Source organism: Paraburkholderia caballeronis, assembly GCF_900104845.1.
Lineage (GTDB): Bacteria > Pseudomonadota > Gammaproteobacteria > Burkholderiales > Burkholderiaceae > Paraburkholderia > Paraburkholderia caballeronis.
The window spans coordinates 797,565-855,235 of sequence record NZ_FNSR01000002.1 but is presented as its reverse complement, the minus strand read 5'-3'; the positions used below and the strand labels follow the sequence as shown (position 1 = coordinate 855,235).

At 68.4% G+C, this 57,671-nt stretch carries 45 protein-coding genes and 1 tRNA gene (2 of these 46 cut by a window edge); 22 read left to right on the top strand and 24 right to left on the bottom strand.

The window, feature by feature from the left end; genetic code table 11:
• The 8 genes from treY to BLV92_RS20300 form a co-directional block, all read right to left on the bottom strand.
• Positions 1–2,036, bottom strand: the 5' portion of a protein-coding gene (treY, locus tag BLV92_RS20335) for a malto-oligosyltrehalose synthase (RefSeq protein WP_090548199.1). It extends 979 nt beyond the left edge of the window; only the first 2,036 of its 3,015 coding nucleotides appear in the window; its start codon is at positions 2,034–2,036; the stop codon falls past the left edge of the window.
• The gene (gene malQ, locus BLV92_RS20330) at positions 2,033–4,267 is read right to left on the bottom strand and encodes a 4-alpha-glucanotransferase (protein ID WP_090548198.1); all 2,235 of its coding nucleotides are present in this window, start codon (positions 4,265–4,267) and stop codon (positions 2,033–2,035) included. Before malQ ends, treY begins: the two co-directional genes overlap by 4 nt.
• Positions 4,264–6,174, bottom strand: coding sequence for a malto-oligosyltrehalose trehalohydrolase (gene treZ, locus BLV92_RS20325; RefSeq protein WP_090548197.1), 1,911 nt, complete (start codon positions 6,172–6,174; stop codon positions 4,264–4,266). The genes malQ and treZ overlap by 4 nt, the downstream gene beginning before the upstream one ends.
• A gap of 18 nt (positions 6,175–6,192) precedes the next feature.
• On the bottom strand, positions 6,193–8,424 hold the full coding sequence (glgX, locus tag BLV92_RS20320) for a glycogen debranching protein GlgX (RefSeq protein WP_090548195.1): 2,232 nt from the start codon (positions 8,422–8,424) through the stop codon (positions 6,193–6,195).
• An 80-nt stretch (positions 8,425–8,504) separates the two neighbouring features.
• Positions 8,505–10,721 (bottom strand): 1,4-alpha-glucan branching protein GlgB, encoded by a 2,217-nt coding sequence (gene glgB, locus BLV92_RS20315; protein WP_090548194.1) that lies wholly within the window; start codon positions 10,719–10,721, stop codon positions 8,505–8,507.
• Positions 10,714–14,193, bottom strand: a complete 3,480-nt coding sequence (gene treS, locus BLV92_RS20310; protein ID WP_090548192.1) for a maltose alpha-D-glucosyltransferase — start codon at positions 14,191–14,193, stop codon at positions 10,714–10,716. Before treS ends, glgB begins: the two co-directional genes overlap by 8 nt.
• The gene (locus tag BLV92_RS20305; protein ID WP_090548191.1) at positions 14,190–17,693 is read right to left on the bottom strand and encodes a maltotransferase domain-containing protein; all 3,504 of its coding nucleotides are present in this window, start codon (positions 17,691–17,693) and stop codon (positions 14,190–14,192) included. The genes treS and BLV92_RS20305 overlap by 4 nt, the downstream gene beginning before the upstream one ends.
• A gap of 370 nt (positions 17,694–18,063) precedes the next feature.
• Positions 18,064–18,717, bottom strand: coding sequence for a DUF1345 domain-containing protein (locus BLV92_RS20300; RefSeq protein WP_090548189.1), 654 nt, complete (start codon positions 18,715–18,717; stop codon positions 18,064–18,066).
• A gap of 146 nt (positions 18,718–18,863) precedes the next feature.
• On the opposite strand from BLV92_RS20300, the gene BLV92_RS20295 reads away from it, so the two are divergent.
• A complete protein-coding gene (locus BLV92_RS20295) occupies positions 18,864–19,595 on the top strand; it encodes a metallophosphoesterase (RefSeq protein ID WP_342029120.1) in 732 nt (243 codons plus the stop codon).
• Positions 19,596–19,632: 37 nt separating this feature from the next.
• On the opposite strand, the gene BLV92_RS20290 is transcribed toward BLV92_RS20295, so the two are convergent.
• Together BLV92_RS20290 and BLV92_RS20285 are read right to left on the bottom strand one after the other, a co-directional pair.
• Positions 19,633–20,334, bottom strand: coding sequence for an RES family NAD+ phosphorylase (locus BLV92_RS20290; RefSeq protein WP_090548187.1), 702 nt, complete (start codon positions 20,332–20,334; stop codon positions 19,633–19,635).
• Entirely contained in the window at positions 20,331–20,693 is a 363-nt protein-coding gene (locus tag BLV92_RS20285) for an MbcA/ParS/Xre antitoxin family protein (protein ID WP_090548185.1), read from the bottom strand. Before BLV92_RS20285 ends, BLV92_RS20290 begins: the two co-directional genes overlap by 4 nt.
• A gap of 229 nt (positions 20,694–20,922) precedes the next feature.
• Between BLV92_RS20285 and BLV92_RS20280 the strand changes: the two genes are divergently transcribed.
• Positions 20,923–21,423, top strand: coding sequence for a hypothetical protein (locus BLV92_RS20280; protein ID WP_090548184.1), 501 nt, complete (start codon positions 20,923–20,925; stop codon positions 21,421–21,423).
• Positions 21,424–21,453: 30 nt separating this feature from the next.
• On the opposite strand, the gene BLV92_RS20275 is transcribed toward BLV92_RS20280, so the two are convergent.
• Entirely contained in the window at positions 21,454–22,305 is an 852-nt protein-coding gene (locus BLV92_RS20275) for a LysR family transcriptional regulator (protein WP_090548182.1), read from the bottom strand.
• 96 nt (positions 22,306–22,401) lie between these two features.
• On the opposite strand from BLV92_RS20275, the gene BLV92_RS20270 reads away from it, so the two are divergent.
• Positions 22,402–22,785, top strand: a complete 384-nt coding sequence (locus BLV92_RS20270) for a tautomerase family protein (protein WP_090548181.1) — start codon at positions 22,402–22,404, stop codon at positions 22,783–22,785.
• 404 nt (positions 22,786–23,189) lie between these two features.
• The gene (locus BLV92_RS20265) at positions 23,190–23,906 is read left to right on the top strand and encodes a type IV pili methyl-accepting chemotaxis transducer N-terminal domain-containing protein (RefSeq protein WP_090548179.1); all 717 of its coding nucleotides are present in this window, start codon (positions 23,190–23,192) and stop codon (positions 23,904–23,906) included.
• Positions 23,907–23,984: 78 nt separating this feature from the next.
• On the opposite strand, the gene ppk2 is transcribed toward BLV92_RS20265, so the two are convergent.
• A complete protein-coding gene (gene ppk2, locus BLV92_RS20260; RefSeq protein WP_166676885.1) occupies positions 23,985–25,157 on the bottom strand; it encodes a polyphosphate kinase 2 in 1,173 nt (390 codons plus the stop codon).
• A gap of 220 nt (positions 25,158–25,377) precedes the next feature.
• Entirely contained in the window at positions 25,378–25,596 is a 219-nt protein-coding gene (locus tag BLV92_RS20255) for an HP1242/YdcH family protein (RefSeq protein WP_090548177.1), read from the bottom strand.
• 246 nt (positions 25,597–25,842) lie between these two features.
• Between BLV92_RS20255 and BLV92_RS20250 the strand changes: the two genes are divergently transcribed.
• On the top strand, positions 25,843–27,399 hold the full coding sequence (locus BLV92_RS20250; RefSeq protein WP_090548175.1) for a CHAD domain-containing protein: 1,557 nt from the start codon (positions 25,843–25,845) through the stop codon (positions 27,397–27,399).
• Between the two features lie 83 nt (positions 27,400–27,482).
• The gene (locus BLV92_RS20245) at positions 27,483–28,310 is read left to right on the top strand and encodes a TOBE domain-containing protein (protein WP_090548173.1); all 828 of its coding nucleotides are present in this window, start codon (positions 27,483–27,485) and stop codon (positions 28,308–28,310) included.
• A gap of 19 nt (positions 28,311–28,329) precedes the next feature.
• On the opposite strand, the gene BLV92_RS20240 is transcribed toward BLV92_RS20245, so the two are convergent.
• A complete protein-coding gene (locus BLV92_RS20240; protein ID WP_090548172.1) occupies positions 28,330–29,031 on the bottom strand; it encodes a phosphatase PAP2 family protein in 702 nt (233 codons plus the stop codon).
• 349 nt (positions 29,032–29,380) lie between these two features.
• Between BLV92_RS20240 and BLV92_RS20235 the strand changes: the two genes are divergently transcribed.
• Together BLV92_RS20235 and BLV92_RS20230 are read left to right on the top strand one after the other, a co-directional pair.
• The gene (locus BLV92_RS20235; RefSeq protein WP_090548170.1) at positions 29,381–30,529 is read left to right on the top strand and encodes an extracellular catalytic domain type 1 short-chain-length polyhydroxyalkanoate depolymerase; all 1,149 of its coding nucleotides are present in this window, start codon (positions 29,381–29,383) and stop codon (positions 30,527–30,529) included.
• Between the two features lie 86 nt (positions 30,530–30,615).
• Entirely contained in the window at positions 30,616–30,792 is a 177-nt protein-coding gene (locus tag BLV92_RS20230) for a DUF3563 family protein (RefSeq protein WP_090548169.1), read from the top strand.
• Positions 30,793–30,795: 3 nt separating this feature from the next.
• Here BLV92_RS20230 and BLV92_RS20225 read toward each other — a convergent pair whose 3' ends face one another.
• The 3 genes from BLV92_RS20225 to BLV92_RS20215 all read right to left on the bottom strand — a co-directional run bounded on the left by BLV92_RS20225 (position 30,796) and on the right by BLV92_RS20215 (position 33,133).
• Complete coding sequence (locus BLV92_RS20225; protein WP_090548167.1) at positions 30,796–31,599, bottom strand: BPSS1780 family membrane protein; 804 nt, start codon at positions 31,597–31,599, stop codon at positions 30,796–30,798.
• Positions 31,590–32,585 carry a homoserine kinase gene (locus tag BLV92_RS20220; protein ID WP_090548166.1) on the bottom strand — a complete coding sequence of 332 codons (996 nt, stop codon included), beginning with the start codon at positions 32,583–32,585 and terminating at the stop codon, positions 31,590–31,592. The genes BLV92_RS20225 and BLV92_RS20220 overlap by 10 nt, the downstream gene beginning before the upstream one ends.
• 146 nt (positions 32,586–32,731) lie before the next feature.
• Positions 32,732–33,133, bottom strand: a complete 402-nt coding sequence (locus BLV92_RS20215; RefSeq protein WP_090548164.1) for a hypothetical protein — start codon at positions 33,131–33,133, stop codon at positions 32,732–32,734.
• Positions 33,134–33,320: 187 nt separating this feature from the next.
• Here BLV92_RS20215 and BLV92_RS20210 point away from each other — a divergent pair, with 187 nt between their 5' ends.
• Positions 33,321–34,847: an AMP nucleosidase gene (locus tag BLV92_RS20210; RefSeq protein ID WP_090551246.1), complete on the top strand. Its 1,527-nt coding sequence runs from the start codon at positions 33,321–33,323 to the stop codon at positions 34,845–34,847.
• Positions 34,848–34,967: 120 nt separating this feature from the next.
• On the opposite strand, the gene BLV92_RS20205 is transcribed toward BLV92_RS20210, so the two are convergent.
• From BLV92_RS20205 to BLV92_RS20195, 3 genes are all read right to left on the bottom strand, one after another.
• The gene (locus tag BLV92_RS20205; RefSeq protein ID WP_090548163.1) at positions 34,968–35,498 is read right to left on the bottom strand and encodes a chromate transporter; all 531 of its coding nucleotides are present in this window, start codon (positions 35,496–35,498) and stop codon (positions 34,968–34,970) included.
• Positions 35,495–36,109: a chromate transporter gene (locus tag BLV92_RS20200; protein ID WP_090548161.1), complete on the bottom strand. Its 615-nt coding sequence runs from the start codon at positions 36,107–36,109 to the stop codon at positions 35,495–35,497. The genes BLV92_RS20205 and BLV92_RS20200 overlap by 4 nt, the downstream gene beginning before the upstream one ends.
• Before the next feature lie 367 nt (positions 36,110–36,476).
• The gene (locus BLV92_RS20195; RefSeq protein ID WP_090548159.1) at positions 36,477–37,226 is read right to left on the bottom strand and encodes an LOG family protein; all 750 of its coding nucleotides are present in this window, start codon (positions 37,224–37,226) and stop codon (positions 36,477–36,479) included.
• 1 nt (position 37,227) lies between these two features.
• Between BLV92_RS20195 and polA the strand changes: the two genes are divergently transcribed.
• From polA to BLV92_RS20180, 3 genes are all read left to right on the top strand, one after another.
• A complete protein-coding gene (gene polA / locus BLV92_RS20190) occupies positions 37,228–40,008 on the top strand; it encodes a DNA polymerase I (RefSeq protein WP_090548158.1) in 2,781 nt (926 codons plus the stop codon).
• Between the two features lie 199 nt (positions 40,009–40,207).
• Positions 40,208–41,554 (top strand): NAD(P)/FAD-dependent oxidoreductase, encoded by a 1,347-nt coding sequence (locus tag BLV92_RS20185; RefSeq protein ID WP_090548156.1) that lies wholly within the window; start codon positions 40,208–40,210, stop codon positions 41,552–41,554.
• Positions 41,555–41,623: 69 nt separating this feature from the next.
• Positions 41,624–42,496 carry a dienelactone hydrolase family protein gene (locus BLV92_RS20180; protein ID WP_090548154.1) on the top strand — a complete coding sequence of 291 codons (873 nt, stop codon included), beginning with the start codon at positions 41,624–41,626 and terminating at the stop codon, positions 42,494–42,496.
• A 52-nt stretch (positions 42,497–42,548) separates the two neighbouring features.
• Here the strand turns inward: BLV92_RS20180 and BLV92_RS20175 are convergent, their stop codons facing one another.
• Together BLV92_RS20175 and BLV92_RS20170 are read right to left on the bottom strand one after the other, a co-directional pair.
• Positions 42,549–43,418, bottom strand: a complete 870-nt coding sequence (locus BLV92_RS20175; RefSeq protein WP_090548152.1) for a sulfurtransferase — start codon at positions 43,416–43,418, stop codon at positions 42,549–42,551.
• Between the two features lie 130 nt (positions 43,419–43,548).
• Entirely contained in the window at positions 43,549–44,655 is a 1,107-nt protein-coding gene (locus BLV92_RS20170) for an aromatic ring-hydroxylating oxygenase subunit alpha (RefSeq protein ID WP_090548151.1), read from the bottom strand.
• 276 nt (positions 44,656–44,931) lie between these two features.
• Here BLV92_RS20170 and BLV92_RS20165 point away from each other — a divergent pair, with 276 nt between their 5' ends.
• From BLV92_RS20165 to folE2, 4 genes are all read left to right on the top strand, one after another.
• Positions 44,932–45,261, top strand: a complete 330-nt coding sequence (locus BLV92_RS20165) for an exodeoxyribonuclease VII small subunit (RefSeq protein ID WP_090548149.1) — start codon at positions 44,932–44,934, stop codon at positions 45,259–45,261.
• Positions 45,258–46,139 carry a polyprenyl synthetase family protein gene (locus BLV92_RS20160; protein WP_090548147.1) on the top strand — a complete coding sequence of 294 codons (882 nt, stop codon included), beginning with the start codon at positions 45,258–45,260 and terminating at the stop codon, positions 46,137–46,139. Before BLV92_RS20165 ends, BLV92_RS20160 begins: the two co-directional genes overlap by 4 nt.
• Positions 46,140–46,225: 86 nt before the next feature.
• Positions 46,226–48,133 (top strand): 1-deoxy-D-xylulose-5-phosphate synthase, encoded by a 1,908-nt coding sequence (dxs, locus tag BLV92_RS20155; RefSeq protein ID WP_090548146.1) that lies wholly within the window; start codon positions 46,226–46,228, stop codon positions 48,131–48,133.
• Between the two features lie 144 nt (positions 48,134–48,277).
• Positions 48,278–49,087, top strand: coding sequence for a GTP cyclohydrolase FolE2 (gene folE2 / locus BLV92_RS20150; protein WP_090548145.1), 810 nt, complete (start codon positions 48,278–48,280; stop codon positions 49,085–49,087).
• Between the two features lie 93 nt (positions 49,088–49,180).
• Here folE2 and tsaD read toward each other — a convergent pair whose 3' ends face one another.
• Positions 49,181–50,206: a tRNA (adenosine(37)-N6)-threonylcarbamoyltransferase complex transferase subunit TsaD gene (gene tsaD, locus BLV92_RS20145; RefSeq protein WP_090548143.1), complete on the bottom strand. Its 1,026-nt coding sequence runs from the start codon at positions 50,204–50,206 to the stop codon at positions 49,181–49,183.
• Between the two features lie 132 nt (positions 50,207–50,338).
• Here tsaD and BLV92_RS20140 point away from each other — a divergent pair, with 132 nt between their 5' ends.
• From BLV92_RS20140 to BLV92_RS20115, 6 genes are all read left to right on the top strand, one after another.
• Positions 50,339–51,556 (top strand): BaiN/RdsA family NAD(P)/FAD-dependent oxidoreductase, encoded by a 1,218-nt coding sequence (locus BLV92_RS20140; protein ID WP_090548142.1) that lies wholly within the window; start codon positions 50,339–50,341, stop codon positions 51,554–51,556.
• Between the two features lie 69 nt (positions 51,557–51,625).
• Positions 51,626–51,838 carry a 30S ribosomal protein S21 gene (gene rpsU / locus BLV92_RS20135; protein ID WP_013434742.1) on the top strand — a complete coding sequence of 71 codons (213 nt, stop codon included), beginning with the start codon at positions 51,626–51,628 and terminating at the stop codon, positions 51,836–51,838.
• Positions 51,839–52,079: 241 nt separating this feature from the next.
• On the top strand, positions 52,080–52,526 hold the full coding sequence (locus tag BLV92_RS20130; RefSeq protein WP_090551244.1) for a GatB/YqeY domain-containing protein: 447 nt from the start codon (positions 52,080–52,082) through the stop codon (positions 52,524–52,526).
• Between the two features lie 78 nt (positions 52,527–52,604).
• Entirely contained in the window at positions 52,605–54,479 is a 1,875-nt protein-coding gene (dnaG, locus tag BLV92_RS20125) for a DNA primase (protein WP_090548140.1), read from the top strand.
• Positions 54,480–54,596: 117 nt separating this feature from the next.
• On the top strand, positions 54,597–56,984 hold the full coding sequence (rpoD, locus tag BLV92_RS20120; protein WP_090548139.1) for an RNA polymerase sigma factor RpoD: 2,388 nt from the start codon (positions 54,597–54,599) through the stop codon (positions 56,982–56,984).
• Between the two features lie 119 nt (positions 56,985–57,103).
• Positions 57,104–57,191, top strand: a tRNA-Ile gene (locus BLV92_RS20115).
• A gap of 110 nt (positions 57,192–57,301) precedes the next feature.
• Here BLV92_RS20115 and BLV92_RS20110 read toward each other — a convergent pair.
• Positions 57,302–57,671: the 3' end of a tyrosine-type recombinase/integrase gene (locus BLV92_RS20110; RefSeq protein ID WP_244283937.1), read on the bottom strand. Its footprint extends 638 nt past the window's final position; the window shows 370 of its 1,008 coding nt (coding positions 639–1,008); the start codon falls outside the window, past its right edge — the gene reads right to left on this strand; it ends in the stop codon at positions 57,302–57,304.

The following is a 57,671-nucleotide window of genomic DNA, read 5'->3' as shown; positions in this document are numbered from 1 at the left end:
CTCCATTGATCCGGAATTTCGCTCAGCACCGCGAGCCGCGCGCGCACGTCCTCGCCGCGCTTGTGATCGTGCGTCGCGGTCGCGAGCAGCGCATGCGGAAAGCGGCGCTGGCGCAACTGGTTCGCCGCATGGAAGTCCTCGACCGTGCGCGCGAAATCGCCCGGATCCGCGCCGACTTCGTTGCGCGACAGCAGCCGGCCGTAGCGATAGAACGCGGTGTCCTCGGTCGCCTTCGCGGCGAGCGGCGCGGTCAGTTGCGAGAACAGCGCGAGCGCGGTGCGCTGCGCGACGAGCGTGTGGCTCAACGGGCCGTTCGTTGCAATTGACGCATCGGCGGCGCTGCGCGCCGCGTTGCCGTGGCGGTTCGCGTTAGCGGTCGCGTGCGGCGCGCGGTCTGCGCCGCCGGCCGTTGCGCGGGTGGACGCATTGCTCGCCGCGCTGGTCGCCGTCGTATCCGCACCGCCTGCCGCATTCGCAGTCGCCTTCGCGCCTGCATCCGGACGCTCCGCGTCACTGGCTGGCGCGCTTGCGCCGAGCCACGCATCGACCCGCGCGAGCGCCGCCCGATACGCGCGCGGCAACGTGCGGCGCGCGCCGTCGAGCGCGATGTCGAAGTAGTGGTTGTCGGTCGCGGTGCGCATCCCGTGCACCGGATAGACCCGGTACACCGGGAACCAGATCGCCAGTTGCGCGACCGAGCGATGGATCGACGCATACGTGTAGTCGCGCGTCGCCGGCTGCTCCCGCGCGATCCGGTGCAGCGCGCGCGCCGCGTGATCGAGTTCGGCCGCGAGGTACGCGGCGAGCATCTCGCGGCGCGCATCGAGCACGACTTCGGAGAACGACGCGTCGCTGCCCGAGATCGCGGCCCACGCGGCGGCGAGCGGCTCCGCGCCGGCCGCGTCGTGCAGCAGCGCGCCGACGTCGTTCATGAAGTCGTAACCGGTCGTGCCCTGCACGGCCCAGTCGTCGCGCAGCGTTTCGCCTTGCGCGAGGATCTTTTCGACGACGATGTACGGCGGCTCCGTGCGCAGGCTCGCGAGCCGCTGCCGCAGCCGCTCGCAGTATTCGCGCGGGTCCGCGAGCCCGTCGATGTGATCGATGCGCACGCCGTCGATCACGCCGTCCGCGTACAGCCGGAACACGAGCCGGTGCACCGCCTCGAACACCTCGTGCCGCTCGACGCGCACGCCCGCGAGCGCGGTCACGTCGAAGAAGCGCCGCCAGTTGATCTCGTCGGTCGCGGTGCGCCACCACGCGAGCCGGTAGTGCTGGCGTTCGAGCAGCTTGTGCAGCCGTTCGCGCGGCACCGGGTCGGCGCTCGCATACGCTTCGAGCACGAAGTCGATCGGCTCGGTGCCGTTGCGCTCGACGTACTCGCGCAGCGCATCGCGCGCGTGGGCGGCGCGCTGCTGGTCGTCGGGCTGCGTCGTCAGTCCGTGGAACGACGCGGCCAGCGCGGCGAGGTCCGCGCGATCGGCGGACTGCAACAGCGCCGCGTAATCGGCAGGGCAGATCGGGCATACGTGCGGCCCATACGCGACGACGAAACGCGTGCGCTGCGCGTCGAAGCGCAGTTCGATGCGGCCCGCTTCCAGTTCCTCGCCATACGGCGCGCCGAGGAACGGCATCAGCACCTTGCCGCGCAACGCGGGGTCCGGCGAATGCCAGTCCACGTCGAAGTGCCGCGCATACGCGCTGTGCCGCCCCCATTCGAGGATGTCGAGCCACCATGCGTTGTGCGCGCCGCCGACGCCCATGTGGTTCGGCACGACGTCGACGACGAGCCCCATGCCGCGCTCGTGCAGCTTCGCGGACAGCCGGCGCAGCGCCGTCTCGCCGCCGAGTTCCGCGCTGACGGTGCCGTAGTCGACGGTGTCATAGCCGTGCATCGAGCCGGGCTGCGCGGTCGTCACCGGCGACGTGTACAGATGGCTCACGCCGAGCGCGTCGAAATAGTCGACGTGCGCGAGCGCATCGTCGAACGTGAAGTCGTGATGAAGCTGCAGACGCAGCGTCGCGCGGGGAAGTGTCATGGCATCGCGGAGGGCGGGGCGGTGTCGGGGCGCGACGCATCGGGCGGCGTCGCGCCGGCGGACGGCGGCGGCTCGTCCGCGCGGGTCGGCGCGGCGGCGCGCGCGTCAGCGATCGTCTGCACGCGCGCGGCGACGGCCGGGTCGCGATACAGCGTTTCGACGTCGAGCGGCAGACGCCGCCGCCAGTTCGGATGCTCGTCGATCGAGCCGGGCAGGTTCGGCTGGTCCGCGAGCGCGAGCAGGTCTTCGAGCGGACACGTGAACAGCGGGCTCGCGCTCGCGCCGACGAAGCGCAGCGCGGCATCGACCGGCGCGGCGTCGGGCGGCGGCGCAGGCGTGTCGCGCGGCGCGCAGCCGGCCTGCTGGAACGCATGCCACAACCCGTCGCGATCGTAGGCGCGACGCTCGTGTTCGAGCGCGACCGGATCGCGGCCGTCGTCGCGCGGCAGCGTCTGCCCGATCCGGTTGCGCCAGTCGATGTCGGAGCCGCGCCACCAGCCGGCGACGGTCGCGAGGTCGTGCGTGGTCGTCGTCGCGACGCCGTTCGGGTCCCAGCGGTCCGGCGCGAGGAACGCGTTGCCGTCGTGCTCGAACCACAGCACGCGCGTGCCGTACAGTGCGTGCGCGGCGAGCCGTTCGCGCAAGCCTTCGGGCACGGTGCCGAGATCCTCGCCGATAACGATCGCGCGATGCCGCCACGATTCGAGCGCGATCAGCCGCACGAGGTCGTCGAACGGATAACGCAGATACGCGCCGTGTCTCGCGCTTTCGCCTTCGGGCACGAGCCACAGCCGGCGCAGCCCGAGGATGTGATCGATGCGCACGCCGCCCGCATGCGCGAACGCGGCGCGCAGCATGTCGATGAACGCGCGGAAGCCGTTGCTGTGCATCGCGCGCGGCGAGAACGTCGTCAGCCCCCAGCTTTGCCCCGCCTGGTTGAAGATGTCCGGCGGCGCGCCGACCGACACGCGCTGCAGCATGTCGTGCGGCAGCGACCAGCCGTGACTGCCCGCGCCGTCGCAGCCGACCGCGAGGTCCGCGACGAGGCCGATCGCCATGCCCGCGTCGCGCGCCGCCTGCTGCGCGCGTTGCAGGCCGTCCGCCGCGAGCCATTGCAGGAAGCGGTGGAAGTCCACCTCGCGGCGATTCCCGGCGGCGAACGTCGCGACGTCCGCGCTGCGCGGGTCCTGCAAGCCGGCGGGCCAGTCGCGCCAGTGCCGCAGTCCTTCGGGGCCGCCGAGCATCGCGGCCTGCAATGCCTCGAAGCGCGCGTGGTCTTCCAGCGCCTCGCCGCCGCGTTCGCAGAAGGCGTCGAACGCCTGCGCGTGCGGCGAATTCGTTTCGCGGTCGTTCGCGCAGAAGCGGTCGAACAGCGCGCGCAGCACCGCGAGCTTCGACGGCACCGCGCGTCGCCAGTCGATCAGCGGCAGCGCTTCGAGTTCGGTCGGCAGCGTGCCGACGCTGGCGGCGACGCTTGCCGCGTGCGCGGCTTCCACGCCGAAACGCGCGGCCGGGTCGATGTGCGCGACGTTCAGCCAGAGCCGCGACGACGGCGCATACGGACTGAAATGGCCGGGGTCCGCGCTGAACATCGCGTGCGTCGGGCTGACCGCAAGCGCGGCCGCGCCGTGACGCGCGCTGTCGGCCGCGAGCGTTGCGAGCGCGGTGTAGTCGCCAATGCCGCCGTCGCCCGCGCGGCGCAGCCCGTACAGTTGCGCGGCGACGCCCCACAGCGGCGGCACGCGCGCCGCATCGCCGTGACGCGCGCGCCATGCGGCGGCGATCGTATGGCAGCGCGGCGGCGCGACCGCGAGCGTTAGCTGATGGTCGTTCACGGTCAGCGTGTGATAACCGGGCTCCGGCACCGGCGCGAGCAGCGCGGGTCCGCCCTTCGGCGCGGTGAAGCGGCCGTCGATCAGCGCGCCGCTTTCGAGTTCGATCCGGTAGCGGCTGCCGTTGCGCACCGCCGACGCGGGCAGTTCGATCGCGTGATCGCATTCGGCGGTGATGAGCGGCGGCAGCCTGCGCGCCGACTGCTCGGCGTTCACCGCGGCCGCGCTGTGCCGTAGTTGCGCGGCCGTCGCGCACGGCAGTCCCGCGCATTCGAGCAGCGCCGCGAGCGTGCTGTCCGGCACGCGCCGCATCATGCCCTGCGCGTCGGACCATTCGACCTCGAAGCCGACGCGCGCGGCGAGCGCCGCGAGCGCGTCGGCGGGGCGCGTCGTGTTCATGGTCCGGGTTCCTCGCTGGACGGATGCTGCCGGGCGTAATGGTTCGCGTAACCCTGCACGTCGCCGGTCATCCACGCGACGCACGCGTAGCGCGGCAGCACCTGCGCGTCGATGCGGTCGCGCGCGCGCGGCGGCGTTTCGAACACGACGGTGCCGTCCGGCTGCTGCGGCAGCGAAACGTCGTCGCGGCCGAGGTTCAATGCGATCGACAGCGTCTCGCCGTCCGCGAGCTTCCAGCGCGCGATCAGCGCGGCCGTGTCGCGGCCCGCGTCGTCCACCAGCACCGTCGCGTGGTCCGCGCTGGCGTGACGAAGGCGCGGCGCCAGCAGCCGCGTGCGCACGGTCAGCGCGGACTTGTAGAAATGCATCCATTCAAGCCGCTCGCTGCGTTCGGGTTCGCTTGCAGGCTCGCTCGCGGGCGGCGACGACGCGGCGAACGTGCGCGGATCGTTCGGATCGGGAATCTGCGCGCGCCGCGCCGGATCGGAGAATGCGCCGAACGCGGCGAACTCGCGCCGGCGGCCTTCGCGCACCGCGTCGGCGAGGTCGCCCGTGTAGTCGGTGAAGAACTGGAACGGCTGCTTCGAGCCGTGCTCCTCGTCCATGAACAGCAGCGGAATCTGCGGCGACAGCAACAGCAGCGCGGTCGCCGCGCGCAGCGCATCGTCGTCGTCGCACAACGCGCGCAGCCGGTCGCCGAACGCGCGGTTGCCGATCTGGTCGTGGTTCTGCAGGAACAGCACGAACGACGTCGGCGGCAGATGGCCGCTCGGCTCGCCGCGCGGCCGGCCGTCGTGCACCGGCGACGGTTCGCCCTGATACACGAACCCTTCGACGAGCGCGCGCGCGAGCTTGCGGATCGGCTCGTCGGTGAACGCGCGATAGTAGCCTTCGGACTCGCCGGTCAGCAGCACGTGAATCGCGTGATGCGCGTCGTCGTTCCATTGCGCGTCGAAGTGCGTTTCGAGCAGGTTTGCCGCGTTGTGCTCGTTTTCCAGCACCAGATGCACGTGACGTCCGTTCTCGACGCGCGCATGCACCTGGTCCGCGAGTTCGCGCAGCCACGGCTCGTTGCCGATCGCGTGCGCGGCGTCGATGCGCAGCCCGTCGAAGCGGTATTCGGTCAGCCAGTACAGCGCGTTGTCGCAGAAGAAGTCGCGCACCTCGAAGCGGTCGAAGTCGAGCGCGTCGCCCCACGGCGTGCGCACGCCTTCGCGGAAGAACGGCTTCGCGTAATGCGGCAGCCAGTTGCCGTCCGGGCCGAAATGGTTGTACACGACGTCGACGAACATCTGGAGTCCGAGGCCGTGCGCCGTATCGACGAGCGCCTTCAGTTCGTCCGGCGTGCCGTAGGCCGCGTGCGGCGCATACGGCAGGATCACGTCGTAGCCCCAGCCGCGCTCGCCCGGGTAGTCGTTCAGCGGCATCAGTTCGATGGCGGTGACGCCGAGTTCCGCGAGCGCGGGCAGTCGCTTTTCCACGCCGCGATAGCCGCCCAGCGCGCCGACGTGCAGTTCGTACAACACGGTTTCTTCCCACGGACGGCCTTGCCACTGCGCGTGCCGCCACGCATACGAACGCGGGTCGATCACTTCGCTCGGGCCATGCACGCCTTGCGGCTGATAGCGCGACGCGGGGTCCGGCACCGTTTGCCCGCCGTCGAGCCGGTAGCGGTACAGCGCGCCGGCTCCGCACGGCGCCTGCGCCTCGAACCAGCCGTTGCCGGCCGGCGTCATCTCGACGGCTTCGGACGCGTCGTCGAACACGATCTGCACCGCGTGGCACGACGGCGCCCAGAAGCGGAAGCGGGTCTGCTGCTGCGCGGACGTCGCGCTGGCCGGCTGCGCGCCGAACGGCAGGCAATGCATGTAGCGGCGGGCGCGCGGGTCGTGCGTTGACGAAGGCATGGCGAATTCCCTGGATGGCTAACCGGGCGGCGCGGCGTCGGGCGGCGCGGCAGCCGGCATTGCTGGTTCGCCGCCGGCCATGGACCCGGCCGCCGGCGGCGCGCCGCGCTGCGCGTGTTCCGGCGCGGCATCGCGTTTCGGTCGCGCGCACAGCACGACGAGCGCGTGTGCGCCGACTTCGATCGTGTCGTCCGGCAGCGTGCGCGGCGCGGTGTCGTCGCGCGCGGTGTCGAGCAGCACGTCCCATTGCATTCGCGGCGCGGGAGCCGTGAACCTCACGGCTCCCGACGACGCGTTCAACATCAGCAACAATACTTCGATTCCGCCGTCGAGGTCCGGTCCCGCGCGGCGCAGCGCGAACGCGCGCGCTTCCGGGTCCTGCCACGCTTCCGGCGACAACGGCTCGCCGCGCTCGTCGAACCAGTCGATGTCGTGCACGCCGGGCAGCACCTCGCGGTCGCCGAACAGAAAACGCGCTTCGCGCAGCAGCGGATGCGCGTCGCGCAGCGCGATCACGTGCGCGACGAACGCGGTCATCGTTTCGGCATGCGGCGTTTCGGCGAGCGTCCAGTCCACCCACGACACCTCGTTGTCCTGGCAATACGCGTTGTTGTTGCCGCGCTGCGTGCGCAGCATCTCGTCGCCGCCGGCCAGCATCGGCGTGCCGAGCGCGACGAACAACGTAGCCAGCATCGAGCGTGCCACGCGCTCGCGGGTCGCGAGAATCGCGGCGTCGTCGGTCGGCCCTTCGGCGCCCCAGTTCGAACTCCAGTTCTCGTTGTGGCCGTCGCGGTTGTCCTCGCCGTTCGCCTCGTTGTGCTTGTGCTCGTACGCGACGAGGTCCGCGAGCGTGAAGCCGTCGTGCGACGTCACGTAGTTGATCGACGACCACGGCCGCCGCGAGCGCCGGTCGAACAGGTCCGCCGAGCCGGTGAGCCGCGCGGCGAGGTCCGCGCGCTGGCCGGGGTCGCCGCGCCAGTAGCGGCGCACGCTGTCGCGAAAGCGGTCGTTCCATTCGGCGAAGCCGGGCGGATGGTTGCCCAGTTGATACCCGCCGGGGCCGAGATCCCACGGCTCGGAGATCAGCTTCAGCGGCGACAGCACCGGGTCCTGGCGCAGCACGTCGAAGAAGCCGGAGCCGGGATCGAAACCGCTCGACTCGCGCCCGAGCGTGACGCCGAGATCGAAGCGGAAACCGTCGATCCGGTACGACGTCGCCCAGTGGCGCAGCGAATCGACGACCATCTGCAACACGCGCGGATGCGACAGGTTCAGCGTGTTGCCGCAGCCGGTGTCGTTGATCAGATGGCGCTCGTCGCCCGGCACGCAGCGATAGTAGTTCGCGTTGTCGAGGCCGCGCCACGACACGGTCGGCCCGCTTTCGCCGCCTTCGCACGTGTGGTTGTACACGACGTCGAGGAACACCTCGATGCCGGCCGCGTGCAGCTGGCGGATCGCGATGCGCATCTCGTCCGGATCGTGGCCGGACAGGTACGACGGCTCCGGCACAAAGAACGCGGCGCTGTTGTAGCCCCAGTAGTTGCGCAGCCCGCGTTCGACCAGAAAGCGTTCGTTCAGGAACGCGTGCACCGGCAGCAGTTCGACGGCGGTCACGCCGAGCCTCGCCAGATGCTCGACGAAATGCGGCGACGCGAGCGCCGCGAACGTGCCGCGCGTATGCGCGCGCAGGTCGTGGCGCTGCATCGTGATGCCGCGCAGATGCGTCTCGTAGATCACCGTCTGCGACCACGGCACGTTCGGCCGCACGTCGCGCGACCAGTTGAACGTGTCGTCGACGACCATGCACTTCGGCATCGCGGGCGCGGAGTCGCGCCGGTCGAGCGACAGGTCCGCGCGGTTCGAATGCACGCGATAGCCGAACAGCGCGTCGGACCAGCGGAACTGGCCGACGAGCCGCCGCGCGTACGGGTCGAGCAGCAGCTTGTGCGGATTGAAGCGATGCCCGTACTGCGGCTGATACGGCCCGTGCGCGCGCAGCCCGTACACGGTGCCGGGATGCGCGCCGGGCAGGTAGCCGTGCCACACCTCGTCCGTGCATTCGGGCAGCGTGTAGCGCATGCGTTCCTTGCGGCCAGTCGGATCGAACAGGCAGACCTCGATGCGCCACGCGTTCGCGGAGAACACCGCGAAGTTCGTGCCGAGTCCGTCCCACGTCGCGCCGAGCGGATACGGGCTGCCCGGCGACATCCGGTCGGGCTGCGCCGGCTGCCCTGGCCGCCCGCTAGCCATCGCGGCTCACTCCGCCGCGTCGTCCTGATCCTCGTCGCATGAGCTTCCTTGTTGTTCGTTCGTATCGAGGGGCACGCGGGTTAGCGCGCTGCGCGCAGGATCAGCGTCCCGAGCGGCGGCAGCACCAGCGCCACCGATTGCGGCTTGCCGTGGCTCGCGACCGGCTCGGTGCTCACGCGGCCGCCGTTGCCCATGTTCGAGCCGCCGTACACGTCCGCATCGGTGTTGACGATTTCGTCCCACTGGCCCGGCTTCGGCATCCCGACCCGGTAGCCGTGGCGCGGCATCGGCGTGAAGTTGCAGATCGTCACCACTTCGCGGCCCGCGCCGTCCACGCGACGGAACGCGTACACGCTATTGTCCGCGTCGTCGGAGATCAGCCAGTCGAAACCGCCAGGCTCCGCGTCGAGCGCGTGCAGCGCGGGCTCGGACACGTAGGCGTGGTTCAGGTCGCGCACCAGCGTCTGCACGCCGCGATGCAGCGGGTCGTCGAGCAGGTTCCAGTGCGGCGTGCCGTCGTGATCGAACTCGGCCATCTGCGCGAACTCGCCGCCCATGAACAGCAGCTTCTTGCCCGGATGCGTCCACATGAAGCCGAGATACGCGCGCAGGTTCGCGAAACGCTGCCAGCGGTCGCCCGGCATCTTGCCGAGCAGCGAGCCCTTGCCGTGCACCACCTCGTCGTGCGACAGCGGCAGCACGAAGCGTTCGGACCATGCGTAGACGAGCCCGAACGTCATCAGGTGATGGTGATAGCGGCGATACACCGGGTCTTCGTGCATGTAGTGCAGCGTGTCGTGCATCCAGCCCATGTTCCACTTGAACTGGAAGCCGAGGCCGCCGTCCTCGACGCGCGCGGACACGCCGGGCCACGCGGTCGATTCCTCCGCGATGGTGATGACGCCGGGGCGCTGCGGCACGTACTGCACCTCGTGGTTGAGCCGCTTCAGGAACGCGATCGACTCCAGGTTCTCGCGCCCGCCGTAGACGTTCGGCACCCACTCGCCGGCCGCGCGCGAATAGTCGCGATACAGCATCGACGCGACCGCATCGACGCGCAGCCCGTCCACGTGATAACGCCCGAGCCACGCGAGCGCGGACGCGATCAGGAACGCGCTGACCTCCTGGCGGCCGAGGTTGTAGATCATCGTGTTCCAGTCCGGGTGATATCCCTCGCGCGGGTCCGCGTGCTCGTAGAGCGCGGTGCCGTCGAACGCGATCAGCCCGTGCGCGTCGTTCGGGAAGTGCGCGGGCACCCAGTCGAGGATCACGCCGAGGCCCGCTTCGTGCGCGCGATCGACGAACGCCGCGAAGTCGAGCGGCGAGCCGAGCCGGCCGGTCGGCGCGAACTGCGCGAGCGGCTGGTAGCCCCACGAGCCGCCGAACGGATGCTCCGCGATCGGCATCAGTTCGATGTGGGTGAAGCCCATCCCTTGCGCGTAGGGGATCAGCCGGTCCGCGAGCGCGGACCACGACGGCTCGGCGCCGTCGTCGCCGTGCGCCGGCAGCCACGACGGCGCATGCACCTCGTAGATCGACAGCGGCGCGCGCGCATGCTGACGCTGTGCGCGCGTGTGCAGCCAGTCGCGGTCGCGCCATGCGTAGCCTTCGATCTCGTCGACCGGCGCGACGACCGACGCGGTCGCCGGCGGGCGTTCGCACTGCATCGCGCACGGGTCGGCCTTCAGCGGCAGCACGTGGCCGTCCGCACCGACGATCTCGTACTTGTAGCGCGCGCCGGGCGCGACGCGCGGCACGAACAGCTCCCACACACCGGCCTCGTAGCGCAGCCGCATCGGATGACGCCGGCCGTCCCACGCATTGAAGTCGCCCACCACCGACACGCGCCGCGCGTTCGGCGCCCACACCGCGAAGCGCACGCCCGGCACGCCGTCGTGGGTCAGCGGCCGCGCGCCGAGGCATTCGAGCACCGCATACGGGTCGCCGTCCGCGAGACGGCGCAGCGCGTCTTCGGGCAGCAGCGGGCCGAACGCATACGCATCCTCGATTTCCTGCTGCGTGCCGTGCCAGTCGATGTCGAGCCGGTACGGCACCGCGTCGTCGATCGGGCCGGCGAACAGGCCGGCCGGATGGATGCGCACGAGTTCGCCCAGCGTGCGCGCGTCGTCGCGCGCGATCACGCGCACGCCGTGCGCGTTCGGCAGCAGCGCGCGCACGTACGGCACGCCGTCGATCCGGTGCGGGCCGAGCAGCGCGAACGGATCCGCGTGGCGCGCGGCGGTCAGCGCGTCGATGTCGGGCTGATGCAGGCCGGCGGAAGGGGGCAGTCTATCCATGGTCGCCTCCCGCATGGGTGTCGTGCGGCGGCAGACCGGTGGTCGTGCCGAGCACGCGGCTCGCGATCGCCGCGAGGCCGCGCACCGGCAGCGCGAGCCACGTCGGCCGGTTCGCCGCTTCATAGCGGATCTCGTACGCGGCCTTCTCGATCAGGAACAGGTCGAGCAGCGCCTGTTCGTGTTTCGCGCCGACGAGCGGCTGCGGCGTGCTCGCGACCGCCGCGCGGTACTGCGTGAGGAACGCTTCGACCGCATAACCGCGGAACCGCTCGAACAGCGTGCGCTTGCGGTCGGCGGTCTGCTGCGGCGCGTTCTCGGTCGTCGATTGGGCGGCCGCGCCCGCATACGACAGCGAACGCAGCAGGCCGGCGACGTCGCGCAGCGTGCAGGTCTTCGCGCGCCGATAGTCGAGCGGCCGCGCGGGCTCGCCTTCGAAGTCGATCAGATACGCGTCGCCCTGCGCGAGCAGCACCTGGCCCAGGTGGAAGTCGCCGTGGATGCGGATGCGGGTCGCGGCCGCATGGTCGGGCACGCGCTCGTCCATCGCGGCCAGCAGCGCGTCGCGGCGCGTGAGCAGGCTGCGCGCGAGTTCGAGCGCGTCGTCGTCGAGCGTGTGCGCGCCGCTCGTCACGTGCTGCTGCAACAGGTCCAGCGCCTCGACGAGCATCATCTTCGCATCGGCGACCCACGCGCGCACATGCTCGGGGCTCGCGGGCTCGGGCGCGAACGCGGGGTCGTCGGTCGGCGACGCGAGCGCCGCATGCAGTTCACCGAGCCGCCGGCCGATGGTGCCGACGATCGAGCAGTAGCCGTGCACCGCTTCCTCTTCGATCGCCGGGTCGGGCGGCGAGTCGGTGCCTCCGTCCACGGCGAGCGCGAGTTCGTCCACCGTGCGGCGCAGATAATCGAGCGCCCAGTCCCACGCGTTGCCCTGGTTGTCGATGTAGCCTTGCAGGATCGCGAGCGTATGCGGGACGCCGGCCGGATCGACGCGCACCACTTCGCCGTACAGCGGCGCGGTGTTCGGATACCCGAGCTGCGTCAGATAGCGGCTCATCTCCGCCTCCGGATGCACGCCGCCCATCAGCCGCCGCACGAGCTTCAGCACCAGCGTGTCCGCGACGATCAGCGAACTGTTGCTCTGCTCGGCCGCGAGCCAGCGAATTTCCGGCGCGTCGCCGAGATCGAGTTCCGCGAACAGCGGCGTCGGATCGAAGTGGATCGTGCTCTGCTGCACGGTCGGCACCGCCGCGCGCTCGCGCAGCTTGCCGAGCACGCCATAGGCGAACAGCGGCAGCGAGAACGCGTCGGTCAGATGCCCGATCGTGCGGCCGCGCCGCACCCGCGCGAGCGCCAACTGGATGTGTAGCGGCGTCGTCGTGTCGGTGCCCCACGTGATCGCGATCGGCAGCACGTAACGCTCGGTCGCGCCGTCGTCCAGTTCCGCCTCGATCTCGGTGAACGCGAAACCCGCGCCGGGGATCGTCGTCAGCGCGGCGAGCCGCACCCGCTTCAGCGGCCGGTCCTTCGACGCGAACCAGCGCCGCCGGCTGAGCCACGACGGCAGCACTTCCGATTCGAGCAGCCGCACGTTCTCGGGCGTCGCGCCGGTCTGGCCTTCGCGGATCACCACCGTCACGAATTCCGGCAACTGCTCGGACGCCGGCTGTCCCCACGTGGGCCGCTGGCCGCCCGAGCACAGCAGGAACCACAGGAAGCCATACGGCGGGAACGTCAGCAGATACGGCAACTGGCCGATCGCCGGGAACACCGAATCGGCGGTCATCTCGACCGGCGAGTGGCCGGCGAATTCGGACAGGTCGAGTTCGACGGCCTGCGGTCCGCGCGACAGGTTCGCGACGCACAGGATCGGGTTTTCGCCCGGCATCTCGCGCAGATACGCGAGCACCTTGCGGTTCTCCGGACGCAGGAAGCGGATCGTGCCGCGCCCGAACGCCTGCTTCGAGCGGCGCGTCGCGAGCATCCGCCGGGTCCAGTTCAGCAGCGAATGCGGGTCGCGGCTCTGCGCCTCGACGTTGATCGCGTCGTAGCCGTACAGCGAGCCCATCAGCGGCGGCAGCACCAGTTGCTCCGGGTCCGCGCGCGAGAAGCCGCCGTTGCGGTCCGACGACCATTGCATCGGCGTGCGCACGCCGTCGCGGTCGCCCAGGTGGATGTTGTCGCCCATCCCGAGTTCGTCGCCGTAATAGATGACCGGCGTGCCGGGCATCGACAGCAGCAGCGAGTTGATCAGTTCGATGCGGCGGCGGTCGCGCTCCATCAGCGGCGCGAGGCGGCGGCGGATGCCGAGGTTCAGGCGCGCGCGCCGGTCGCTCGCATAGGTGTTCCACAGATAATCGCGCTCGGAGTCGGTGACCATTTCGAGCGTCAGTTCGTCGTGGTTGCGCAGGAAGATCGCCCACTGGCAACTGGGCGGCAGATCCGGCGTCTGCTTCATGATGTCGATGATCGGGAAGCGGTCCTCGCTCGCGATCGCCATGTAGATGCGCGGCATCAGCGGGAAGTTGAACGCCATCTGGCATTCGTCCTCGCGGCCGAAATATTCCTGCACGTCCTCCGGCCACTGGTTCGCTTCCGCGAGCAGCATCCGGTTCGGGTAGTGCGCGTCGATCGTCGCGCGGATCTGTTTCAGGATCGCGTGTGTTTCCGGCAGGTTCTCGTTGTTCGTGCCTTCGCGCTCGACGAGGTACGGCACCGCGTCGAGCCGCAGCCCGTCGATCCCCATGTCGAGCCAGAAGCGCATCACCTGCAACACCTCGCGCATCACCGCCGGGTTGTCGAAGTTCAGGTCGGGCTGGTGCGAGTAGAAGCGATGCCAGTAGTACGCGCCCGCGACCGGGTCGTGGGTCCAGTTCGACGGCTCGGTGTCGATGAAGATGATCCGCGTGCCGGCATACTTCGTATCGGTATCGGACCACACGTAATAGTTGCGATGATTCGAGCCGGGTTTCGCGCGGCGCGCGCGCTGGAACCACGGATGCTGGTCCGACGTGTGGTTGATGACCAGCTCGGTAATGACGCGGATGCCGCGCGCATGCGCTTCCTGGATGAAGCGCCGCACGTCCGCGAGCTGTCCGTAGTCCGGATGCACGTTGCGATAGTCCGCGATGTCGTAGCCGTCGTCGCGGCGCGGCGACGGATAGAACGGCAGCAGCCAGATCGCGGTGACGCCGAGGCCCGCGATGTAGTCGAGCTTCGCGAGCAGGCCGGGGAAGTCGCCGACGCCGTCGTTGTTCGAGTCGAAGAACGACTTCACGTGCACCTGGTAGATGATCGCGTCCTTGTACCAGAGCGGGTCGTCGATCAGCGCGGACGGCTTGCCGCGCCGCGCGGCCTTCGCGTCGTGATGTTCGCGCGCCTCGCGCGCGGCGGCTTCGTTCGCCGCATGGGCCGCCTGGGCCGGGTGCGCCGCTGGCGCGAATTTGTCCCGCGTGGCGTCGTCGCGTTTCATGTCGCTCCTCCGGGCGGAAAATCGTCGTCCAGTTCGGGATGCCCCGTCACATGCACCGGTTCGGCGGGGGCGGGCTCCGGGTCCGGTTCGTCGCGCGGCAGGCCGGTGGCCGGCGCGACCCGCAAGATCGCATACGGCCGCCAGCCCGGATCGAGCCGCACGTGCTGCCAGCGGCCGCGCCATTCGAACCGCTCGCCGGTCAGTTCGTCGCTGACCGCGAGCGATGCGTGATCGTCGATGCCCCAATGCTGGAACGTCTGCCACGACAGTTCGATGTCCGCGCCCTGTTCGGCGCGCGGGTCCAGATTGATCGCGACGATCACGACGTTGTCGCGCGCGGCCGTCGCCTTCTCGAAGCACAAAACGTGCTCGTTGCGCGCGTCGAGGAACGTGATGCCGAGATGCGTATGCAGCGCGGGGTTCGCGCGGCGAATGCGGTTCAGCGCGGCGATCTCCGCGACGATGTTGCCGGGCCGGTTCCAGTCCCACGCGCGTAACTGATACTTCTCGGAGTCCAGATATTCCTCGCTGCCGGGCAGCGCGCGGCCCTCGCACAACTCGAAGCCGCTGTACACGCCCCACAACCCGGACAGCGTCGCCGCGAGCGCGGCGCGGATCAGGAAACTCGCGCGCAGACCCGTCTGAAGATGGCGCGGGTTGATGTCCGGCGTGTTCACGAAGAAGTTCGGCCGGTAGAAGTCGCGCACGTCGGTGTTCGCGAGTTCGGTCAGATAGTCGATGAAGTCGCGCTTCGACTCGCGCCACGTGAAGTACGTGTACGACTGCGAGAAGCCGAGTTTCGCGAGCCGGTACATCAGGCGCGGCCGCGTGAAGGCTTCGGACAGGAACACGACGTCCGGGTGACGCGCGCGCACGTCGCCGATCATCCATTCCCAGAACGGCAGCGGCTTCGTGTGCGGGTTGTCCACGCGGAAGATCCGCACGCCCGCGCCGATCCAGAACAGGATCACGTCGCGCAGCGCGAGCCACAGCGCGGGTTTCGCGTCGTGCGCGTAGAACTCGGGGTTCACGATGTCCTGATACTTCTTCGGCGGGTTCTCCGCGTAGCGCAGCGAGCCGTCCGGCCGCCACGCGAACCACCCCGGATGCGCCTTCAGCCACGGATGATCCGGCGAACACTGGATCGCGAAATCGAGCGCGATTTCGAGGCCGTGTTCGTGCGCGGCCGCGAGCATGCGCCGGAAGTCGTCGAGCGTGCCGAGTTGCGGATGCACCGCGTCGTGGCCGCCTTCGGCCGCGCCGATCGCATACGGACTGCCGACGTCGCCGGCTTCGGCGCTCAGCGCGTTGTTGCGGCCCTTGCGGTTCGCGAGCCCGATCGGATGAATCGGCGGGAAGTACAGCACGTCGAAACCCATGTCGCGGATGCGCGGCAGCTTCGCGATCACGTCGTCGAACGTGCCGTGCCGCGTTTCGTCGTCGCTCATCGAGCGCGGGAAGATTTCGTACCAGCTTGCGAAGCGCGCGGCCGAGCGTTCGGCATCGACGCGCCACACCTGCGGGTCGCGCGACAGGAACGGCCGGTGCCGCGCCGCGCGCACGGCGGCGGCGGTCGCCGGCGCGAGCAGGATCGCGCAGCGCGTGTCGGTGTCCGCGCTGACGAAACGCTTCACGATCGCTGCGAGCGCCGCGCACTCGCGCGCGTTGCCGGTGTCCGCGGTTTCGGCGCTTGCGAGCACGAGCGCGAGCAGATGCTGGGCTTCCTGCAGTTCGAGATCGACGTTCTGGCCGGCCGCGCGTTTCTTCTGCAGATGGTCCGCGAGCGACGCGAAGTCGTCGCGCCACGCCGTCACGACGAACTCGTAGCGGCCCACGCGCTCCAGCGGAAAGCGCGCGGTCCACAGGTCGGTGCCGGGCGGCAGCACCGGTTTCATCGGCGCCTCGCGCCACGTCGTTTCGTCGGCCGCGCGCCACAGCACCGCCGCGTCGATCCGGTCGTGGCCTTCCGCGAAGATCGCCGCGCTGACTTCGACACGCTCGCCGACCGTGCGCTTGACGACGAAGCGGCCGTGATCGACCGACGGCGCGACGCTCTCGATCGCGATGCGCGGTGCGGCGATCGCGTCCTGCACGCTGCGATGGCCGCTTGTCGGGGACTTCGCGAGATCGGCCGGCGGCGCGAGCACGACGGGCGGCGTCGCGAGTGAGCGCAGCAGCCAGCACGCGCCGGCCGGCAGCGCGAAGGTGTCCGGCACCGCGCTCGCGTCGCGCGGACGCGCGCCGCCCGGCGATTCGGCGTCGAGCGGCTCGAAGCGCGTGAAGCCGCCCGGCACCGCGTCGAGCAGGCGGGCCATGTCGACGCGCACCGGCGCGGCGAGCGCCGGATTCACGAGTGTCAGCACCGCTTCGCCGGCGTCGCGCAGGTCGGGCGCGTCGCCGCGCAGCAGCGCGCTCACCGGCGCGCCGGGGCCGCTCAACAGGCGCTGCTCGCCGTTCGTCTGCAACGTCCAGGTGTCGCGCTGCAATGCGTTCGCGTGCGCGATGTCGGCGGACAGGTCGAGCGGCGCGCGGGTGCGCGCGCGCTCGTAGGCGTCGGGGCTGCCGCCCGCATACGCGACCGGATCGGCGATCCCGTATTCGAAGCCCATCGGCACGAGCCAGCCGGTGCCGAACGCGGCGGCCGCGCGCACCAGCCGCCGGTACGCGCGCTCGACCGCGCGCACGTCGGCCGCGCCGTCGAGATCGTGCACGAGCCGGGTGCCGTAAGGCGCTTCGGGGAACGCGATCGGCGAGCCGAGCCGGCGCAGCAACTGGTGCTCGTCGATCAGCCAGCCGGCCTCGAAGTCCCACCAGCGCAGCGACGAGAACACGCCGTCGAATCCGGCGCCTTCGAGCCGCGCGATCTCGTCGCGCGCGAGGCCGGGCGTCGCGGCGAGCAGGCGCGTCTGCGGATCGCGCGCGCGCAGCGCGTCGCCGATCTGCCGCCATACGGCGGCCGGTGTGCAGTGCGGCGAGTCGAAACGGAAGCCGCCGATGCCGGTTTCCGCGAGTTCTGCGAGACGGTCGGTCCACCATGCGGTGAGCGGGGTGTCGACGGTCGTCGCGTCGCGGTCGAAGTCCGCATACGCGACGTTCGCGTCGCGGTGGCCGTGGCGCGGATCGAGCCGCGCGTCGTCCGGCTCGAACGGATGGAACCAGTCCGGATGCGCGGCGTGCAGCGCGCCGTTCGCGGCGACGCGGTCGAGCACGACGTCCGCGAGCAGCGTGATGCCGTGCTCGCGGGCCGCCGCGCAGAGCTTGCGCAACGCGGCGTCGGCGGTGGCGGCGTGCGGCGGGCCGAACGCGGGATGAAGCTGCGCGTGATCGGCGACGATCCGGCCGTCGCCGGACGCGCCCGGCGCGAACAGCGCGCCGATCAGCACATGGTCGAAACCGAGCGACGCCGCGTGCGCGAAGCACGCAGGCCACGCGTCGAGCGGCCCGACGAGAACAGAATGAACGAAGTAGATCCGTGGCGCATAGGCATGGAGCAATTCCATCGGTCGTCTTCCAGTACGGCGGGTGGCGTGGATGCGCGGCGTGCGCGATCACGTCGCCCGGGAGGCTGCCGGAGCCGGGCCGCGCGGCGGGTGTCGGGCCGTGCGTCCTGTTCAATGTAGTGCAAACGGCGGCATGTCGCTCGGTGGGCGACCGCATTGCAGCATCGAAAGGCGTGCTGACGTTGCGGGAGCGCGCGGCGAATGCGGCCGGTGTGGCGAACGGGGTGTCAGCAAGGCGCATGCCGACGGCGGGATCGCGGTGGCGCGCGCGTGGCCGCGCGACCGGATGGGTAAGGGTGGGGAGAGGAGTGGGCGGGTTTTTACACGCGACGCCGGCATGCGCGGTGCGGTGCCGCCCGCCGCGCGGCGGCTAGTTGCCGACCATGCTCGCCGCGATGTTCACGCTGAGCCCGAGTACCGCGACGTTGAAGTAGAACGAAAGAATCGACTGCGCGAGGACGCCGCGCCGCGCGTCGCGGCCGCGCAGCCCGATGTCGGCGGTCTGCGACGCGACCGCGATCGTGAACGAGAAGTACAGGAAGTCCCAGTAGTTCGGCTTCAGCTTGTCGTCGGGGAACACCAGCGACGGCGAGTCCGGATCGGAGCCGTAGTAGAGGCGTGCGTAGTGCAGCGTGAAGATCGTCGGAATCAGGAACCATGCGCCGATCAGCGTCATCCCGGTGAGCAGCGAGTGCATGACCTTCGACGCGGTGCCGAGATCCTTCGTCGCGCCGAGTTCGACGATGATCGCGACGATGCTCGCGACCGTCGCCGTGCAGAGCACGAACAGCACGGTGCCGGCGTTTTCGTCCTCGCGGCGCGCGTTCTGGCGCACGGCGTCCTCGCTTGCCCGCACCATGTGAATCCAGATCAGCAGGAGATACATCCACACGGTGATGTCCCAGCCGAGCAGCACGCGCGCGCTCCAGCCGGCGGTCGGCGACAGCGCGGCCACGACGATGCCGACGGCCAGCGCGACCATCATGTGCGGCCGGTTGCGAAGGACCTGCGGATAAAGGTTCATGAAAGGACGGACCGGAAAACGGATTGCGGCGATTCTACTGCGGGCGGCCGCCGGCACGCCGCTTGCTGGCGATGGCCGGGCCGGCGGACGGCAACGAGAGGCAGCGCGCATACGGCTGTTCCGCGCGGCATTATGATGAAACGATGATGACGCTCGTAACCGCCCCCGATGTGCTGCATCACGCGACCAATCGCGCCGGCCGGGATTTTGTGGTCGGCGACCTGCACGGCTGCGTCGATGCGCTCCGCTACCTGCTGCGCGAAGTCCGCTTCGACGCCGGCTGCGACCGGCTGTTCTCGGTCGGCGACCTGGTCGATCGCGGCACCCAGTGCGACGAGGCGATCGCGCTGCTGGACCGGCCGTGGTTCCATCCGGTGCTCGGCAATCACGAGGATGCGTTGTGCGCGGTCGTCGACGGCCGGCTGAGCCGCCGGCGCTGGTATGCGATCGGCGGCGGATGGGCGGAGTCGGTGCCGGACAGCCGGCTGGCCGGCTACGCGCGCCGGCTGCGCGAACTGCCGCTCGTGCGGGTGGTTGGCAGCGGCGCGGAGCGGTTCAACGTGCTGCATGCGGAGTTCTTCGGCGACGACGCGGACCTCGACGCGGGCGGCTTCGACGACGACGTGCGCGAGCAGATGCTGTGGGGCCGCACCGTCGCGCTCGGGCGCGCGCGGCCGAGCGCGGGGCTGTCGGTCACGTACTGCGGACATACGCCGATGCGCGACGTGACGCGGGTCGGCTCGCAGGTGTTCATCGATACCGGTGCGTTCGCGGAGCAGGGGCGGCTCACGCTCGTCGAAGCGCACGGCGCGCGGCACTGGAGCGTGTCGGTCGAAACGGCGCGCGCGGAAGGCGCGGCGGCGTTCGCGCTGCCTTGACTCGCGGAAGTCCGCCCTTCGTTCGTTTTCCTTCCGTTCAGCCGACGCGGTTCAGTTCGAACACCATGTCGATCTGCTGGCCGTTCCAGTTGTATTCCAGATACGCCGCATGGTGGCACGCGCGCAGGATCGTCGTGCGCAGCGCCGCGAGGCATTCGCCGCCCGCGTCGCGCACCGACGGATACGCGATGCCCGGCGCGCCCGCCGTCCGCGCCGCGCGGCCGAGCGCCTGGCCGGCCGCGTAGTCGTCCGGTGACAGCACCGCCGGATCGAGCGCCGGGTCGCCGCGCAGATCGGCCACTTCCCCTTGTGCGATCACCGTGTAGAGCCGCATCTGCTGGCGCAGCGGCGGCTCTTCGGTCGCCGCGAGAAAGAGCGCCGCGTGATAGCGGGTCTCCGCGATCGCGGTGTCGCGTGAGCGCGCGCAGTAGAACACGCCGTAGCTGCCGTCCGAAAAGCGGCTGCCCTGCGGATTCAGATGCGTGAACGCGGCCATGATCGGCCCGTAACCCGCGCCGAAGCGGCGCTCGTCGCGCGGCACGAGGTCGAGTTCGCCGGTCTCGGTGCGCAGCCGGTCGTTCGTCAGCGCCTCCAGCGCGTACAGCGCGTCGAAGTCCTCGGCGGACGCGACCCGGTCGAACAGGTTCACGGCCGGAAAGCGCGTCGGAATCACCCGGTACGCGGGCGACCAGTCGAGCGGCGCGATGCGCCAGCGGTCCCGCCAGTTCGTTTCCGTCACGCCCAGCCGCCCCGCATCGCATCGAGATACTGGCGCACCGCGACGAGGTCGCTGACGTTGCCGGCGAGCATCCGGTCGAGCGCGCGCCGGCCGCCGAACGGCGGCGCGCTGTTCGGCCGCTTGATCCACGTGTCGGCGGACGCGGGCTGCGGCAGCAGTATCTGCAGCGCCTTGTAGATGCCGAGCAGCAGCGACAGCCGCTCCAGCGTGTCGCGGCCGAGCCGCGCGCTTTGCGGCGTCGCCTTCCACTTGAAGAACGTCGAGCGGCCCGGCGAGCCAAGCAGCACGATCTGCTCGTCGACGCTCAGGTCCCAGTCGCGTGCGATGTTGAAGAACGCGCGCAGGCCCGCCGCCGACATTTCGGTCAGCGACGGCTCCGCGCCCCGACGCCGCTGCGGGCTGGCGGGAGAAGAAGCGGTCGCGCTCGGCATGATTTTGTCCTGAAATGAACTTTTAACGGATATTAGTCCATATATGGATTATTGCAAGTTGCGATTGGGTATAATCGCCGGCCTTATGAACGATTCAGGACACCGAAAGGGGGAGCGCGTGCGCAGGGCAGTGAGAGCGGCGGTGGCGGCGGTGGGTATGGTGGCGGCGATCGGCGGGACGACCGCGGCGCTGGCCGGCGGTTATCGCGAGGAGTGGAATCCGCCGGAGCCGGCGCAGCGGGTCGTCGCGAAGCGGGCTTCGGTGGCCGGCAACGGAGCGCCGGTGCGGGCGGCGGGCTCGCGCGGCAAGGGCAACGCGGCGCCCGCGAAAACGCGCGCTGGGCGCATCGCGCCTCGCAGCGCGGCGGCGCACGTTGCGCGAGCACGGAAGGCGCCGGCACGTCCGGCATCGCTGGCCGCTCACGGCCGTCACGCGCCCCGTCTTGCTGCCGCTGGAAGCAGCAAGGCGACGCGCCGCACCGCACCCGGCGTCGCGCGGGCGGACGCGGGTGCGTCCCGCCCTGCCGGCGTCGCGCGACGCATTCCGCCCGCAATGCAGCCGGCGTCGCGCCGCAAGCTGGTTGTCGAGACGCGGCCGGCCACGCCGAAGAATCCGCCGAGCCTGCCGCGCCGCGAGTTACCGCCGATTTTGGGTTGATCTGATCGAATCAGCCGGCGTCCGTAGGCGTCACATCGCGCCGAGGCTGCTCGCGAGCAGTTGCAACGTGGCCGCCGACCGCTCGTCGCGCACGCGCGAGTGCAGCGTGACCTGCGATTGCGGCAGCGCGGGCAGCCCGCACCTCGCGCCGACGTCGACCAGGCCGCGCGGCGCGACCCGCCGCGCGAGCGGCGATACCGCGAGCCCCGCTTCGACCGCCGCGCCGACCGCGGCCACTCCTCCGCCGACGAACGTCTCGCTCCACTCGACGCCCGCCGCGTCGAGCGCGCGGATCGCCGCCGAGCGCACCGCGCACGGCCCGGCGAGCAGCGCGAGCGGCAGCGGCGTTCCCGTCTCCCATTGCCAGCCCGGCGCGGCGAGCCATACGAGCGGTTCCGTGAACAGCACGCGCGCGTCGTCGCGCCCGGGCTCGTCCGGTTCGCGCCGGATGATCGCCGCGTCGAGCCGGCGTTCGTCGTATTGGACGAGCAGCGCCGCCGACAGGCCCAGATGCAGTTCGATCACCAGCCGCGGATCGTGCGCGCGCAGCGTCGCCAACTGGCGCGCGAGGTCCGCGTCGGCGACGTGTTCGCTGAGGCCGAGCGCCAGCCGGCGCTGTCCGCCGGCCAGCGTGCCGAGCGCGCGTTCGTGTGCGCCGATCAGTTCGCGCGCGGCGCCGAGAAACGCCGCGCCGTCGGCCGACAGCCGCACGACGCGCGGCGTGCGTTCGAGCAACTGATGGCCGAGATGCGTTTCGAGGCGCTTCAGTTTCAGGCTGACGGCGGATTGCGTGGTGCCGAGCGCGTCGGCGGCGCGCGTGAAACTGCTGAGTTCCGCGACCAGCACGAATGCGCGGACCGCGTCGAGGTCGAGCGTCACCATTTTCAGTTGAAATAGATGAAATATGGATCGATGGCTGTTTATTATCGCTGATCGGTTTTATGTTGGCGGGGTCATTTCAATCGAAGGAGAAAGGCCATGCCATTCACCCGGATCGCCGTGCGCGGCGGCAAACCCGCGCCGTACCGGAAGGCGCTCGCCCACGGCATTCATCGCGCGCTGATGGAGGTGTTCAACGCGCCCGAGGACGACATCTTCATGGTCGTCACCGAACACGATGCGGACAGCTTCTTTTACGGACGGCACTACCTCGGGATCGAGCGCAGCGACGACCTGGTGCTGATCCAGATCGCCGTGTCGAACACGCGCGGGCAGGACCAGAAGAAGGCGCTGTTCGCCCGGATCGCGGACAACCTCGCGCGCGATCCGGGCGTGCGGCGCGAGGACGTGTTCGTGAATCTGGTCGATGTCGCGCGGGAGAACTGGTCGTTCGGGAACGGCGTCGCGCAGTACGCGACTTGAGCGGCGCACGCCGCCGCCACGATTGCCGGCTCCCGCACGACGATAGTGCAGCGCGTCGGGTCGATGCACCATGGCCGGTGGTGTTCAGTGCGCTCGGGTTTGCCGGATAACCGGGCTTCGCACGCCGGAAGCCTCGGGCCGGCGCTGTGCTGCCGTCGCGTCCAATGGCATACGTATTGCTTGATTCCACCCGGGATCAATGGCGATCCCGACGAATTTCGAAGGTTTCGACGCGCGCCCGCGATGGGCGTGACCGGGGCAACGGCGTCCCGAAGCGTTCCGCAGCCGGACTGCATCAGTCCGCGCGCGGCGCTTCGGGACGCTTTTTTTTGCGCGCGCGCCGGACCGCGACGAAGCTTCCACGTGGTTCTCGAATACTTGAATATGAAAAGGCGGTTCATCCGATGCGCAGCGACATCTCGGGGCAGGTAATAGGCGAACTGATCAATCTGTCGGGCCGGCAGCGGATGCTGTCGCAGCGCGCGATCCTGCACGTGCTGCTGGCGCGCGACGGCGATGCGGCTGCGCTGGCCATTGCGCGCGATTGCATCGCGACGTTCGCGGCAACGCACGGCGACCTCGTGACCGGCAACGAGCGCCTGCCGGGCGTGTTCTCGGACGCGTTGCAGCAGCTTTATTTCGGCGCGTCGCGGGCCGACGACCGCATTCGACGTTTCGTGGCGCTCGCGGAGCGCGCGCTGGCGGCGCTCGAAGCCGGAACCGGCGACGCGGAGCCGGTGGACGCGCTGGTCGCGCACGCGACGCCGCTGCTCGAACTGCTGCAACAGATCACGCTCGCGTACCAGCACGAGATGCGCGGCATCGAGGCTGCCGCGCAGAAGCGCCAGGCCGCGATCGCCGACCATCTCGCAAGCATCTCGATGCAGGCGAACATCGTCGCGCTGAACGCGCGCATTTCGGCCGCGCGGGCCGGGCAGTACGGGCGCGAGTTCGCGGTGATCACGACGGTGCTCGCGGACATCATCCGCGAGATGGACCAGTTGATTCAAAGCGTGGTGGTCGATGGGGAGCGCGGCGCGGCGGCGAACGCGGCGCGTCCGGCGTCGATCCGGCCGAGGCCGGGCGCTCCCGCGCGGCCCGCGCTGCACGGCGCGCGTTAGCCGGATCTATAACGCGAATGCCGACGCCGATGCAACGAGGGCCGGCGTGTGTGGCTCGACTCGCGGATCGCCGCCGCGCTATAACGCGCGGCTGACCAGCAGCGGATCGATCGAGCCGATCGTTTCGACATCGCGGTTCGCGTACGGCAGCTTGTGCAGCACGTAGCGCATCGCGTGGAGCCGCGCGCGCTTCTTGCAGTCGGAGCGCACGACGGTCCACGGCGCGTCGGCGGTGTCGGTCCGCGAGAACATCACTTCCTTCGCCTGGGTGTACGCATCCCACTTGTCGAGCGACGCGAGATCGACCGGGCTCAGCTTCCACTGCTTCAGCGGATGCACTTCGCGCTCCTTGAAGCGGCGGCGCTGCTCCGCGCGGCTCACCGAGAACCAGAACTTGATCAGATGCGTGCCGCTGCGGATCAGTTGACGCTCGAACTCGGGCACCTGCTGCATGAACTCCGCGTATTCCTCCGGCGAGCAGAAGCCCATCACGCGCTCGACGCCCGCGCGGTTGTACCACGAGCGGTCGAACAGCACGATCTCGCCGGCCGACGGCAGATGCTGCACGTAGCGCTGGAAGTACCACTGGCCGCGCTCGGCCTCGGTCGGCTTTTCGAGCGCGACGACGCGCGCGCCGCGCGGGTTCATGTGCTCCATGAAGCGTTTGATCGTGCCGCCCTTGCCGGCCGCGTCGCGTCCTTCGAACAGGATCACGACGCGCTGGCCGGTTTCCCGCACCCACATCTGCAGCTTCAGCAGTTCGACCTGAAGCCGGTATTTCTGCCGCTCGTACGCGCGGCGCGACATCAGGTTCCGGTACGGATACTCGCCGTCGCGCCAGCCGGCGGACAGTTCGTCGTCCGGATGACGCGCGTGCGCGTTGCGCCACGTCGCGGGATCGCCGTCGAGGATCGCGCTGCGCAGTTGCGCGATCTCGTCCGGCGACAGGCCTTCCATCAGCGTGCCGATCGATTCGAGTAAATTACCCGGCGCGTCGGGCGTACCGGACGTACCCGCTGCCCGCCGCGCGGCGGAATGCGCGGCGACCACGTCGTGGACGCTGCCTTGAATCACCTGGCCGGCGGCCTCGACGGCGTCGCCGATCGCGGTCAGTTCCGCGCGGCGCGGCGTGACGGCCGGCACGCGCGAACCGGGGCCGTTGTCCTGCGTCTTGCGTGCGTTCGTGTCGGCGGGCGAGTCGTTGCCGCTGGCGCGGCGGGAGGGGTCGGAATGGGGGGCGGGCTTGGGCATACGGCGAGGCATCGTGGTTATCGGCAGAGAGGCGGGCACGGTCGAACCGCGCCGCGAATGAGCGCCGGCAGCGCGGTCGTGCTGCCGGCCAGGGATCGCGCGCCGGACGCGGCGCGTGCGATGCGAGGAGTAGCGGGCGAATGACGGACACAGCGGCGCTGCTGGCCGCCGTCCGCGGCCGACGGATGTGGTGCGCCGGTTCGCCGCGCTGCGGACTCCATCAGGCCTGCGAGGCTTTGAGCAGGATCTGGTACAGCGAGTCCTTGAGCTGCAGCTTTTCTTTTTTCAGGTTCTCGATCGACAGGCCGTCCGCCGGCAGGATGCCGGCTTCCATGTTCCGGATCTGCTGATCGAGTTCGTTGTGGCGGTGAAACAGGCGAGCGAAGTGGTCGTCCTGCGTCTTGAGGCGGGAGATCAGGTCTCTGAATTCGGGGAACACTCAATACTCCTTGGGTCAGTCATTTCCGGATGGAAATTCCATCGATTCTTTCATCGCGGCCGGACTGCGGTCTTGATGATAGTCAATGCGCGGCCGAACGAGTGGAGCGCCTGGCCATCATCGCGACACTGTCATCCTTGCTCGCGATACTGGTCGAGCCGTGTAGTATCAGGGTCAGGTGCGGTGTCGCATCGTGCTGCTGCCGAACCGGCCTCCATCACCGAACTTGCGGGAGCGTCCCATTTCATGGCTCGTTTTCTGGAAATCGTGCTCGATGTCGCCGCCTCGGCGGCCCCCGCCACAGGTAACAGGCGCCGTCGCCCGGCGGGCTTCGCCGCGGCGCTCGCCGATGCGTTGCCGCAGCTCGGCGAAGCGTCGGCCGCCGATGTCCGCATCGACACCCTGACGTTCGATCGCGGCAGCGCGCTTGCGGATGCCGGCTGGCGCGTCGCGGTCGAGACGCACGGCGACGCGCGGCAGGTCACCGTGTCGAAGCGCGAGTCGCCGACGCCGGGCGTCACCGCCTACACGACGATCTTCGACGCGCCGCTCGACACGTCCGGCATCGCGAACGCGCTGTTCGACGCCGCGCCGTCGCCGTTTCGACAGACGCTCGCGGCGGCCGGCGACATCGAGCCGGCCGCCGCGTTGATCTGCGAGCGCAGCCGCTGGCCGTGGCCGCGCGACGGCATCGACGCGGAACTCGTGGTGGATGCGAACCTGCGCGTCGCCGCCGCCGACCCGCCGGTGCTGCACGAACTGCGGGTGCGCGCGCCGTGGCCCGACGACGCGGACCCAGCGCCCGTCGTCGCCGCGTTGTTCGCGTGCGCGTTCGACGTGATCGAAGCGGTGCCCGCGTTCGTGCGACTGGAAGAAGCGGCGTTGCGCGCGGCGCACGGCGGCATCGCGGGCGGGGAGGTGGCGCACGCGGCCCCGGTCGATCTGGGCCGCGCGCAGACGGCGCAGGCCGCGCTGATCGCGATCTGCCACAACGTGACCGCGCAGTGGTTCGGCAACGATGCGGGCGTGCGCGACAGCGCGAGCACCGAGTTCGTCCATCAGATGCGGGTGTCGCAGCGGCGGCTGCGCACGGCGATGAGGATCTTCTCGCGCTGGGCGGACGACGACTGGAAGACCCGCGTCGCGCCGGAACTGAAGTGGCTGCGCGGCCTGCTCGGCGATGCGCGCGACCGGGACGTGTTCGTCGAATCGACGCTGCCGGCGCTTGCCGCGGCGGACGACGACGCGACCCGCTGGGCCGCCGTGATCGACGAGGCGAATGCGGAGCGCGTTGCGGCCCGCCGGCGCGTGCAGGAGGCGCTGGCGTCGCCGCGTTACGCGCGCATCGCGCTCGCGTGGCTGCAATGGCTCGCGGCGCTCGCGCGGCGAGACGCGCACGACGACGGAATCGGCCGCTCGCTGCTGCGCCACGCGAAGAAACGCGTGCGCCGCTACTACCGGCGGCTGGAAGACACGCCGAAGCTGACCTCGATCGACGACACGATGCGCCATCACGTGCGGATCGACGCGAAGTACCTGCGCTATACGCTCGAATTCTTCGCGCCGATCGTGTCGCGCAAGACGCGCACGGACACCGCGCGCATGCTGTCGCGCATCCAGGGCGTGCTCGGCGACGGCAACGACGCGGTGGTCGGGCTGCGCTACCTCGAAGCGATGAAGGTCGAGCCGTATCAGCTCGGTTTTGCGCGCGGCTGGTGCGAGGCGGTGAAGCGGTACACCGCGAAAGAGGGCGAACGGCTGCTGCGCGACCTGCGGAGTCCGAAGATTCCGGGCGACGCGTGAGCGCGCGTCGGCGCGGCCCGCGCGCAATGCGCGGCGCCGTCTCCCTATAATCGGACGCCTGTTTCCTCTTCCGCGCCGACGCAATGAACGACTCCACTTCTCCGCCGTCCGGGCCGCTCGCGCTCGGCGGCTCCGTCTGGTTCCAGGCCGGCCAGCAGACGCTCGGCGGCGCCGCGCGGATCGCGCTGCTCGCCGCGATTCGCGATACCGGCTCGATCACCGGCGCCGCGAAGGCGGTCGGCATGAGCTACAAGGGCGCGTGGGACGCGATCGACGCGATGAACAACCTCGCCGGCGAGCCGCTCGTCGTCCGCTCGACGGGCGGCAAAGGCGGCGGCGGCACGACGCTGACGCCGCGCGCGATCCGGCTGATCGACACGTTCCATGCGATCGAGCGCGAGCACCGGCGCTTCCTCGAACGCGCGGGCGCGGCGATCGACGGCTTCGGCGGCGACTGGGCGCTGCTCGGCCGGATCGGCTTGCGCATGAGCGCGCGCAACCAGCTTTACGGGACTGTCGTATCGGTGGTGCGCGGCGCGGTGAACGACGAAGTGTCGATCGCGCTGCCGGGCGGTCACACGATCGTGGCGGTGGTGACCTGCGAAAGCACGGAGACGCTCGGGCTCGCGCCCGGGTCGGCGGCGCTCGCGCTCGTGAAGGCGTCGTCGGTCGTGCTGGTCGCGGGCGACGGCGTGCCGATGCGGCTGTCCGCGCGCAACCAGTTGCAGGGCGTCGTCGGCGTGATCCGGCGCGGCGCGGTGAATGCGGAAGTGGCCGTGGAACTGCCGGGCGGCGCGGTGATCGTCGGCGTCGTGACCGACGGCAGCGTCGATGCGCTCGGCCTTGCGGTCGGCCAGCCGGCTACCGCGGTGTTCAAGGCGTCGAGCGTGATTCTCGGTGTCAGCGGCTAGCGTTGCGCGTTCGCCGGGCTCACGCGGGGCGCGGCGACGGCTGCGCGAGCGTGTTCCGCGTCTGCGACATCGGCGCCGCCGGACGGCGCAACTCGCGGTTCGCCTTCCAGCGCGCGCGCACGTAAGGCTGTCCGTGACCGGACACGGTCAGCGCGAGGTGCGTGACCCAGCGATGCGTCGGCACGTGCACGCCGTGCAGCGCGAACGTGATCGCCGCGAGGCTCAGCGTGACCGCAGCCGGCGACAGCCGGCCCGGCTGCGCATCCCACCAGTAGCGCGCGAACGCGAGCGCGGTCAGCGCACCGACCACGCAGCCGGCGACGGCTTCGGACGGCGAATGCGCGTCCAGCGCGACCCGCGACAACCCGACCGCGATGCCGGTCGCCAGTCCGACGATGATCCCGGCGACGCGCAGCGCGGGGTTCGCGCGTTGCAGCATCAGGAAAAACGCGACCGGATAGACGGCGGTGGACAGCATCGCGTGGCCGCTGACGCCGGTGAAGTCCAGGTCGCGCACGCCGACGCCCCAGCCGAGGAATGCGATCTTGGTCGCTGTGACGAGCCCGACCGCGAGCCCGAGCAGCAGCAGCCAGCTCGCGGCCATCCGCACCGAGTAGCCGGCCGCGAGCCACAGCGCGATGGCGAGCGCGAGCGGCAGCGTCAGGCCGGCGCCGCCGAGGTTCGTGATCGCATACCACAGGTGAACGGGCAAATCGGGCATCGCGGAGCGCCGGGAGGGCGCATCGAAAGAAGTTGTTTATTCGCTAACGCGTCAGCGGGCCGCGCGGCTGACAGGGAGGACGAGCAGCGACGACGGGCGGCGGGCGAGTCTGCGGACAGGCCGCGCCGGACGGGTCAGGCAAGTATAAGCGGGGTCGCCGGCCGGCGCGAACCCGGCCGAACGGATAACGGCGAGCCAATGGTGATGTAGTGACGTTCGCCGCCGGCATTTCGGCTAACGAAAGAATCGGCGTCTGCAGTGTTCGCGGATAAGTGCTATTGTGCATTGCACAACGTAGCGTTCGTAAGCACTTAACAACAACGTTCCGACCCCTTTCGCGAGGCCAAAGATGACGAAAAACCTGACTGGGCTCTGGATGGGCGGCCTGCAGCGTCTGCTCGCCGTCCAGGCCCGGGCCGCCCGACGGGCTGCCCGCAAGGCGGCGCTGCATCCGTCGCAGATGGCCGACGCGGCGCGCGCCGTGCAGGCGGTCGCGGACGCGGTGAATCATTCGCTGCGCGAAGGCGCTGCGCCGCAGCGCGAGTCGCGCGTGCGGCCGCGCGCGGCGGCATGGGCGGGCGGCGAATGGCTGCGCGCGACGCACGTCGCCGCGCGCACATCGCAGCGCGCCGAGCGCGAATTGCCGTACGGCCTTTATTTGCCGCCGCACGCGAAGACGGCGGGCATGCCGCTCGTCGTGATGCTGCACGGCTGCAAGCAGACGATCGACCAGTTCGCCGAAGGCACGCGGATGAACCTGCTTGCGGACCAGCACGGCTTCGCGGTGGTCTATCCGGAGCAGCCGGATCATGTGCACTCACACAACTGCTGGCACTGGTACGACTCGCGCGACCAGGTCGGCGGCGGCGAGGCGGATTCGGTCGTGTCGCTGGTCGATGCGCTGGTCGCGGAGTACGGCTTCGACGGTTCGCGCGTGTATGTCGCCGGGCTGTCGGCCGGCGCGGGGCTCGCCGCGCTGCTGGCAGTGCGCGCGCCGCAGCGGTTCGCGGCGGTCGCGCTGCATTCGGGGCCGGTGTTCGGCGAGGCGCATTCGGGCATCGCCGCGCTCGACGTGATGCGGCGCGGCGCGCGCGACGATCCGCGCGCGCTGGTCGCGCGCCGCGTGGACATGGACACGTATCCGGGAATGCCGGCGATCGTCCTGCAAGGCGACGAAGATCCCGTCGTCGCGCCGGTCAACGGCGAGCAACTGGTCGCGCAGTTCCTGCAACTGAACCGTCTCGCGGACTCAGCGTCCAGCGTGACCGAACAGCAGCGGGACGGCTACGTGATGCGCGAATATCGTCGCGCGGGCGTCGACGTCGTGCGTTGGTGCCGTGTCGAGGGGTTGGACCACGCGTGGAGTGGCGGCGACGAAGCGGTGCCGTTCCATTCGGCGACCGGGCCGGACGCGAGCGCGTTGATCTGGAGCTTTTTCGACGGACATCGCCGGGTGCCGGCGAAATCGGTCCGCGACGAACTGGCGGAGCGCGCGTAGTTTTTTGGCGACTGGCGGAAAGTTAAGGGTTTACCCTATAATCTCGAAATTGATTCAGGGTTAACCCTTATCCGAGGCCGAACACCATGTACCTGCTTAGCCGCCTGTTCCTGTTTCTGACGAAATCCTCCGACGAGATCGAAAAAGAGCGCGACGACGCGTATCTCGCCGAAGCGACCGACCTGTACGACCTGGAATTCCGCCTGCGCAAGCTCGACCGCCAGAAGGCCGTCCGTCATCCGTCGTGGATGGCGTCGCGCTGATTATCAGAGGCCCGCGCCGGGCAGTTCCGCCGCCTGCTTTTCCTGCACGCCAAAGCAGCCGCGATACGTCGCGTAGAACGAGCAGTACAGCATCGTCGTCACGATGATGAGCGCCGGCATCAGCACCGCGAGCGCGAAGTCGCCGGCGCCGAGCGCGCGCATCAGCGTCGACAGCCCGAGCGACACCGCGATCGACACCGAGAACCACAGCGCGCCGTACACGACGAACGCGCCTTTGTTTCGCCAGCAACTGACGACGCTGAAGAACATCGCCTTCACCGGCGGCACGTCGTGCCACGCGACCAGCACCGGCGCGAACCAGAACAGCATCGCGACCGGCACGTAGAACGCAATCGACGCGAGCAGCGCGAACGGCACGTTGCTGTTTTCGAGCGTGTCGGTATCGATCGAGCCGCCGAGCGTCATCAGCCGCAGCAGCGTGCCGCCGTCGGCGAGCGCCGAGCCGGCCAGCACCAGCATCATCGCGATCGCATACGCGCCGCCGAGCGTCAGCAGGCGCTTCGTCACCACGTTGCCATACGAGCGGAACCCGTCGATCAGGATCGTCGGGAACACCGGCTTGCCTCCCACCGTGTCCCGGCACGCGGCCATGAAGCCGACCGCGACGCCCGGCACCAGCACGAGCGGCAGCACGCCGCCGACGACCGGGAGGCTGGACAGCAGCGTCATCGCGAGCAGATACGCGAAGAACAGCGTCAGGAACGCGAGCGGATTCCGGCGAAACAGCCAGATACCCTGACGGAACCAGACGTAACCGGTTTTCGCGGGAACTTCGATCAATTGCATGGGCTGTGGATGCCAGGTAGTGGACTGCCGGCGAGGCGTTCGCGCAGGATGCGTTCGAACTGGCCGGGATCGTGCGGCTTCAGCAGCGCCGCCGAGCGCGGCAGGTGGAAATCATACAGGCGCGACACCCAGAAGCGGTACGCGCCCGCGCGCAGCATGTCGTCCCAGTGACGGCTTTCTTCCGGCGTGAACGGGCGCACCGTCTGGTACGCGCGCAGCAGCGCGTCGACGCGCGGCAGGTCGAGCCTGCCGGTCGCGAGATCCACGCACCAGTCGTTCACGGTGACCGCGACGTCGAACAGCCACTTGTCGCAGCCCGCGAAATAGAAGTCGAAGAAGCCGCCGAGCCGCACTTCGTGGCCGCTGCCCGGCGCCGCGTGCGCGAACAGCACGTTGTCGCGGAACAGGTCGCAGTGGCACGGGCCGCCCGGCAGCGCGGCGTAGTCGTCCGACGCGAAGAACGCGCGCTGATGCGCGAGTTCGTTTGTCAGCAGTTCGCGCTGCGCGGCGTCGACGAACGGCAGCACGGTCGGCACCGTCTCTTCCCACCACGGCAGGCTGCGCAGGTTCGGCTGGTCGCCCGCGAAGTCGCGTCCCGCGAGGTGCATGCGCGCGAGCATCTGGCCGACCTCGATGCAGTGCTCGTCGCGCGGCGCGAGTTCGGGCGCGCCTTCGAGCTTCGTGACGATCGTCGTCGGCTTGCCTTGCAGCAGGCCGAACAGCGCGCCGTCGCTGCGCGGCATCGGGTCCGGCACCGGCACGCGATGCGCAGCGAGATGGCGCATCAGATCGAGATAGAACGGCAACTGCTGCGCGGTCAGCTTCTCGAAGATCGTCAGCACGTATTCGCCGCGAGTGGTCGTCAGAAAGAAGTTGCTGTTTTCGATGCCGGATTGAATGCCGCGGAAATCGACGACTTCGCCGAGATCGTAATCGCGCATCCAGAGCGCAAGCTGGGTGTCGGTGACAGCAGTGAAGACGGCCATGCGGGAAAGTGGTTTCGGGTTGTCGGTGGCCGGCGGCCCGTCATGAGGGCGAGCCGGCCGGCGGCGTCGCGCCGGCTGCGGAGCCGGGCGCGGCGTGAACCATGCGGCGCAGCCGGCGCCGCATGGCGTCGCGCGGGCGTGGCGGATCAGTAGCGCAGGTTGATCGACGGCAGCCGCGTGCTGGCCCGGCCGTTGTCGCGCACCTGCGGAGACGTGTCGGCGGGCGCGCTCATCGTGTAGCGCGTGCCGAAGTTCGATTTCACGTCGATCTCGACCGGCTTGCCCTTGTCGCGATACTCGGTGATCTCGGTGCCGGTCGGGCTCACCTCGTGATAGCTCGGCGTGCGCGGCACGTTGATGTCGACTTTCGACGTGACTTCCGCACCGGGCCGGTTGATCGCGGCGAGGTCGGGCAGGCCGGCCTGCTCATTGGCGGACGACGACTGCGCCTCGACGGCCGCACGCGCGTCGTCGGCCGGCGCGGCCACGGCGAGGTTGCCCAGCGCGAGCAGGGTCGCGGCGACGGCGGCGGGAAGGACGGACTTCATGGTGATTCTCCGGTGGATGTACCTGATTCTAGCAAATCTGGCCGTCCCGCCGCGCTCGCCGCGCGGCTCCGGCGGCCGCGCGATGCAGCGTCGGCGCGGGTTTCGACGGCCCGGTGCGTGCGGGAAGCCTCGTCAATATGCGCGGGTTCCGTGGTAATGTCGGCGTACCAGCCCGAGGCGCATGAAGATGACCAACGACAACACTCCGCGTCCGATGATGACGCCCGCGACCGACTTCCCTCCCGAAGCATTCGAAGACGCCGCCGAGGCGGTCGCGCGGCTCTCCACGATCTACGAATCGAATACCTCGTTCCTGCGCGACGCGTTCGCGCGCTACCGGCGCGGCGAATCGTTCGAGCGCCGCGTGCGCGCGTGTTATCCGTTCGTGCGGATCCGCACGAACGTCAGCACGCATATCGACTCGCGCCGCTCGTACGGTTTCGTCGCCGGCCCCGGCGTGTTCGAGACGACGATCACGCGGCCCGACCTGTTCGGCAACTACTACCGCGAGCAGTTGCGGCTGCTTGCGAAGAACCATCACGTGTCGATCGAGGTCGGCGTGTCGTCGCAGGCGATCCCGATTCACTTCGCGTTCGCGGAAGGCATCCACCTCGAAGGCGATCTGGACCGCGACCGGCTGTTCGCGATGCGCGACGTGTTCGACACGCCGGATCTCGCGCTGCTCGACGACCGCATCGTCAACGGCACGTACGAGCCCGCGCCGGGCGAGCCGCATCCGCTTGCGCTCTTCACCGGCGCGCGCGTCGATTTTTCGCTGCACCGGCTGAAGCACTACACCGCGACGTCGCCGACGCATTTCCAGAACTACGTGCTGTACACGAACTACCAGTTCTACATCGACGAATTCGTGAAGCTCGGCCGCGCGATGATGGCGCCCGCCGACGACGCCGACCTGCGCGCGTATCGCAGCGAGTACACGTCGTTCGTCGAGCCGGGCGATGTCGTCACCTATAACGCGAATCTCGGCGAGCAGGCGGACGAAGGCACCCTGGCCGCGCGGCTGCCGCAGATGCCCGCGTATCACCTGAAGCGCGCGGACGGCAGCGGGATCACGATGGTGAACATCGGCGTCGGGCCGTCGAACGCGAAGACGATCACCGACCACATCGCGGTGCTGCGCCCGCATGCGTGGATCATGCTCGGCCACTGCGCGGGCCTGCGCAATACGCAGCGGCTCGGCGACTACGTGCTCGCGCATGGTTACGTGCGCGAGGATCACGTGCTCGACGCGGACCTGCCGCTGTGGGTGCCGATTCCGGCGCTCGCGGAAGTGCAGGTCGCGCTGGAGCGCGCGGTCGCGCAGGTCACGCAGCTCGACGGCACGGAGCTGAAGCGCGTGATGCGCACGGGAACCGTCGCGAGCGTGGACAACCGCAACTGGGAACTGCGCGATCATCGCGAGCCGGTGCAGCGGCTGTCGCAGAGCCGCGCGATCGCGCTCGACATGGAGAGCGCGACGATCGCCGCGAACGGCTTTCGCTTCCGCGTGCCGTACGGGACGCTGCTGTGCGTGTCCGACAAGCCGCTGCACGGCGAACTGAAATTGCCTGGGATGGCGGATCAGTTTTATCGCGCGCAGGTCGATCAGCATCTGCAGATCGGCGTGAAGGCGATGGAGATTCTGCGCACGAACGGACTGCATAAACTCCATAGCCGGAAGCTGCGGAGTTTCGCGGAGGTGGCGTTTCAGTGACGGGTGGCGAGCGCGGCGTTTTTTACGCCGCGTTCGCTGTTCCGTGCGACATGCCGGAATGAATATCGACGTCGCGCGATCGGGCGCATGCCGAAAGAGGGCAACGCCCTGCTTCAATCATCAAAACTGCCCGAACCCCGTCAGCCCGATCAGGCTCCCCGCGCCGAGCAGCCAGAGCGGATGGATCTTCGTCCTGAACGCAAGCACCGCGCAGACGCCGGTGATCGCCCACGCGATCCAGCCCGGATCCGATGCCTTCGCGATCAGCACCGCGCTCGCGGCGACGAGCCCCGCCGTGACCGGCACGAGCCCTCGCTGCGCGATGCGTCGCCACGGCCGGTCCTTGAAGCGGTCCCACGCATGCAGCACCGCGATCGTCACCAGCGACGACGGCCCGAACTTCGCAATCGACGTGACCAGCATCCCCGCCCAGCCGGCCACGTGCCAGCCGACCAGCGTGACGATCATCATGTTCGGCCCCGGGGCGGCCTGCGCGAGCGCGAACAGCGCGCTGAACTCGCGCGCCGGCATCCAGTGATGCACGTCGACGACCTGCCGCTGCATCTCCGGCAGGATCGTGTTGCCGCCGCCGAACGCCAGCAGCGACAACTGGCCGAAGATCAGCGCGAGCGCGATCAGCGTGGCGGTCATCGCGCGCCTCCTTCGCGCCGCGCGGCGCGCGCGGCCGCCGCGATGCCGAGCGGCGTCAGCACCAGCATCGTCGGCAAGAGCGGCGTGCGCAGCACCGCGATCGCGACAAACCCGAGCGCCGCGATGACCGCCGCGACCGGATCGCGCCGCAGCGGCAGCAGGATCTTCGCCGCCATCGAGATCAGCAGCCCCGCCGCCGCGGCCGCGAGGCCGACGAACAGATGGCGGATATGCGGGTCGTTCTGGGTGCGCTCGTACAGCACGCCGAGTCCGACCACGACGAGCGATGGCCCCGCGATCAGCCCGAGCAGCCCGGCGAGCGCGCCGCGCCAGCCGTGAAAGCGCATGCCGATCGCGACCGACAGGTTGATCACGTTGCCGCCCGGCAGGAACTGGCATAACCCGAGCAGATCGGTGAATTCGGGAGCGGACAGCCAGCGGCGCTGCTCGACGATCGCGCGGCGCGCGAGCGGCAGCGCGCCGCCGAACGACGTGAAGCCGAGGCCGAGGAAACCCGCGAACAGCTCGCGGACGGTGGGCGTATGCAGCGGTTCGTCGGGGTGCGCGCGATCCGGCGAATGCGGGGCGGGCGGGGCGATTTCCGGGTTCATGGAGCGGTGTCTCGCTGAGTCTCTTGACGCAATCCGCGAGCGTAGCGCCGAACGGCGGCAGGGGCAAAACGATTTTTTCGTACCCGCAATCCGACCGAACGCGAACGGCGGCGCGTGAAAGGGAAACGCAGGAAAGAGGCGCGGGGTTCCGGCACCAGCAGGTGCCGAGCCGCGCGACATGGCGGCGAAGATTCGCGAGTTCGAGAAAGACGCGAGTGTCGTGGCCGGCCGTTACGCGACCATTACGGAGCGCGCCAGGGCGGACGCGCGACTCGACGCGCCGGAAAGCAGCGTTAAATAGCGGGCCGCACACGCGCAGCGGAGCAGGCACGGCGGCATGAACCGCCGCCCCGCCCGCACCGGCAAATCACAGATAGAACATCCGGTCTTCGTCGGCGCGCGTGCCGGCCGGCGGCTCGCCTTCCTCGCCCTTGTCCTCGTAGAACTTCAGCACGGCTTCGAGCACCTGGTCCGGTTCGTCGATCACCTGCATCAGATTGATGTCTTCCGGGTTGATCAGGCCCATCGGCACGAGCGCGTCCTTGAACCAGCCGAGCAGCCCCTTCCAGAACTCGCCGCCGACCAGGATGATCGGCACGTGGCGCGACTTCTTCGTCTGGATCAGCGTCAGCACTTCGGCCAGTTCGTCGAGCGTGCCGAAGCCGCCCGGCATCACGATCACCGCATCGGAGTTCTTCACGAACGTGACCTTGCGCGTGAAGAAATGGCGGAACCGCAGCGAGATGTCCTGCCACTGGTTGCCCGACTGCTCGTGCGGCAATTCGATGTTCAGGCCGACCGACGGCGACTTGCCCGCGTGCGCGCCCTGGTTCGCCGCTTCCATGATGCCGGGGCCGCCGCCGGAGATCACCGCGAAGCCCGCGTCGGACAGTTTGCGCGCGATCTGCGTCGCGAGCTGGTAGTACTTCGACTCCGGTTTCAGGCGGGCGGAACCGTAGATCGACACGGCCGGACGGATCTCGGACAGGTACTCGGTCGCCTCGATAAACTCTGCCATAATCGTGAACATCTGCCACGATGCGCGCGCCTTCTTGGCCGTTGCGCGCTCTTGATCTGCGAGCGAACGCAGACTCGGAATCACTTTTCTCTTGTCCATAATGCCTGAAGAACTACGCCTGGAAACTACGCTGGAAGGTAAGACCCTGCTGTTGGTCGACGGTTCGAGTTATCTCTATCGGGCCTACCACGCGATGCCTGACCTGCGCGGACCGGACGGCGAACCGACGGGCGCGCTATACGGGATCATCAACATGCTGCGCCGTATGCGCAAAGAGGTTACGGCAGAGTATAGCGCGTGCGTGTTCGATGCAAAGGGCAAGACGTTCCGCGACGACTGGTATCCCGATTACAAGGCGCATCGTCCGCCGATGCCCGAGCCGCTCGCCGCGCAGATTGAGCCGATCCACGTCGCGGTGCGCGCGCTTGGCTGGCCGCTGCTGATGATCGAAGGCGTCGAGGCCGACGACGTGATCGGCACGCTCGCGCGCGAAGCCGAGGCGCGCGGCATGAACGTGGTCGTGTCGACCGGCGACAAGGACCTCGCGCAGCTCGTGACCGACCGGGTCACGCTGATCAACACGATGACGAACGAGACGCTCGACCGCGCCGGCGTGCTCGAAAAATTCGGCGTGCCGCCGGAGCGCATCGTCGATTACCTGTCGCTGATCGGCGACACCGTGGACAACGTGCCGGGCGTCAACAAATGCGGCCCGAAAACGGCGGTCAAGTGGCTCGCGCAGTATGGCACGCTCGACGGCATCGTCGAGCATGCGGCGGAGATCAAGGGGGCGGTCGGCGGGTATCTGCGCGATGCGCTCGAATTCCTGCCGCTCGCGCGGAAGCTCGTGACCGTCGAGACCGCGTGCGATCTGACCGCGCACGTCGAGACCATCGACGGTTCGCTCGCGACGCGGCCCGAGGCGCGCGAGGAGTTGCGCGACATCTTCGCGAAACACGGCTTCAAGACGTGGCTGCGCGAACTGAACGAAGCGGACCAGACGGTGCCGGCCGCGACCGCGGGCGACGCGCCGGAGCCGGATGCGTCGGTCGAGCCCGCGCCGCTGATCGACGCGCCGCGTCACTACGAAGCGGTCCAGACGTGGGAGCAGTTCGACGCGTGGCTCGCGAAGATCGAGGCGGCCGGCCTGACCGCGTTCGACACCGAGACGACGTCGCTCGATCCGATGGTCGCGCAACTGGTCGGCCTGTCGTTCTCGGTCGAGCCGGGGCATGCCGCTTATGTGCCGGTCGCGCATCGCGGTCCGGACGTGCCCGACCAACTGCCGCGCGACGAAGTGCTTGCGCGGCTGAAGCCGTGGCTCGAAAGCGATGCGCACAAGAAGGTCGGCCAGCATCTGAAGTACGACGAACAGGTGCTCGCGAACTACGGGATCGCGCTGAACGGCGTCGAGCACGACACGCTGCTCGAATCGTACGTGCTCGAATCGCACCGCAGCCACGACATGGACAGCCTCGCGCTGCGCCACCTCGGGATCAAGACGATCCGCTACGAGGACATTTGCGGCAAGGGCGCGCAGCAGATCGGCTTCGACGAGGTCGCGCTCGACAGGGCGTCCGATTATGCGGCGGAGGACGCGGACATCACGCTGCAACTGCATCTCGCGCTGTATCCCCAGATCGCGCCGGAGAAGGGCCTCGATTATGTGTACCGCAGCATCGAGATTCCGACGTCGCGCGTGCTGCGCAAGATGGAGCGCAATGGCGTGCTGATCGACACCGGCAAGCTCGCGCAGCAGAGCAGCGAGATCGCGGTGCGGCTCATCGAACTGGAATCCGAAGCGTATGCGCTCGCGGGCGGCGAGTTCAATCTCGGCTCGCCGAAACAGATCGGCCAGATCTTCTTCGAGAAGCTGCAACTGCCGGTCGTGAAGAAAACGCCGAGCGGCGCGCCGTCCACCGACGAAGAGGTGCTGCAGAAGCTCGCCGAGGACTATCCGCTGCCGAAGCTGCTGCTCGAACATCGCGGTCTGTCGAAGCTGAAATCGACGTACACGGACAAGCTGCCGCGCATGGTGAACCCGAACACCGGCCGCGTGCACACGAACTATGCGCAGGCGGTGGCGGTGACCGGCCGCCTCGCGTCGAACGATCCGAACCTGCAGAACATTCCGGTGCGCACGCCCGAAGGCCGGCGCATTCGGGAGGCGTTCATCGCGCCGCCGGGCAGCAAGCTGATTTCCGCCGACTATTCGCAGATCGAGCTGCGGATCATGGCCCATATTTCGGGTGACGAAGCATTGTTGCAGGCGTTCGCGCGCGGCGACGACATTCACCGCGCGACCGCGGCCGAGGTGTTCGGCGTGACGCCGCTCGAAGTGAGTTCGGACCAGCGCCGCATCGCGAAGGTCATCAACTTCGGGCTGATCTACGGGATGAGTTCGTTCGGCCTCGCGTCGAACCTCGGCATCACGCGCGACGCGGCGAAGGTCTACATCGACCGCTATTTCGCGCGGTATCCGGGGGTCGCGAGCTACATGGACGAGACGCGCGCGATCGCGAAGGAGCGCGGTTACGTCGAAACCGTGTTCGGCCGCCGGCTGTGGCTGCCGGAGATCAACGGCGGCAACGGCCCGCGCCGCCAGGCGGCCGAGCGCGCGGCGATCAACGCGCCGATGCAGGGGACGGCCGCGGACCTGATCAAGCTGTCGATGATCGCGGTGCAGAAGTGGCTCGACGACACCGGCGTTCGCACGAAGATGATCATGCAGGTTCACGACGAACTGGTGCTCGAAGTGCCGGACGCCGAACTCGACGACGTGCGCAAGCGTCTGCCCGAGCTGATGTGCTCGGTCGCGAAGCTGAAGGTGCCGCTCGTCGCGGAGGTCGGCGCCGGCGCGAACTGGGAGGAGGCGCACTGACGACGCGCGGCGCGGCACGCGACGTGCGCGGCAGGCCGCCGTCGCGCGGACGGTCGCGCCGGTGTCCTGACGGTGTCCATGCATCGGATTCACGCGGACCACACGGCCTGCCGTCGCGCCCCGTCCGCCGACATTGCTTCACGGCCCGCACGCTGCGGCGCGGGCCGCCACATCGCCGATCGACATGCACGGAGAGTCTATGCATCGCTTTATCGTGGTGGGAGGAGGAGCAGGCGGGCTGGAGCTGGCGACGCGGCTGGGCGACCGCTACGGCGGCGCGGGCGGGCGGCACCGGCAGCCGCGCGCGTCGGTGACGCTGGTCGACCGTTATCAGACGCATATCTGGAAGCCGCTGCTGCACGAGGTCGCGGCGGGCAGTCTCGACCCGTTCACGCAGGAACTGCCGTATGCGGCGCAGGCGCGCTGGCACGGCTTCGAATTCCAGCAGGGCGAACTGAAGTCGCTCGACCGCGCGGCGAAACGGATCACGCTGGGTTCGGTGCTCGATGACGACGGCGTCGAATTGCTGCCGCCGCGCGTGCTCGAATACGACACGCTCGTGATCGCGATCGGCAGCACCACGCATTTCTTCGGCGTGCCGGGCGCGGCCGAAAATTCCATTGCACTCGACACCGTCGCGCAGGCCGAACGCTTCCGCAAGCGGTTGATCGCGGCCTGCATGCGCGCCGACCATCAGGTGTCCGAGCCGGTGCAGCACGACGGGTCCGGCACGGCCGAGCCGCGCATCCAGGTGGCGATCGTCGGCGGCGGCGCGACCGGCGTCGAACTGTCGGCCGAACTGCGCAATACCGCGCAGGTGCTGTCCGCGTACGGGCTGCACAACCTCGACCCGCGCCACGACGTCGGCATCGTGCTGATCGAATCCGGGCTGCGCATCCTGCCCGCGCTGCCGGAGCGCGTGTCGTCCGCGACGGCCGAACTGCTGGTGAAACTCGGCGTGCGCCTGCTGACCGGCGAGCGCGTGACCGAGGTCGCGCCGGGCGTCGTGCGCACCGCGAGCGGCAAGAGCGTGCGCGCGGACCTGACCGTGTGGGCCGCGGGCATCACCGCGCCGCCGGTGCTGTCGCAGCTCGACGGGCTCGCGGTGAACCGGATCGGCCAGCTGGTCGTGCGCCGCACGCTGCAAACGGAAACCGACGATAACGTATTCGCGCTCGGCGACTGCGCCGCGTGCGCGTGGCCCGGCAACGAGCGCAACGTGCCACCGCGCGCGCAGGCCGCGCATCAGCAGGCGAGTTTCCTGTTGCGCGCGCTCGGCAACCGGCTCGAAGGGCGGCCGTTGCCGGAGTTCACGTACCGCGATTTCGGCTCGCTGGTGTCGCTCGGGCACTTCAGCGCGGTCGGCAATCTGATGGGCGGCTTGATCGGCGGGAATATGTTGATCGAAGGGCTGTTTGCCCGTTTCATGTACATGTCGCTGTACCGGCTGCACATCGCGGCGCTGCACGGCTACGCGCGGATGGTGCTCGATACGTTCGCGCACTGGCTGCGCCGCACCACGCTGCCGCGCGTGAAGCTGCATTGAGCGTCTCGCGGGTGGTCATGTCGCACTCCCGCGCCCGATCCGATTGGCGTTTTTCTCCTGGAGCGTTGCATGCTGAAACCCGATGTCGATAGTCTCGTGCCGCACGTGCCGTTCGACCGGCGCACGTTCATCAAGGCCGCGCTCGGCAGCGGCTTTGCCGCCGCGGTGCTGCCGGTCTCCGCGCAGACCATCCATACCGACAGCGACGGCCTCGAAGCCGGCGAGGTCGCGTTCCAGTCCGGCGGCGCGCTGGTACCCGCGTACCGCGCGCAGCCGCGCGGCAAGACCCATCTGCCGGTGATCGTCGTGGTCCACGAGATTTTCGGCGTGCACGAGCACATCGCGGACGTGTGCCGCCGCTTCGCGAAACTCGGTTATCTGGCGATCGCGCCGGACCTGTATGTGCGCGAAGGCGACGCGTCGCAGTATCCGACGATCCAGCAGCTGAACGCGGCGATCGTCAGCAAGGTGCCGGACCAGCAGGTGCTGCAGGATCTCGACGCGACCGTCGCGTGGGCCGGCGAGCACGGCGGCGACCTGAAGCGGCTCGGCGTGAACGGTTTCTGCTGGGGCGGGCGGATCGCGTGGCTCTATGCGGAGCGCAACCCGGACGTGAAGGCGGCGGTCGCCTGGTACGGCCGCGTCGCCGGCGACCATACCGCGCTGACGCCCGCGAATCCGCTCGATCTCGCGGGCAATCTGAAGGCGCCGGTGCTCGGGTTGTATGGGCGACAGGATTCGAGCATCCCGCAGGACACGCTCGAACAGATGAAGCAGGCGATCGCGCAGGGGCCGCAGCGCGGACGCGGCTCGCAATTCGTCGTGTACGACGACGCGGGGCACGCGTTTTTCGCGGATTACCGGCCGAGTTACCGGAAGGCCGACGCCGAGGACGGCTGGCGGCGCGCGATCGCGTGGTTCAGGGAGCACGGCGTCGAGTGACGCCGCGCGGGGCGGGGACGCGTGTGTTAGGGGCGTGTGTTAGGAGCGTGTGTTACGGCTGCGGGCCGGTCGCGACCGGCCGCGCCGGGTCGGCGCACCATTCGCTCCACGATCCCGGATACAGCGCGGCGCCATGCAGACCGGCGATCTCCATCGCGATCGCGTTGTGGCAGGCGGTCACGCCGGACCCGCATTGCAGCACCACATGCTCCGGCGTCTTGCCGCCGAGCAGCGCGCCGAACTCGTCGCGCAGCGCGTGGGCCGACTTGAAGCGGCCGTCCGACGCCAGGTTGTCCTTGAAGAAGCGGTTCAGCGCGCCCGGAATGTGGCCGCCGACCGGATCGATCGTTTCGTTCTCGCCGCGATAGCGGTCGGCCGCGCGCGCGTCGACAAGCGTCAGTTCGTGCGTCGAAAGATTGCGCTGTACGACCGGCGCATCGACCGTCACCTGCAACGGCGCGCCGGCCTTGAAACTGCCGTGCGCGGCGAGCGGCACGTCGTGCGTCAGCGGCAGGCCGGCCGCTTGCCACGCGGGCAGGCCGCCGTCGAGCAGCGCGACCGAATCGTGGCCGAGCCAGCGCAGCAGCCACCACAGCCGCGCGGCGAACATCCCGCCGTGCGCGTCGTAGACGACGACCTGCTGTCCTTCGCCGAGCCCGCGCGCGGCGAGCGTCGCGACGAGCGCCGCGCGGTCCGGCAGCGGATGACGTCCGTTCGCGCCGGTCTTCGCGCCGGACAGGTCGCGGTCCAGATGCAGATAGTGCGCGCCCGGCAGATGGCTGGCCGCATACGCGGCTTCGCCGGCGGCCGGGTCGGCGAGATCGAACCGGCAGTCGAACACGAGCACGCTGCCGGGGGCCGCGGCCAGCCGTTCGTTCAGATTCGCCGCGGAAATCAGCGTGGTGTAGTGGGTGTGGGGCATGACGGGTTCCTTGGACGTGCGCGGGCCGGCGACGCGAGGCCGGCGCGGCTCGAAGCGATGCCGTCAGTCTAAACAAAAAGACGGGCCGAAGCCCGTCTTTCCTTGCTGCGACCGGCGTGAACCGCGTCGCTCAGATCGGCCCAAGCTCGCGCCGCAGGAATTCGTGGAAGTGCTGCATCCCGTCTTCCATCGGGCTCTGGTACGGACCGACCTGCGACTCGCCGCGGTCGAACAGCGCGCGGCGGCCCGCGTCCATCCGTTCGGCGATCTCGTCGTCCTCGACGGCCGTTTCCATATAGGCGGCGCGCTCCGCCTCGACGAACTCGCGTTCGAACAGCGCGATTTCCTCGGGGTAGTAGAACTCGACGACGTTCGTCGTCTTTTGCGGGCCGCGCGGAATCAGCCACGACACGACGAGCACGTGCGGATACCACTCGATCATCAGGTTCGGGTAGTACACCATCCAGATCGCGCCGAACTCCGGCGGCACGCCGCCGCGGAAGCGCAGCACTTCGTCGTGCCACTTGCGGTACACCGGGCTGCCCGGCTTGCCGAGATGATTGTGGACGCCGACCGTCTGCACGCTATACCATTCACCGAACTCCCACTTCAGGTCGTCGCACGACACGAAGTTGCCGAGGCCGGGGTGGAACGGCACGACGTGGTAGTCCTCCAGATAGACCTCGATGAAGGTCTTCCAGTTGTAGTTGCAGTCGTGGATTTCGACGTGATCGAACATGAAGTCCGAAAAGTCGAGATGCTTCGCCGGACCGAGCCGCGCGAGATCGCGCGCGACGTCGCGGCCGCCTTCCTCGAACAGCAGCCCCTGCCAGTTTTGCACTGGCGTGGCGTTCAGGTTCAGGCAGGGCTTGTCCGCGAAATGCGGCGCGCCGAGCAGCTCGCCGTTCAGGTCGTAGGTCCAGCGGTGCAGCGGGCAGACGATGTTCTGCGCGGTGCCGCGGCCGTTCAGCATGATCGCCTGGCGATGACGGCACACGTTCGAAAGCAGTTCCACCTTCGATTGCTGGTTGCGCACGAGCACGCGGCCTTCGTTTTCGCCAGGCAGCGCAAAATAATCACCTGCCTCGGGCACCATCAGTTCGTGCCCGACGTAGCGAGGACCCTGCTGGAAAAGTGTTGCGATTTCGCGCTTCAGTAGCGCATCGTCAAAGTAAGCCGTGACTGGCAGCTGACTGTGGACGGACTTCAGCTGCAATGCATTGCTCAGATTGGACATTCCCACTCCCGTGAAGACGTGAAAGCAGTGAACAACCCAACCATCGAAGATTCGATTTAGGGGAACCGGCGATTATACCCGTTTACCCCTCCCGGGGGTAACTAAGTCACTGATTCCTGTCAAAATTACGGATTTGTGACCAGGGGCGACGACCCGCGTCCCGGCGGGCTCGCGGCGTGGGCGCGTGTGGTGGGCAGGGGACACCCGCTGGCGAGCGGGTCGGACTTGGCGCTTTTGCCGTAGAATGTCCGCCTTGTTTCAAATATGCGACGACTGATGGCCAAATCCGCAACGAAAGACCGTGCTGCAACGGGTGAAGGGGCCGGCAGCGGGACCGACGGCGGGGACGGCGGGCCGTTGCCGGACAGCTACGAAGCCGCACTGGCCGAACTGGACGGGCTGGTTGCGCGGATGGAGAGCGGCAGCCTGAGCCTCGAAGAATCGCTTGCCGCCTATCGGCGGGGCGCCGCGCTGGTCCGGTTCTGCCAGCAGCAGCTCGAAAAGGTGGAACAACAGGTGCGCGTGCTCGACGGCGAAACGCTCCGGCCCGTACCCCTCAATACGACGACAGGCAGTTCCGCGCAACGCGGAGACGACGATCTATGACATTTGAACAATGGACCCGGCTGGTGCTGGACCGGGTCGAAACCGCGCTCGAACACTATCTGCCGGCAGCGGACGCGGTCCCCGCGCCGCTGCACGATGCGATGCGTTACGCGGTGCTCGGCGGGGGGAAACGGGTGCGGCCGCTGCTGTGCCACGCGGCCGGCGAACTGACCGGCGCGCAGCCCGGCGCGCTCGACGCGGCCGCGTGCGCGCTCGAAATGATCCATGTGTACTCGCTCGTCCACGACGACATGCCGTGCATGGACGACGACGCGCTGCGCCGCGGCAAGCCGACCGTGCATGTGCAGTACGACGAACCGACCGCGCTGCTGGTCGGCGACGCGCTGCAGTCGCAGGCTTTCATCACGCTGACGTCCGACGTGCTCGACGTCGCGCGCCAGGCGAAGCTCGTGCGCGAACTCGCGCTCGCGAGCGGGTCGGTCGGGATGGCCGGCGGCCAGGCGATCGACCTCGCGAGCGTCGGCCATGCGCTGAGCCGCGAGCAGCTCGAAACCATGCACCGGATGAAGACCGGCGCGCTGCTGCGCGCCTCGGTGCGGATGGGCGCGCTGGCCGGCACGGTCGCCGACGCGCATGCGCTGGAATCGCTCGACCGTTATGCGGCGGCGGTGGGCCTCGCGTTTCAGGTGGTGGACGACATTCTCGACGTCACCACCGATTCCGCGACGCTCGGCAAGACCGCCGGCAAGGATGCGAAGGACGGCAAACCGACCTACGTGTCGATCATCGGTCTCGATGCGTCCCGTGCGCTCGCGCAGCAGTTGCGCGCGGACGCGCACGCGGCGCTCGAACCGTTCGGCGCGCTCGCGCAGCGCCTCGCCGAACTCGCTGACCTGGTCGTGAACCGGGTGAGTTGAATGCGCAAAACCCGCCAACGCGCGCGAAAGGGAAGTAGCGAGCGGCAGAAGTGCGGGGACGCCAGTTTTCCTGACATGGAACGACGATGTACGACTTGCTGAAAACCATTGACGACCCGGCGGACCTGCGCCGCCTCGATCGCCGCCAGTTGCAACCGCTTGCCGACGAACTGCGGGCCTTCGTGCTCGACAGCGTGTCGCAGACGGGCGGCCATTTGTCGTCCAACCTCGGCACGGTCGAACTCACGATCGCGCTGCATTACGTGTTCGACACGCCGCGCGATCGCATCGTCTGGGACGTCGGCCATCAGACCTACCCGCACAAGATCCTGACCGGCCGCCGCGACCAGATGCCCACGCTGCGCCAGTTCGGCGGCATCTCGGGCTTTCCGCGCCGCGACGAATCCGACTACGACACGTTCGGCACCGCGCATTCGAGCACGTCGATCTCGGCGGCGCTCGGCATGGCGGTCGCGAGCAAGCTGCAAGGCGAGAACCGGATGGCAATCGCCGTGATCGGCGACGGCGCGATGACCGCCGGCATGGCGTTCGAGGCGATGAACAACGCGGGCGTCGAGGACGACGTGCCGCTGCTCGTGATCCTCAACGACAACGACATGTCGATCTCGCCGCCGGTCGGCGCGCTGAACCGCCACCTCGCGCGCCTGATGTCGGGCCGCTTCTACGCGGCCGCGCGCGCCGGCGTCGAACGCGTGCTGCGCGTCGCGCCGCCGATGCTCGACCTCGCGCGCAAGCTCGAAGAGCACGCGAAGGGCATGATCGTGCCGGCGACGCTGTTCGAGGAATTCGGCTTCAACTACATCGGGCCGATCGACGGCCACGATCTCGATTCGTTGATCCCGACGCTGCAGAACATCAAGGAGCTGCGCGGTCCGCAGTTCCTGCACGTCGTCACGAAGAAAGGACAGGGCTACAAGCTCGCCGAGGCGGACCCGGTGCTGTACCACGGTCCCGGCAAGTTCAACCCGGCCGAAGGCATCAAGCCGTCGACGACGCCGAGCAAGAAGACCTACACCCAGGTGTTCGGCGAGTGGCTGTGCGACGCGGCGGAACTGGACTCGCGCGTGGTCGGCATCACGCCGGCGATGCGCGAGGGCTCCGGTCTCGTCGAGTTCGAGAAGCGTTTCCCGGACCGCTACTTCGACGTCGGCATCGCCGAGCAGCACGCGGTCACGTTCGCGGGCGGCCTCGCGACCGAAGGGCTGAAGCCGGTCGTCGCGATCTACTCGACGTTCCTGCAACGCGCGTACGACCAGTTGATCCACGACGTCGCGTTGCAGAACCTGCCGGTCGTGTTCGCGATCGACCGCGCGGGCCTCGTCGGCGCGGACGGCGCGACGCACGCGGGCGCATACGACCTCGCGTTCCTGCGCTGCATCCCGAACATGACGGTGATGGCCGCATCGGACGAGAACGAATGCCGCCAGATGCTGTACACCGCGCTCCAGCAGCCGAACCCGACCGCCGTGCGTTATCCGCGCGGCGCGGGCACCGGCGTCGCGACCGTCAAGCAGATGGCCGCGCTGCCGCTCGGCAAGGGCGAAGTCCGTCGTGAGAGCGCGGCGCCCGCGGGCAAGCGCATCGCGATCCTCGCGTTCGGCACGATGGTCGCGCCGTCGCTCGCAGCCGCGGAAGAACTGGACGCGACCGTCGCGAACATGCGCTTCGTGAAGCCGATCGACGCGGAGCTGGTGCGCCGTCTCGCGGAAACGCATGACGCGCTGGTGACGGTCGAAGAAGGGTGCGTGATGGGCGGCGCGGGTTCCGCGTGCGTCGAAGCCCTGCTTGAAAGTGGGGTTATCAAGCCCGTACTACAATTGGGCCTCCCCGACCGCTTCATCGACCATGGCGATCCGGCGAAGCTGCTCGCAGGCTGTGGGCTCGATGCGGCAGGGATCGCGAAGTCGATTCGCGAACGCTTCCTCGATCATGCGGCCAGCGCAACCGGCAAGTCGGTGATGCGCGTCGCGTGAGCGCGATGCGGCGGTCGAGGTTGCCGCTGCACTGCCAGCTTCCAGTCGAACCCGGTGGGCCGTCGGACCCGCCAGCGAACGCCGGCTCATGCCGGCGTTCGTCATTGCGCGCCCCGCTGCGGCGCGCGCCGAGAGGATAACAACATGAACCAGATGAACCCGGCTTTCGTGATGCCGGACGTGCAAAGCTCCGTCGATACCCGCCAGATTCCGATCCAGCGCGTCGGTGTGAAGGCGGTGCGCCATCCGCTGACGGTGCGCACCGCGACCGGCGATGCGCAGCCGACGGTGGGAACGTGGAACCTCGACGTTCATCTGCCGGCCGATCAGAAAGGCACGCACATGTCGCGCTTCGTCGCGCTGCTCGAAGCGCATCGCGCGCCGCTCGATCCGGCCGCGTTCCGCACGATGCTCACGGCGATGCTCGTGAAGCTCGAATCGCAGGCCGGGCGCATCGAGGTGTCGTTCCCGTACTTCGTGAAGAAGGTGGCGCCGGTGTCGGGCGTCGAGAGCCTGCTCGACTACGAAGTGACGCTGACCGGCGACGCGCGCGATGGCGCGACGCGGCTGTGGCTGAAGGTGCTGGTGCCGGTCACGAGCCTGTGCCCGTGCTCGAAGAAGATCTCGCAGTACGGCGCGCACAACCAGCGTTCGCACGTGACGATCAATGCCGAGCTGGCGGACGATCTGCCGGTCGAGGACCTGATCCGGATCGCCGAGGAAGAGGCGTCGTGCGAGCTGTGGGGGCTGCTGAAGCGGCCGGACGAGAAGTTCGTCACCGAGCGCGCGTACGAGAATCCGAAGTTCGTCGAGGACCTGGTGCGCGACATCGCGGTGCGGCTCAACGCTGATGCGCGCGTCGCCGCGTATGTGCTCGAAGCCGAGAACTTCGAATCGATCCACAATCACAGTGCATATGCAGTGATCGAGCGCGACAAGCGCGTCGCGGTCTGAGCTTTCCGCGCTGCCGCGCGGCGCAACGAAAAACGGCCGCCTCGTTTCGAGGCGGCCGTTGTCGTTTGGGCGATCGCCGATGCGGCTATTTCATCAGCGTGCGAGCGACGCCAGATCCCAGCGCGGCTTTACGGTGAACGCGTAATCGCGCATTGCCTGCGCCGGCCAGCGTTCGAGCCGCAGCGCGCCCGCGAGCGCGATCATCGCGCCGTTGTCGGTGCACAGCGACAGGTCAGGGTAGTGAACGTCGAAGCCGCGCTTCTTCGCGGCGGCCGACAGCGTTTCGCGCAGTTGCCGGTTCGCGCCGACGCCGCCCGCGACGACGAGCCGCTTCAGCTTCGTACGCTTCAACGCCGCGATCGATTTGGCCGCGAGCACTTCGACGGCCGCATCGACGAAGCCGCGCGCGAGGTCCGCCTTGTCCTGCTCGCAGACGTTCGTGCCGAGCCGCTTCACGTGCGTGAGTACCGCGGTCTTGAGCCCGCTGAAGCTGAAATCGAGGTCGCCCGAATGCAGCATCGGACGCGGCAGTTCCACCGCGCCCGGCGTGCCGAATTCCGCGAGCCGCGACACTTCGGGGCCGCCTGGATAACCGAGGCCGAGCAGCTTGGCGGTCTTGTCGAATGCTTCGCCGGCGGCGTCGTCGAGCGTTTCGCCGAGCGTTTCGTATTCGCCGACGTCGGTCACGCGCATCAGTTGCGTGTGGCCGCCCGACACCAGCAGCGCGACGAACGGGAACGGCGGCGGCTCGTCGACGAGCAGCGGCGACAGCAGATGGCCTTCCAGATGATGGATGCCGATCGTCGGCCGGTTCCATGCCATCGCGAGCGCGTTCGCGACGCTCGCGCCGACCAGCAGCGCGCCGGCGAGCCCCGGTCCTTGCGTGTATGCGATCGCGTCGATGTCGGCGCGCGCCGCGCCGCTCTTCGCGAGCACGTCTTCGAGCAGCGGCAGCGCGCGGCGGATGTGGTCGCGCGACGCGAGTTCCGGCACGACGCCGCCGTACTCGCGGTGCATCGCGATCTGCGAGTGCAGCGCGTGCGCGAGCAACCCGCGCTCCGTGTCGTAGAGCGCGAGGCCGGTTTCGTCGCAGGAGCTTTCGATGCCGAGAACGAGCATGATCTGGCGCGTAACGGGTCCGAACTGGCCGGCTATTCGCCGCAATCCGCCCGTGACGCGAAAAGTGTAGGCAAGCCCGAAAGTATAGCAGTGCGGCCGGAGGCCGGCAGGCGGGCAGGTACAATGCGCGCCATGGAATCTTTCGACATCGCCGTGATCGGCGCGGGAGCGGCCGGGATGATGTGCGCGGCGGTGGCCGGCCAGCAGGGCGGCCGGGTCGTGCTGATCGACCATGCGCCGCGTCTCGCGGAGAAAATCCGCATCTCGGGCGGCGGGCGCTGCAACTTCACGAATCTTCACGCGGGGCCGGCGAATTACCTGTCGGCGAATCCGCATTTTTGCCGGTCGGCGCTCGCGCGTTACACGCCGCGCGACTTTCTCGCGCTGCTGCGCCAGCATCGCGTGACCTGGCACGAAAAGCACAAGGGACAACTGTTCTGCGACCAGTCGAGCGACGCGATTATCGACGTGCTGCGCGCGGAATGCGACGCCGGGCGGATCGTATGGCGGCGGCCGGTCGTCGTCGAGCAGGTGAGCCGGTCGGATACGAGCGGCTTCACCATTGGGACGTCGGCGGGGACGATCGCCGCCCGGGCGCTGGTGATCGCGACCGGCGGCCTGTCGATCCCGAAGATCGGCGCGACCGATTTTGCGTACCGGATCGCGAAGCAGTTCGGCCACAAGCTGGTCGATACGCGGCCGGCGCTGGTGCCGCTGACGTTCGCGCCGCACGACTGGACGCCGTATGCGGCGCTGGCGGGTGTGTCGCTCGACGTGCGGATCGCGACGGGCGACCGGCGCACCGGCGGTGAATTCGACGAGGATCTGCTGTTCACCCATCGCGGGCTGTCCGGCCCGGCCGTGTTGCAGATTTCGAGCTACTGGCAGCCGGGCCAGCCGATCCGGATCGATCTGCTGCCGGGCCGCGACGCGCCGGCCGAGTTGATCGACGCGAAAGCGTCGACGAAGCGGCAGATCGGCAATCTGCTCGCCGAATGGACGCCGACGCGGCTAGCGCACGTGTGGCTCGACACGCACGACGTGCGCGCGGACGCACGCCTTGCCGATCTACCTGACAAGACGCTGCGCCGGATCGGTGAGGGACTGTCGCAGTGGACGCTCACCCCGACCGGCACCGAAGGTTACCGGAAGGCCGAAGTCACGCGCGGCGGCGTGGATACGCGCGAACTGTCTTCCGCGACGCTGATGAGCGAGCGGGTGCCGGGGCTGTACTTCGTCGGCGAGGCGGTCGACGTGACCGGCTGGCTCGGCGGCTACAATTTCCAGTGGGCGTGGGCATCCGGCGTCGCGGCCGGCGAGGCCGCTGCGGCGTACGCGCGACGGCCTTGACGCCTCGCTGTCTTTGTGCAATCCGTCTGCTATACTCCAACCTCTTTACCCCCGATCCGTTATTGGAAAATGACGACCATCCGCGTAAAAGAAAACGAGCCTTTTGAAGTTGCGATGCGCCGCTTCAAGCGCACGATCGAGAAGAACGGCCTGCTGACCGAACTTCGTGCCCGCGAGTTTTACGAAAAGCCGACGGCCGAGCGCAAACGCAAGAAGGCTGCTGCCGTAAAGCGCCACTTCAAGCGCCTACGCAGCCAGATGTTGCCGAAGAAACTCTACTGATTTTCGGCATTGCCCCGGGTTCGAACCGCGGCAATGCATAAGCCGGCCGCGCCGCCAGCCGGCGCTGCCTCTCTGGTGTGGCCGCCACCACGACAAATTTGCGCCGACCCGCCTGGAACTGTTTCCAGGCGGGTTTTTGCGTTGATGCGCCGACGGTGGCCGAAGTCCGGATGGACGACGGCGCGGCCCCCTCGCCTGGTGCGTCCAGGCGTTCAGCAACCCCAGCATTTTCAGGTGAATGATGAGCCTCAAAGACCGGATCAACGACGACATGAAAGCGGCGATGCGCGCGCGCGAAACGGGGCGTCTCGGCACGATTCGGCTGCTGCTCGCGGCGATCAAGCAGCGTGAAGTTGACGACCGCGTGACGCTCGACGACACCGGCATCACGGCGGTGATCGACAAGATGATCAAGCAGCGCAAGGATTCGATCAGCCAGTTCGAGGCCGCGGGACGCACGGACCTCGCCAGCAACGAGAGCGCCGAAGTCGAGGTGCTGACCGCCTATATGCCGGCACAACTGACCGAGGCTGAAGTCGCGGCCGAAGTGCAGGCGGCCGTCGCACAGACGGGCGCGGCGGGTCCGCAGGACATGGGCAAGGTGATGGGCGTGCTGAAGCCGAAGCTCGCCGGGCGCGCCGACATGACCGCCGTGTCCGCGCTGGTCAAGGCTGCGCTCGCGAAGTAAGCCGCTCCGGCCGCGCGGCGTCCGCCGGGCAGGCGGGCAAGCTCGCGCGGCCGGGCGCTGCCGCTCCCGCACGCGTCGATGATTCCGCATTCGTTCCTGCAGGATCTGCTGAACCGCGTCGATATCGTCGACGTGGTGGGTCGTTACGTGCAGTTGAAGAAGGGCGGCGCGAACTTCATGGGGCTCTGCCCGTTTCACAACGAAAAGAGCCCTTCGTTTACCGTTAGTCCAACGAAGCAGTTCTATCACTGCTTTGGCTGCGGTGCGCACGGCACCGCGATCGGCTTCCTGATGGAGCACGCCGGCCTGACCTTTCCGGAGGCCGTCAACGAACTGGCGCAGTCGGTCGGGTTGACGGTGCCGCAGGAGCCTTCGCCGCTACGCGGCGGCGGTTACGGCGGGGCCGGCGGGCCGGCTCCGGCGGTGTCGAAGTCGGTGGCGACCGCGCTGTCTGATGTGATGCAGACCGCGTGCGATTTCTACCGCAAGCAGTTGCGCGGCGCGCCCAACGCGATCCAGTACCTGAAAAAGCGCGGTCTGACCGGCGAGATCGCCGCGCGGTTCGGACTCGGTTACGCGCCCGATGGATGGCAGAACCTGGAATCCGCGTTTACCGACTATCGGGACGACGCGCTCGTCGAATCCGGTCTCGTGATCGTCAGCGAAAAACAGGACGCGCAAGGCCAGGCACGCCGCTACGACCGGTTCCGCGAGCGGATCATGTTCCCGATCCGCAACGTCAAGGGGCAGGTGATCGGCTTCGGCGGCCGGGTGCTCGACGGCGGCGAGCCCAAGTATTTGAATTCGCCGGAAACGCCGCTATTTAACAAAGGCAGCGAGCTGTACGGGCTGTTCGAGGCGCGGCTCGCGATCCGCGAACAGCGTTATGTGCTGGTGGTCGAAGGATATATGGACGTGGTGGCGTTGGCGCAACTCGGCTTTCAGAATGCCGTCGCGACGCTCGGTACCGCATGCACGCCGATTCATGTGCAGAAACTGATGCGTCAGACCGATACGGTGATCTTCAGTTTCGACGGCGACGCGGCGGGTCGCCGCGCGGCGCGGCGTGCGCTGGACGCGTGCCTGCCCCATGCGGCCGACAACCGGACGATCCGCTTCCTGTTCCTGCCGACGGAGCACGATCCGGACAGCTACGTCCGCGAGTTCGGCTCCGAGGCGTTCTCGCAGCAGGTCGAACGGGCGATGCCGCTGTCGCAGTTCATGCTGAACGAGGTGCTGGCGGGCAAGGAACTGGACCAGCCGGAAGGGCGCGCCCGCGCGCTGTTCGACGCGAAGCCGCTGTTGCAGGCGCTGCCGGCCAACGCGCTGCGCGCACAGATCATGCACATGTTCGCGGACCGGCTCGACGTGCCGTTCGACGAAGTCGCGGCGCTGTGCGAAGTCGATGCGCGGATCGCGGCCGCGGCCCGCTCGGCGCCGGCGCGCAAGGATCGGCATCTCGTGACCGGCATCGAGCGCAAGGCACTCCGCAACCTCGTGATGCATCCGAGGATTGCGGCGCAGCTCGATGAGGAAGCCGAACAGGCGCTGATCACGTTGACGCGCCACGGCGAACTGTTCGAGGAAGTGACGACGCACGCGCGCGCGTTGGGCGACTCGGCCGAGTTCCAGTTGCTGTCTGACCTTTTGCGCAACGGCGCGAACGCCCCGACCTTCGAGGAGATTTTTCGCGAAATTCTGGACTATGATGAAAATGTCCGGGATTTGCTGATGAAAAACCCAGAAGACGGTGCGGTAATCGAGGAGCGGCGCGAGCAGGAGCGGCTGGTCAGCGAAGAGTTGACTGCGGCAATCCTGAAGATGCGGTACGACGCATGCTGCGAACGGCTCGACGTGTTGTCACGGCAATCGCGGCACACGCCCGAGGAACTGGCCGAACTGATGGCGCTGAACCAGACGCGGGCGGACATGAAACGCCAGCTCGGGCTGTAGGCGCGACCGCGCGGAAGAGGGTTTTTCGCGCGTGCTAAAATAAAAGGTTTTCAGCGGTTTGTTGTTGTGTTTGTTGTTTTTCCGGGCAATCCAGTTTCCAGTAAGGGCGGAATCGCAATGGCAAAGACTACGGGCGGAAAAAAGGCGACAGGCAAGGGCTCGACGGAGCCGACCGGCAAGGTCACGGAGGCCAAAATCGCCAGTTCCGCAGGAAAGACGTCTGTTGCCGGCACCGCGCCTGTCGCCCGGAAGAGATCCCAGGCAGCTTCGGCCGCGCGAGCGGCGCCAGCGCGTGCGGCGAAGGCCGCCACCCAACCGGCTACGAAGCGGTCCGGTGCGAGTAGTGCAAGGCTAGTGCCTGCCGTCGCGGACGATGCGGCAGAGCGCGAGGCTCCAGTATCCACGGTTCAAGAGGCTGTTGTCCAGCAGCCGCGAGTCGAGACTACAGCCGGTACGGCGAACTCCATGACGAAAAAGCTGAACGAAGTATCCGTCGATGACGACGCAAACCAGAGCGAAGAGAGCACGCCTGTCACGGGCAAGGGCGAAAAGGCCCGTGCGCGCGACCGTCGTGCGAAGGAGAAGGCGCTGCTGAAGGACGCGTTCGCGTCCACGCAGCCCGGCACCGTCGAGGAACTCGAGGAGCGTCGCTCGAAGCTGCGCGCGTTGATCAAGCTCGGCAAGGAGCGGGGCTTCCTCACGTACGCTGAAATCAACGACCACCTGCCGGACAACTTCACCGAGACCGAGGCGATCGAAGGCATCATCAGCACGTTCAACGACATGGGCGTGGCCGTGTACGAGCAGGCGCCCGATGCCGAAACGCTGCTGCTGAACGACAACGCGCCCGCGGCGTCGTCGGACGACGAGGTCGAGGAAGAAGCCGAAGTCGCGCTGTCCACCGTCGATTCCGAGTTCGGCCGCACGACCGACCCGGTGCGGATGTACATGCGCGAGATGGGCACCGTCGAACTGCTGACGCGCGAAGGCGAAATCGAGATCGCGAAGCGGATCGAGGACGGCCTGAAGCACATGGTGATGGCGATCTCCGCCTGCCCGACCACGATCGCGGACATCCTCGCGATGGCCGAGCGCGTCGCGAACGACGAGATCCGCGTCGATGAACTCGTCGACGGCCTGATCGATCCGAACGCCGAGGACACCGACGGCTTCTCCGCGCAGGAAGCGGAAGAGATCGAGAACGAGGCCGAGGAAGCCGAGGAAGAAGAGGAAGAGGAAGAAGAAGAGGATGACGGCACCGCGCAGGCGACGGCTAACGCGGCGCAGCTCGAGGCGCTGAAGCGCGCATCGTTGGAGAAGTTCGCGCTGATCAGCGAATGGTTCGACAAGATGCGCCGCGCGTTCGAGAAGGAAGGCTACAAGTCGAAGTCCTATCTGAAGGCGCAGGAAACGATCCAGAACGAGCTGATGTCGATTCGTTTCACCGCGCGTACCGTCGAGCGCCTTTGCGACACGCTGCGTGCGCAGGTCGACGAAGTGCGCCAGGTCGAGCGTCAGATCCTGCACACCGTCGTCGACAAGTGCGGCATGCCGCGCTCGGAATTCATCGCCCGCTTCCCCGGCAGCGAGACCGACCTCGACTGGTCGGAACGCATCGTCGCCGAGGGCCATCCGTATAGCGCGGTGCTGTCGCGCAACATTCCGGCGATCCGCGAACAGCAGCAGCGCCTGCTCGATCTGCAGGCGCGCGTCGTGCTGCCGCTGAAGGACCTGAAGGAAACCAACCGCCAGATGGCGGCCGGTGAACTGAAGGCGCGCCAGGCGAAGCGCGAGATGACCGAGGCGAACCTGCGTCTCGTGATCTCGATCGCGAAGAAGTACACGAATCGCGGCCTGCAATTCCTCGACCTGATCCAGGAAGGCAACATCGGCCTGATGAAGGCCGTGGACAAGTTCGAATATCGGCGCGGCTACAAGTTCTCGACGTACGCGACGTGGTGGATCCGCCAGGCGATCACGCGGTCGATCGCGGACCAGGCGCGCACGATCCGGATCCCGGTTCACATGATCGAGACGATCAACAAGATGAACCGCATCTCGCGGCAGATCCTGCAGGAAACCGGTCTGGAGCCGGATCCGGCGACGCTGGCCGAGAAGATGGAGATGCCGGAAGACAAGATCCGCAAGATCATGAAGATCGCGAAGGAACCGATCTCGATGGAAACGCCGATCGGCGACGACGACGATTCGCATCTGGGCGACTTCATCGAGGACAACAACACCGTCGCGCCGGCCGACGCCGCGCTGCATGCGAGCATGCGCGACGTCGTGAAGGACGTGCTCGACTCGCTGACGCCGCGCGAAGCGAAGGTGTTGCGGATGCGCTTCGGCATCGAGATGAGCACCGACCATACGCTTGAGGAAGTCGGCAAGCAGTTCGACGTGACGCGCGAGCGGATTCGCCAGATCGAGGCGAAGGCGCTGCGCAAGCTGCGTCACCCGAGCCGCTCGGACAAGCTGAAGTCGTTCCTGGAAGGCAACTGACAGGCGATGATGCGCGCGCATTGAGCGCGCGCGATGGCGGGGCCGGCTGCGTTCGTGTAGTATGTCGGCCTGTCGTCAATGAGGCCCGGCCTTTTCAAGACCGGGTCTTTTTTGTTGTTGGGCCGGACGCCGTGCTGGTTGCAGGCAGCGGACTCATAATCCGCCGGAGAAATCCCGTCGTCGGTTCGAATCCGACCCGGCCCACCAAAAAAACGTTGTACCTCAAGCGTTTAGGCAGCGCCAACTGACCTAAACGCCAGTGCGCCCCAAAAATCCGGCGGACACTGCGCCCAGAGCGTGCCCTGCTCTGGGCTTTTTTATTTCACCGCGACGAGTCGCGGCGCCCCAGCCTCTGTGCTCATCAGCACTGCATCCGCATGCGGCTTCAGGTGGTCGGGCGCGAGGTGGGCATACCGCAGCACCATCTCGTAGCTCGCCCAGCCCCCTAGTTCCATCAGGCGATTGAGCGGCGTGCCGCCCTGGACGTGCCAGCTCGCCCACGTGTGCCGCACGTCGTGGAACCTGAAGCGCTCAATGCCGGCACGTTTGCAGGCCGCCATCCAGCGTTTCGTGTCCCAGTACCATGGCGCTACGCCGCCGCACGAGAACACATACCGCTCGTGAAGCCCGAGTTGCCGGCGAACGATCGCTACCGCCTCCGCGTTCAGCGGCACGCCGATCGACTTG

Bases quoted from the DNA above. Each gene is read 5' to 3' on its own strand.
- rpsU (WP_013434742.1), top strand. From the start codon at position 51,626: ATGACGACCATCCGCGTAAAAGAAAACGAGCCTTTTGAAGTTGCGATG.
- BLV92_RS20195 (WP_090548159.1), bottom strand. From the start codon at position 37,226: ATGGACAAGAGAAAAGTGATTCCGAGTCTGCGTTCGCTCGCAGATCAA.
- treZ (WP_090548197.1), bottom strand. From the start codon at position 6,174: ATGCCTTCGTCAACGCACGACCCGCGCGCCCGCCGCTACATGCATTGC.
- BLV92_RS20300 (WP_090548189.1), bottom strand. From the start codon at position 18,717: ATGAACCTTTATCCGCAGGTCCTTCGCAACCGGCCGCACATGATGGTC.
- BLV92_RS20175 (WP_090548152.1), bottom strand. From the start codon at position 43,418: ATGCCCCACACCCACTACACCACGCTGATTTCCGCGGCGAATCTGAAC.
- BLV92_RS20235 (WP_090548170.1), top strand. From the start codon at position 29,381: ATGACGAAAAACCTGACTGGGCTCTGGATGGGCGGCCTGCAGCGTCTG.
- tsaD (WP_090548143.1), bottom strand. From the start codon at position 50,206: ATGCTCGTTCTCGGCATCGAAAGCTCCTGCGACGAAACCGGCCTCGCG.
- BLV92_RS20185 (WP_090548156.1), top strand. From the start codon at position 40,208: ATGCATCGCTTTATCGTGGTGGGAGGAGGAGCAGGCGGGCTGGAGCTG.
- BLV92_RS20215 (WP_090548164.1), bottom strand. From the start codon at position 33,133: ATGAAGTCCGTCCTTCCCGCCGCCGTCGCCGCGACCCTGCTCGCGCTG.
- BLV92_RS20295 (WP_342029120.1), top strand. From the start codon at position 18,864: ATGACGCTCGTAACCGCCCCCGATGTGCTGCATCACGCGACCAATCGC.
- BLV92_RS20200 (WP_090548161.1), bottom strand. From the start codon at position 36,109: ATGAACCCGGAAATCGCCCCGCCCGCCCCGCATTCGCCGGATCGCGCG.
- BLV92_RS20165 (WP_090548149.1), top strand. From the start codon at position 44,932: ATGGCCAAATCCGCAACGAAAGACCGTGCTGCAACGGGTGAAGGGGCC.
- folE2 (WP_090548145.1), top strand. From the start codon at position 48,278: ATGAACCAGATGAACCCGGCTTTCGTGATGCCGGACGTGCAAAGCTCC.
- BLV92_RS20240 (WP_090548172.1), bottom strand. From the start codon at position 29,031: ATGCCCGATTTGCCCGTTCACCTGTGGTATGCGATCACGAACCTCGGC.
- BLV92_RS20140 (WP_090548142.1), top strand. From the start codon at position 50,339: ATGGAATCTTTCGACATCGCCGTGATCGGCGCGGGAGCGGCCGGGATG.
- BLV92_RS20245 (WP_090548173.1), top strand. From the start codon at position 27,483: ATGAACGACTCCACTTCTCCGCCGTCCGGGCCGCTCGCGCTCGGCGGC.
- BLV92_RS20230 (WP_090548169.1), top strand. From the start codon at position 30,616: ATGTACCTGCTTAGCCGCCTGTTCCTGTTTCTGACGAAATCCTCCGAC.
- BLV92_RS20250 (WP_090548175.1), top strand. From the start codon at position 25,843: ATGGCTCGTTTTCTGGAAATCGTGCTCGATGTCGCCGCCTCGGCGGCC.
- BLV92_RS20220 (WP_090548166.1), bottom strand. From the start codon at position 32,585: ATGGCCGTCTTCACTGCTGTCACCGACACCCAGCTTGCGCTCTGGATG.
- BLV92_RS20225 (WP_090548167.1), bottom strand. From the start codon at position 31,599: ATGCAATTGATCGAAGTTCCCGCGAAAACCGGTTACGTCTGGTTCCGT.
- BLV92_RS20160 (WP_090548147.1), top strand. From the start codon at position 45,258: ATGACATTTGAACAATGGACCCGGCTGGTGCTGGACCGGGTCGAAACC.
- BLV92_RS20285 (WP_090548185.1), bottom strand. From the start codon at position 20,693: ATGTCGGCGGCGGGCCTGCGCGCGTTCTTCAACATCGCACGCGACTGG.
- malQ (WP_090548198.1), bottom strand. From the start codon at position 4,267: ATGAACACGACGCGCCCCGCCGACGCGCTCGCGGCGCTCGCCGCGCGC.
- BLV92_RS20205 (WP_090548163.1), bottom strand. From the start codon at position 35,498: ATGACCGCCACGCTGATCGCGCTCGCGCTGATCTTCGGCCAGTTGTCG.
- BLV92_RS20180 (WP_090548154.1), top strand. From the start codon at position 41,624: ATGCTGAAACCCGATGTCGATAGTCTCGTGCCGCACGTGCCGTTCGAC.
- BLV92_RS20130 (WP_090551244.1), top strand. From the start codon at position 52,080: ATGAGCCTCAAAGACCGGATCAACGACGACATGAAAGCGGCGATGCGC.
- dxs (WP_090548146.1), top strand. From the start codon at position 46,226: ATGTACGACTTGCTGAAAACCATTGACGACCCGGCGGACCTGCGCCGC.
- BLV92_RS20170 (WP_090548151.1), bottom strand. From the start codon at position 44,655: ATGTCCAATCTGAGCAATGCATTGCAGCTGAAGTCCGTCCACAGTCAG.
- rpoD (WP_090548139.1), top strand. From the start codon at position 54,597: ATGGCAAAGACTACGGGCGGAAAAAAGGCGACAGGCAAGGGCTCGACG.
- BLV92_RS20305 (WP_090548191.1), bottom strand. From the start codon at position 17,693: ATGGAATTGCTCCATGCCTATGCGCCACGGATCTACTTCGTTCATTCT.
- treS (WP_090548192.1), bottom strand. From the start codon at position 14,193: ATGAAACGCGACGACGCCACGCGGGACAAATTCGCGCCAGCGGCGCAC.
- glgX (WP_090548195.1), bottom strand. From the start codon at position 8,424: ATGGCTAGCGGGCGGCCAGGGCAGCCGGCGCAGCCCGACCGGATGTCG.
- BLV92_RS20280 (WP_090548184.1), top strand. From the start codon at position 20,923: ATGGTGGCGGCGATCGGCGGGACGACCGCGGCGCTGGCCGGCGGTTAT.
- glgB (WP_090548194.1), bottom strand. From the start codon at position 10,721: ATGGATAGACTGCCCCCTTCCGCCGGCCTGCATCAGCCCGACATCGAC.
- BLV92_RS20210 (WP_090551246.1), top strand. From the start codon at position 33,321: ATGACCAACGACAACACTCCGCGTCCGATGATGACGCCCGCGACCGAC.
- BLV92_RS20270 (WP_090548181.1), top strand. From the start codon at position 22,402: ATGCCATTCACCCGGATCGCCGTGCGCGGCGGCAAACCCGCGCCGTAC.
- ppk2 (WP_166676885.1), bottom strand. From the start codon at position 25,157: ATGCCCAAGCCCGCCCCCCATTCCGACCCCTCCCGCCGCGCCAGCGGC.
- BLV92_RS20265 (WP_090548179.1), top strand. From the start codon at position 23,190: ATGCGCAGCGACATCTCGGGGCAGGTAATAGGCGAACTGATCAATCTG.
- BLV92_RS20275 (WP_090548182.1), bottom strand. From the start codon at position 22,305: ATGGTGACGCTCGACCTCGACGCGGTCCGCGCATTCGTGCTGGTCGCG.
- polA (WP_090548158.1), top strand. From the start codon at position 37,228: ATGCCTGAAGAACTACGCCTGGAAACTACGCTGGAAGGTAAGACCCTG.
- dnaG (WP_090548140.1), top strand. From the start codon at position 52,605: ATGATTCCGCATTCGTTCCTGCAGGATCTGCTGAACCGCGTCGATATC.